The sequence below is a fragment of the Flavobacterium sp. N2270 genome, from assembly GCF_025947225.1.
Classification (GTDB): domain Bacteria; phylum Bacteroidota; class Bacteroidia; order Flavobacteriales; family Flavobacteriaceae; genus Flavobacterium.
The window spans coordinates 1,153,429-1,211,099 of sequence record NZ_CP110005.1 but is presented as its reverse complement, the minus strand read 5'-3'; the positions used below and the strand labels follow the sequence as shown (position 1 = coordinate 1,211,099).

The following is a 57,671-nucleotide window of genomic DNA, read 5'->3' as shown; positions in this document are numbered from 1 at the left end:
ACTACGCGAGCATGAATTATTTTTGATAAGTTTTTTAGCGAAATCTCTTTTGGTTCCCTTCCTCTTAATCCTGGAATTGAAACAATTTCATTGTCTTTATTTTCGCCTGGCCATGCTGAACCAAAACGCATTTTTAATAACTCGGCTTGTTTTTCAATTATTGAACAACCTTCCTTAATATCTTCAGTGATAACGTTTCCTCCAAAAGGAATTACCGCTGTATGACGAATGATTCCATCTTTAAAAATGGCTAAATCTGTTGTTCCACCACCAATATCAATAATTGCAACTCCAGCTTCCTTTTCTTCTTGGCTTAAAACAGCATCAGCAGATGCCAAAGGCTCTAATGTTAAACCTGAAAGTTCTAAACCTCCACTTTTAACACATCTTCCTAAGTTACGTATTGAAGCTGCCTGACCAACTACAACATGGAAACTAGCTTCTAATCTTCCGCCATACATCCCTATAGGTTCTTTTATTTCGGCTTGACCGTCAATTTTAAATTCTTGAGGCAAAACGTGAATAATTTCCTCTCCAGGAAGCATTGCAAGTTTATGAACTTGATTTATTAGCGAATCAATATCTGCTTCGCCAATAACTTCTTCAGGGTTTGGACGGCTAATATAATCGCTATGCTGAATACTTCTTATATGCTGACCTGCAATACCTACTACGACATCATTTATTTTATAATCAGAATCATTTTCAGCTTCCATGATAGCTTGTTGAATAGACTGAATAGTTTGTGTAATATTATTTACAACCCCTCTATGAACACCAAGACTTTTAGATTTTCCTACTCCTAGAATTTCTAATTTTCCGTATTCATTTTTCTTACCGATCATTGCAACAATCTTTGTTGTTCCAATGTCTAATCCTACTGCAATGGTCTCTTTATTCATAATCTATCTATTTCCTACAAACTACTTGCTCAGTAAACAATAAGTTAACTGACTTATAATTTTTAATCAATGTATCTTTTATAGCGTGTTTATAAAAAGCTTTATAATTCTTAAGCTTTTTATCTACATGTATTGGATTACCAAAGATTATTTTAAAATCATAATCTCTATTGGTCATCACAACACTTCCTGACGGTAAAATAGTTAAACCCGTTATACTTTTTTTAAGAAAATCATCTTTTGCGATTTCATTAAATAAGTACACGTAGTTACTTTTTTCGGCGTCATTTATTTGCCCAATAACTATAGGAACTCTTGCTGAAAAATTTTCAGACAAAGGAATTCTATCTCCCTTACTGTCAAGATAATACTTAGCATTATCTGACACATATCGAACTATTGGGGTCTTTTGTTTTATATGCGCATTTAGCGAACCGTCTATACCAGAAAAAACTTCTGCTTTTTCTATCATCTCGTGATCATCGAGAACAGTTTCTAAAGTATTCAAATCTACTTTTTCTTTTTTGATTGATAAAGGCTTACCTGAATTTTGTATTAACAAGTTATTAACCATTTCATGTGTTATAAAATAGTTGTCTTTATCATCTGCAAATGAAATATTTACAGATTTTAACAATCGTTCATTATTCCTTTTCATTGAAAAAGAATAGAGAAAAATCATTAAAACAATGATTAAAACCAATCGGATGTTATGCCAATTAAGCCTTTTCATCTATTATTTTTTTAATTTCTGAAACCATTTCACCAATATCTCCTGCCCCAATTGTTACGTATACATTTGCATCAGAATTTTTAAATTCTTGCAACAATTCTTCCTTTGTAATTAGTTTTTTATTTTCATTTGAAATCTTGCTTAACAACCATGTAGAGTTTACTCCCTCAACTGGTAATTCTCTTGCTGGATAAATTTCCATTAATAAGACTTCGTCAAATTTTGAAAGACTTTCTGCAAATCCATCAACAAAATCTTTAGTACGAGAAAATAAATGAGGTTGAAAAGCTGCGATTATCTTTTTATTTGGATACAATTCTCTTACCGCTTGATGTACTGCATTTATTTCTGTAGGATGATGTGCATAATCATCTATGTAAACTGCCTTTTCTGTTCTTGTTTGAAAAGAAAATCTTCTTCTAACTCCTTTAAAAGAGGCTAAAGCTGCAAGTATATTTTCATTTGAAACTCCGTAGCTTTTTGACATTGCAAAAGCAATTAAAGCATTAGACAAATTATGATGACCTGGCAATGCAAATTTTACATTTTCAATTACTTCATTTGCCGTTTTTACATCAAAAACATAAAATCCGTTTTCGATGCGAATATTTTGTGCTGAAAAAGTAGCCTCTTCATTAATACCAATTGTATTTCCTTTTAATGGCAATCCTTTCGCAATGAATAAATTATTTGAAGTTACTTTATTAGAAAATTCTACAAAAGAAGCTTCAATTGCAGAAGCATCTCCGTAAATATCTAAATGATCTGCATCCATTGAAGTGATACAAGCCAAATTAGGATGTAAATGCAAAAAAGAACGGTCAAATTCATCCGCTTCAACAACTGTTACTGTTTTTCCGTCTCCAATTACATTTGAGTTATAATTTTCTACAATTCCGCCAAGGAAGGAAGTAACATCTACCCCACTTTGAAACAAAATATGTCCTAGAATACTTGATGTTGTTGTTTTTCCATGTGTACCTGCAACTGCGAAACAAAAAGTATCTTTAGTAATTAATCCTAAAACTTCTGCTCGTTTTTTAACTTCAAAACCTTCAGAAAGGAAATAATTCCATTCTGAATGCTCTTTAGGAACAGCAGGCGTAATGATTACCAAAGTATTACTTTTGTCTAAGTATTTTTTATCTATTAAATTTAAATTATCTTCAAAATGAATATCCATTCCTAAAGCAATTAACTCACCTGTTAAGTGCGTTTGGGTTTTGTCATAACCAGCTACATTTTTACCAATATTCATAAAATATCGTGCAAGAGCACTCATTCCGATTCCTCCGATTCCTATGAAATAGATATTTTGTATTTGGTTTAAGTTCATTTTTTATTTTATTAATTTTTCAATTTCTTTTACAATCTCTTTAGTAGCATTTGGCAAAGCTAATTTGTGAATTTTTTTACTTAATTTACTTTGCTTATCATCATTAGAAAGTAAATCGGCAAATGTGTTTTTAAACTTTTCATCCAATTCGTTTTCTTTCAAAAGAACAGCTGCTTTTTTCTCTACAATAGCTAAAGCATTTTTAGTTTGATGATCTTCAGAAACATTAGGTGACGGAATAAAGATTGTTGGTTTCCCTACAATACACAATTCTGAAACTGATGACGCTCCTGATCTAGAAATAATAATATCGGCGGCAGCATAAGCCAAATCCATTTTATCAATAAAAGCTAAAACATGTACATTTTCCTTTTCATTAAAACGACTATACTCATCATAATACAATTTCCCACATTGCCATATTACCTGAACGCCGAGTTGTGTAATAAAGTTTATTTCTTGAGCAATTAATTGATTAATTCTTCTAGCTCCTAAACTTCCGCCTAAAACTAATAATGTTCTTTTTGTACTATCTAATTCAAAATAGGTTAAACTTTTAATTCGTTTTGTATCTATATCCAGCAAATCTTGTCTCACAGGATTTCCTGTTAACTTAATTTTATCTTTTGGAAAAAATTTCTCTAAACCTTCGTAAGCAACACAAATTGAACTCGCTTTATTTGCCAACAACTTATTTGTTATTCCAGGATATGAGTTTTGTTCTTGAACTACAACCGGAATATTCATTAATGTTGCCACTTTTAAAACCGCTCCGCTTGCAAAACCGCCTGTTCCAACAACAACATTTGGTTTGAATTTTTTAATGATTTTATAAGAGTCCCATAAACTAGAAAGCAGTTTAAATGGAAACATTAGATTTTGTATTGTTATTTTTCTTTGAATTCCTGAAATCCACAACCCTTTAATTTCGTAACCTGCTTGAGGCACTTTTTGCATTTCCATTTTATCTTTAGCGCCTACAAATAAGAACTCAGCATTAGGATGTTGCACCTTTAGCTCATTTGCAATTGCAATTGCAGGATAGATATGACCTCCTGTTCCGCCGCCGCTAATTATAAATTTTAAGTTTTGCATATTATTTATTTAATACAGGTTCAAGCGGGTTAGTTTCTTCATTTTCTGATTCATCATCAATACTAAAATCACCTAATTCAGCTTCAACTTCTTTATCAATTATTCTTTGTAACGCTTCGTCTCTTTTTTTCTTTTCATCTAAATCTAATGCAATCTCTTCTTCTTTTTTGGTAACACTTAAAATGATTCCAATAGAAGCACAAGTCATCCAAATAGAAGTACCGCCGGCACTAATTAAAGGCAATGTTTGTCCGGTTACTGGCAATAATTCTACAGCAACAGACATATTAACTAAGGCTTGAAATATAATTGGAAAACCCAAACCAACAATTAATAATTTACCAAAGAGCGTTGTAGCTTTATGTGCATTAATTATAAAACGCACAAAAAGCAATAAGTATAGAAACATGATTCCGAATGCTCCAATCATTCCATACTCTTCGACAATAATTGCAAAAATAAAATCGGATGATGATTGGGGTAAAAAGTTTTTCTGCACACTTTTACCCGGTCCTAACCCTTTAATTCCTCCTGAAGCAATTGCAATTTTAGCTTTTTCTATTTGGTACACATCTTCATCTTCAGTATCAGACGTAAAACGTTCAATACGCTTTTCCCAAGTCTTTACACGATTTGGCATTGTATCTGGAAAAGCTTTAGCAACCAAAATAAATAAAGCGAGAGCCGCTATTCCTAATCCAATTATAAAAAGCAAGTATTTTATTGGATAATAGCCAATATATACTACCATACAAACCATAGTAAAAATAAGTGCTGTTGTAGAAAAATTAGCTGGTAAAATTAAAATTAAAACCCCAAAAACAGGCAACCATAATTCTAAAAATGATTCTTTAAAAGTTACAACTTTACCTTCAATTTTTGCCAAATATCGAGCTACGTAAACCATTAAAACCATAAATGCAAACGTTGATGTTTGAAAACCAATACCAACTAATGGAATTTGAATCCATCTACTTGCGTTAGCCCCACCCATTGTTGTACCTTGAGTAAGTGTATAAATTAGTAATACTATAACTATTGGAATTCCAAAAATAGACAAAGCTCTGAAATAATGATATGGAACTTTATGAACAAAATAAATAATAACAAATCCTAAAAAAAGATGTCCTAAATGTTTAATCAAGTAACCCAAAGTAGATCCTTTACCAATTACATATACTAGATTTGTACTAGCACTGTAAACTGGTAAAAACGAAATAAGAGCCAATAGAAAAACTATTGCCCATATTCCTTTATCTCCTCTTATTTTACTTAAGATATCATTCATTATTATAAATTATGAACCGCATTTTTAAATTGACGGCCTCTATCTTCATAGTTTTCAAACAAATCAAAACTTGCACAAGCTGGAGACAATAATACTGCTTCACCAGATTCTGCGATATGCTTAGCTATTTTTAACGCTTCTGACATAGAAGTTGTTTCAACCATTACATCTACCACATTACTAAATGTTTGAATGATTTTAGAATTATCAACTCCTAAACAAATTATAGCTTTTACTTTTTCGCGTACTAACGACATTAATTCGTTATAATCATTTCCTTTATCCACACCACCTACAATCCAAACAGTTGGAACTGTCATACTGTCTAATGCAAAATAAGTTGCATTAACATTAGTTGCTTTAGAATCGTTAATGTATTGCACATTTTGAATTTTCAATACCTTTTCTAAACGGTGCTCTACTCCTTGAAAGTTAGACAAACTCTCTCTAATTGTTTGTTTTCTAATTTTAAGTAACTGAGAAACTGCTGTTGCAGCCATTGCATTTTTTAAATTATGCTTTCCTTCTAATGATAATTCGTTTATTGGCATGGTAAATAGGTCGTTATTTATTGTACTCGTTAAGTTTTGTTCTGTTATAAATGCTCCGTTTTCAACATTTTCTGTTAATGAAAAAGGAATTAATTGTGCATTAATTTTATTGTTTTGTAACCATTTTTTTATTTCAACATCGTCATTGTCGATAATTAAAAAATCCTCTTCTGTTTGGTTTTTTGTAATTCTAAATTTTGATTCTATATATAAATTATAATCGTAATTGTATCGATCTAAATGATCTGGACTTAAGTTTGTAATTATGGCAATATGTGGTTTATAATTTATAATTCCATCTAACTGAAAACTACTTAATTCCAACACGTAAACATCGTGTTTGTTTTCTGCGACTTGCCATGCAAAACTTTTTCCAATATTTCCTGCTAAACCAACATTTAGCCCTCCTTGTTTCAATAAATGATAGGTAAGTAATGTTGTTGTTGTTTTACCGTTACTTCCTGTTATTCCAACGGTAAGAGCATTTGTAAATTGAACTGCAAATTCGATTTCTGAAATTACAGGTGTTCCTAAATCAATTAGTTTTTTTACAATTGGAGCATTATCGGGAATTCCTGGACTTTTCATCACTACATCAGCATTTAGAATTAATGCCTCTGTATGTTGCTCATCTTCCCAAGGAATTGCATTAATAGCTAGGATTTCCTTATAATTCTCTTTGATTTTTCCGAAATCAGATACAAAAACTTCATATCCTTTCTTTTTCCCTAAAATTGCAGTTCCAACACCGCTTTCACCTCCGCCAAGTATTACTAACCTTTTCATATTATCTTAGTTTTAATGAGACTAATGAAAAGATGGCTAAGAAAATAGCAACAATCCAAAAACGAGTTACGATTTTACTTTCGTGATATCCTTTCTTTTGATAGTGATGATGGAGTGGCGACATTAAGAAAATACGTTTTCCTTCGCCAAACTTCTTTTTGGTATATTTAAAATAACTTACTTGAAGAATTACTGATAAATTTTCAGCTAAGAAAATTCCACATAAAACAGGAATTAATAACTCTTTACGAATAGAAATTGCAATTACAGCAATAATACCACCAATTGTCAAACTCCCTGTATCTCCCATAAAAACAGTTGCTGGATAAGTATTATACCAAAGGAAACCAACCAAAGCACCTACAAAAGCAGCAATAAAAATGGTCATTTCTCCAGAGTTTGGAATATACATTACATTTAAATAATCTGAAAAGATTACATTTCCAGAAACAAAAGCAAAAACACCTAATGCGAGTACGGAAATTGCAGAAGTTCCTGCAGCTAAACCATCAATTCCATCTGTTAAATTAGCACCATTAGAAACGGCTGTAATAATTAAAATTACAAAGGGAATAAAAATTAACCATGAGTATTTTTCATATCCATCCCCCATAAAGGAAAGAACATCTGCATAATCAAATTCGTTATTCTTTAAAAATGGAATTGTTGTAGCTGTTGATTTTTCATTTAATGAAGAAGCATCAAAACCAATTTCTGTTTTAACTCTTTCTTTTAAAGTATCTTTTCTAACTGTTACATTTGGACTAAAATAAAGTATTGAGCCAACAATTAAACCTAAACCAACCTGACCTAAAACCTTGAACCTTCCTTTTAAACCTTCTTTATCTTTTTTGAAAATTTTAATATAATCGTCAATAAAACCAATAGTTCCCATCCAAATAGTAGTAATTACTAAAAGAATGATATATACATTTTCTAATCGTGCTAATAAAAAGACAGGAATTAATGTTGCCAAAATTATGATAATTCCACCCATTGTAGGCGTACCTGCTTTTTGCTGTTGTCCTTCTAATCCTAACTCCCTAACGGTTTCACCAACCTGTTGGTTTCTTAAAAAATTAATTATTTTTTTACCGTAAATAGTTGCAAATCCTAACGAAAAAATAAAAGCCAAAGCCGAACGAAAAGTAATGTATTGAAACACACCCGCTCCGGGAAAATCAAAAGCTCTATCTAAGTATTGAAAAAGATAATATAACATCTATTATTTGTTTAGTTGGTTTAACATTTCCTTTACAATGAACATATCATCAAAATCATAGCGCACACCATTTATTTCTTGATACGTTTCATGTCCTTTGCCCGCAATAAGAATGATATCATTTTCATTGGCCAATTGACAAGCTGTTTTAATTGCTTGTTTTCTATCAGAAATAGACATTGTTTTTTTGAAGTTTTGAGGCTCCACTCCTTTTTCCATTTCTTCTATAATTGATTCTGGATTTTCAGTTCTTGGATTATCTGATGTAAAAATCACTTTATCACTTAAACTAGAAGCAATTTGTGCCATTACTGGTCTTTTTGTTTTGTCTCTATCGCCACCACAACCTACAACTGTGATTAACTGTTCATTTTTTGTACGAATATTTTCAATAGTGTTTAATACATTTTCTAATGCATCTGGCGTATGCGCATAATCTACAATTGCAGTTATTCTTCCTTTAGAAATTATATATTGAAAACGACCTGAAACACTTTCTAATGTAGATAATAATCGAAGTGCTTCATTTTCTTCAACACCCAATTCGATAGCAGTTGCGAAAATGGCTAATAAGTTATACGCATTGAATGAACCTATTAACTTAGACCAAACTTCATTATTATTTAATTTCAGTAACAAACCTGTAAATTGATTTTCTAAAATTTGGGCTTTATAATCTGCATATGATTTTAAAGCATAAGTAACTTTCTTTGCTTTAGTATTTTGAAGCATAATTGCTCCATTTTTATCATCAATATTTGTTATTGCAAATGCCGATTTTGGTAATTGGTCAAAAAATACTTTTTTAACATCTCTATATTCAGCAAATGAGCTGTGATAATCTAAATGATCATGAGATAAATTGGTGAAAATTCCGCCTGTAAATTCTAAAGCTTCTGTTCTTTTTTGATGAATTCCATGAGAACTTACTTCCATAAAACAAAATTCACATCCTACCTCAATCATTTCATTTAAAAAACGATTAATTGTAATAGAATCAGGAGTTGTATGTGTTGCTTTATATTCAGTTTCATCAACCATTATTTTTACAGTAGAAAGCAACCCCACTTTATATCCTGCATTTTTAAACATTTGGTATAATAAAGACGCAATAGTCGTTTTACCATTTGTACCAGTAACACCTACTAATTTTATTTTTTGAGAAGGATTATCGTAATAATTAGCTGCTATAAAAGCTAATGCTTCATTTGTATTATTTACCTGAACATACGTAACACCATTTACAATAACATTTGGAAACTCTTCACATATTATTACAGAAGCACCTAAACTTAACGCTTTTTCTATATAATCATGACCGTTTGAATGCACTCCTTTTATCGCGACAAAAACATCATTTAATTCAACAGCTCTTGAATCGAATGTAATTTTATTTACAGCAACATCAGTAGCACCTTTTACAGCCTCAATACTTACTTTGTATAATATGTCTTTTAATATTTTCACTTTAATTCTAGTATTATTACCTGGTTTTTTGAAATTTTTTCTCCAGCTTTTATTGATTGCATTTTAACTTTTCCGTTTCCTTTTACATTAACCGTCAAACCTAAGTTTTCAAGAAGTGCAATTGCATCCATTGCAACCATTCCTTTTACATTAGGAATAAGCGAAGTTTCTTTTTGCGATTTTTTATAATAAGAAGCATAATTATCTTCTAGTGATTTTACTTTAGCATCAATATTTTTGATGTGATTCGTTGGAGGCGAATCGGTATAAATTTTTTGAGCAATTCTTTTAAAAACTGGCCCTGCAACATCTGCACCATAATAACCTGCAGCAACATTTGGTTTATGAACCACCACAATACAAGAATATTTAGGCTGATCTGCAGGAAAATATCCTACAAACGATGAAACATAGTGTAATTTAGATTTGTCTCTATAATTAGCTTGTGCTGTACCTGTTTTTCCTGCCATAGAAAAGTCTTTAGAATACAGTTTTGAACCTGTTCCTCTTTTAACAACATTTTCCAACACTTTTCTAACCTTAATTAAAGCTTCATCTGAAGCAATTTTAGGATGAATAATTTCTGTGTCAAACTTCTTAACAGTAGTACTCCATTCTTTAATTTCTTTTACAAACAAAGGTTTTACCATTACACCATCATTCGCAACAGCGTTATATAAAGACAATGTTTGTAATGGAGTTAATGAAACTCCGTATCCAAATGCCATCCATGGCAATGAAACCCCACTCCAACCTTTAGTTCCCGGTTGATGAATTATAGGTTTACCTTCTCCAATTAATTGCAAGCCCAAAGGTTTATTTAACCCGTAACTATTAACTCTATCCACAAATTGCTTAGGATTGTCTTTATAAGCATCATAAACCGCTTGAACTAAAATAGTATTTGAAGAAACCTCAAAACCTTTCGCTAAAGATATTTTTCCGTAACCTCCTTTATGAGAATCTCTTACTTTTCTATTATAAAATTCAATAACCCCCCCATTAGAATCATACACACTACTTGTATCTGCTTTTTTGTCGTCTAACAAAGCAATAAGATCTAATAGTTTGAAAGTTGAGCCTGGTTCATGAGATTCAGCTACTGCATAATTTTGAGTTTCATAGTAACTTCCGTCTTTAGCTCTTCCTAAGTTTGAAATTGCTTTAACTTCACCTGTTTTTGTTTCCATTACTACTACACAACCATGGTCTGCTTCATAATACTCCAACTGCTTTAACAAAGCATGATGTGCAATATCCTGAATATAAACATCGATGGTCGAAATAATATCTAAACCATCTTGAGGTTCTAGCTCATTATTGTCGTTTATAGGCTTCCATTGATTTTTTGCAATTTTTTGCATCATTCGGTGACCGTTCGCTCCGTTTAAGTATTCTCTATAAGCATATTCTAAACCTTTTCCATTTGGAGTTCCATCATCATTTGTTCTTTCATAACCAATAGTTCTTTGCGCAACTTTGCCAATAGGATGTTCTCTAACTGTTTTTTGCTCTACAATTATTCCACCTCTATAAGGGCCTTTTTTAAATAGCGGAAAGCTTTTAATACGTAAATAATCAGAATAACTTAATTCTCTTGCTACTAAAAAATATCTGTTTTTATTTGCCCTAGCTTTTTTTAGCTTACTTTCATAATACCCAGAACTTTTACCAAAATAAGAAGCAAGAGAATCACTTAATGCACTAATGTTTTCATTAAAATCATCATTACTAGGCGACAAAGCATCGAAGCGAATTACATATTCTGGAATTGAAGTAGCCAACAAACTCCCATCTGAAGAATATACATTTCCTTTATTTGCAGGAATAGTAAAGTTTCTAACCGTTCTTTCTTTAGCTAACTTTCTTAAACTATCACCTTCAACCCATTGAATGTTATTCAGTTTTATCATAACAAGAATAGCCATCATAAACATTATGAAGACTACTAAATACATACGGTAAGAGACTTTTTTATCCGCTACTGCCATATTTTTAACTTATCTATAAAACTTTTAGTTTCTTTTTTATTTGATTTAATTACAATTTTTGTTGGAGGAACCGAAGATGGAAAAATTAATTTTTCTTCCATTTTTTTAGAAACAGTTGATTCCATTTTTAACTTCATTAATTCAGAACGCTTATCAACAAATTGAGATCTTTTTTCTTTAACCATATTAGTTAACTCGGTAATTCTATAATTTTTAGCATCGTATCTATGATTATTTGCAATCATAATCATTGCTAAAAAAACCAGAAACACAATAAATTTCCAGTTTTTCAACGCATCATCACTAACAAGAAATTTTGCTTTTAACAAACTATAAACACCCTTTTTCATAGTCAATTATTTTTTTTCAGCCACTCTTAACTTTGCACTTCTTGCTCTATTGTTTAGCTTTATTTCTTCATTTGACGGAACAATTAACTTTTCAATAGTTTTAAACGGAACTTCAAAATTTCCAAAAAAATCTTTTTCTGGCTCACCTTCAAACATTCCATTTTTCACAAAACGCTTAACCAATCTATCTTCAAGAGAATGATATGAAATAACGCTCAACCTTCCTCCAACTTCTAAAATATCTAATGATTGCTCTAAAAATTCCTTTAAAACATCCATTTCTTGATTAACCTCAATGCGAATTGCTTGATATATTTGAGCTAAAATTTTATTGCTTTTATGAGCAGGCAAAAACCGAGAAAGTACTTGTTTTAAAGTTTCAGAACTTTTAATTTTACCTTCACTTCTATACGCTACAATTGCAGCCGCAAGTGCATTTGCATTTTTTAATTCACCATAATCAAAGAAAACCTTACTCAACTCTTTTTCTTCATAAGTATTAACAACATCATAAGCACTTAACTCTCCTTTTTGGCTCATTCTCATATCTAAGTCAGCCTCAAAACGAGTTGAAAAACCGCGCTCAGCAACATCAAATTGATGAGACGAAACTCCTAAGTCTGCAAGAATACCATCTACTTTTCTAATACCATGAAAACGAAGAAAACGTTTAATATTTCTAAAATTTTCATTTATCAACAAGAATCGGGAATCGTCAATTGCATTTTCCAAAGCATCTTCATCCTGATCAAAAGCAATTAACCTTCCACCTTCGCCAAGACGCGACATTATTTCTCTTGAATGACCACCACCACCAAAAGTAACATCTACATAAACACCGTTTGGTTTAATATTCAAACCATCAACTGTTTCTTTTAACAAAACCGGATTATGATATTCCATCTCCATTTTCAAATAAATTACCCATTACTTCTTCTGCTAAATCTGCAAAATCATCAGTAGCATTATCTATTGCACTTTCATACAAACCTTTATCCCAAATTTCAACAATATTAATCGCCGAAGACATTACTATATCTTTTTCAATTTTAGAAAAAACCAACAAATCTTTTGGTATTAACAACCTTCCTGCAGAATCAACTTCAATTGTTTTTACACCAGCAGTAAATCGTCTAATAAAATCATTATTCTTTTTCACAAAACGATTCAACTTATTCACCTTCAACATCATTTCATTCCATTCCTTCATTGGATAAAGCTCCAAGCAAGGCTGAAACACAGAACGCTTCAGCACAAAACCATCCTCTAATGATTTGAACTGTTTTTTCAACGAAGTAGGAAGCATTAATCTTCCTTTCGCATCAACTTTACATTCGTATGTTCCTGTAATCGAATTCAACTAAATGATTTTGTTTAGAATATGGACAAATTTAAAAAATATTTACCACAATTTACCACAAAAACCCACTTTGTTAATAAGTTTTCACACATATACCTAACGAATTACACCAAAATGAATATTAACAGTACAGAATATCAGCACTAACAAAGAATTTAAAATTATTCGAAAACAAAAAAAAGAAACAATCAATTAGTCAAAAACAATCAAATATGTTGAAAACTAATGGTTTAAAAAGAAGAATTTTAGAAATTACACATCGTAATTAGTTTTATACAAATGCTTTCAAATCTTATATAATATCTTATATTTGTGAAAATTTCAGAACCTTAATTTGAAATTATTTTATGCTAAAAAAAGACAAAAAATACACCTACTTTGAAGCCGGAGAAGGTAAGCCAATTATAATACTTCACGGTCTAATGGGAGGCTTGAGTAATTTTGATGGAGTAGCTAATTATTTTCCTAAAAAAGGATATAAAGTAATTATTCCTGAATTACCACTATACACGCAAAACATTTTAAAAACAAACGTAAAAGCTTTTTCTAAATATGTAAAAGATTTTATGATTCACTTAGGTATTGAAAAAGCCATTTTGGTTGGTAATTCACTTGGTGGACATATAGCTTTATATTTCGCAAAATCTTATCCTGAGTTAGTAAGAGGAATTGTTATCACTGGAAGTTCTGGCTTATACGAAAGCGCAATGGGTGAAAGTTACCCTAAAAGAGGTGATTACGAATACATTAAAAAGAAAGCTGAAGATGTATTTTACGATCCTAAAGTAGCTACAAAAGAGATTGTTGATGAAGTTTTTGCAACGGTAAATGATCGTATAAAGTTACTAAAAACATTAACCATTGCTAAAAGCGCCATTAGACATAATATGGCAAAAGATTTACCAAAAATGCATGTAAAAGCTTGTATTATTTGGGGCAGAAACGATAAAGTTACACCACCTGATGTCGCCGAAGAATTTAATAAATTATTACCTAATTCTGAGTTATATTGGATTGAAAAATGCGGCCATGCAGCCATGATGGAACATCCTGATCAATTCAATGAAATTTTAAATAATTGGTTAGTAAGCCATAAACTATAAAACACATTTAATTGTTGTTTTAAAAAATAAATAGATGAAAATAAATACTGCTGAATTTGTAATAAGTAATTCTGAAGTTGATAAATGCCCTAACGAGCCTTTACCAGAATACGCTTTTATTGGTCGATCAAACGTAGGTAAGTCTTCTTTAATCAACATGTTGACAAACCATAAAAGTTTAGCAAAAACATCTGGAAGACCTGGAAAAACTCAATTAATCAATCATTTTAAAATTAATTTGAATTGGTATTTAGTGGATTTACCTGGTTATGGTTATGCAAGAGTTTCTAAAAAAACAAAAGAAGTTTTTCAAAAATTCATTACTGATTATTTTGAAAAAAGACAACAATTAGTTTGTGCATTTGTATTAATTGACATTAGACTTGAAGCGCAAAAAATTGATTTAGAATTCATTACTTATTTAGGTGAAACCGAAGTTCCTTTTTGTATTGTTTTCACCAAAGCAGACAAAATAGGAAAAGTAAAAGCGCAACAAAATGTTGCAGCTTACACTAAAAAACTATTAGCTAATAATTGGGCAGAAATGCCTCAATATTTCATTACCTCATCAACAGATAAAACAGGAAGAGAAGAAATTCTTACTTATATTGACGAAATCAATCAAGTGGTTTTTAAAGAAAATGATAGTTTTATTTAAAACCAAAAAAATGCATATAAAAAAAGCCTAATCATTCAACAACTAGGCTTTTTCTGTTTTCAACAAAATATAAATTCTATTTCGTCAATTCCATTTTTTCTGCGAAATAATCACAAAAATCTTTCATGGTTGCAGTCATTTTTTCATCGTCGGTTGCACGATTAAAAGTGTCTGACATTGCTACTAATGTTTGGTGAAAAAATTGTTTCATTTCGTCAACAGGCATGTCTTTTGTCCATAAGTCAATACGAAGCGTTTCTAATGCTTTAGAATCCCAAATTGAAACCATCATTGCTTTTGCTTCTTCATTGTCTACGCCGCCATCTTGTGCAGACCATTTTAATTTTTCTGGTATTCTATTTTCGTCTAATTCTACTACGAATTTTATTTCTGAAGTTGTATTTGCCATTACTTTGCTGGTTTGTATTTTGATTTATCGAATATTGTTTTTGCGTCTAATGCTAGCATTTCTTTTAATGAAGTATCGTTGTTTTCCATATAACTACGCACAATTTGCCAACCTAACCATTGACCTACTCTTCCAGGAGATTCGGCATCTAAACCTAAATAGAATTTAGAAAAAGGCGCATTGTTAATGAATCGAAATTCGTTTTTCATGTTAGCTTCAAACAAAATGTTGTTCTCTACAAAATAACTCCACATTTGGTATTCATTTTCTTTACACCATTGAATTTGAGAATCGGTATATGCAATTTTAGCCGCGTCAGAATAATCAGGCAACAACTTATCTTTTAGGTATAATTGTTTCCCTTTATAAATCATTAATGCCAATAAACTTCTATTGGTTGGTGGTGCAACTTTATTAAATGAAAAACTGTTTACTAAATCTGGTAAAATTTGATTTTCATCAAAACCTATTCTTTCATATTCTGGAAAATCTTTATAATAACGATGTTCTTTACCTAAATAGCAATCTAAAGCGACAATTGCTAAAGTATCAACATAAATAGATTTTGCTTCTTTATCTACTTCGTTAATCAAAGTAATAACACGCGGCGTTTTGTATTCTGGAAAATAATATTGGGCGTAACCAAATAATTTTGTCAAATCAGCTTCAAGCGGACCAACATTTGAATATTTATTTTGCACTTCGCCGTAAAGCTCTCGCAATAAAGGATTAGTTAATTTATTTACCCAAACCGTATCTTCATTACCTTCAGGGAAAAAGAAAGGAAATTGAGCTTTAACTTTTGACAAATCTTCTGGTTTCGATTCGTAAAATATTTTATCGAATCGCTCGATACTAAATTTTACAGGAATTTTAGCTACTTCTTCCTCCACTTTATCTTCTTTTTTACAAGAAAAAAATAAAACAACAAGACTTAAAATTAAAAGTTTCTTCATAGAACTTCAATATTTATTTTTAATTTTATCAAAATTTAAAAGCTTATTTACAAGCTTAAAAACGCAAAGATACATTTATAGTATAATAAATTTTCATAAAAAAATGACAAATTCCACAAATTTCAATTCAGAAAAAGTTACTGAACATATTGTAAAATGGCTTTTAGACTATGCTACTAACGCAAGAGTAAAAGGTTTTGTAGTTGGGATTTCTGGAGGAATTGATAGTGCACTTACCTCAACTTTATGCGCTATGACAGGCTTACCAACTTTATGTATTGAAATGCCAATTCACCAAGCAGAAAGTCACGTTAGCAGAGCAAACGAACATATTAAACAATTAAAGAAAAGGTTCCCTAAAGTTAGCAATAATAGAACCGACTTAACACCTGTTTTTGAAATGTTTAAAAATCAAGTTCCAAGTTCTGAAAACGAAACGGCTTTGAATTTAACATTAGCAAACACAAGAGCGAGACTTAGAATGACAACTTTATATTATTATGCAGGTATAAACGGATTTTTAGTTGCTGGAACCGGAAACAAAGTAGAAGATTTTGGTGTAGGTTTTTATACAAAATATGGCGATGGCGGAGTTGATATTAGTCCGATTGCCGATTTGATGAAAAGCGAAGTTCGCCAACTAGCAAAATATGTAAATGTTCCTGATAGTATTTTAGTTGCAAAACCTACCGATGGTTTATTTGGAGACGACAGAAGCGATGAAGACCAGCTTGGAGCGAGTTACGACGAATTAGAATGGGCAATGATGGCGATGGAAAACGGAAAAACAGAACACAATTTTGAAGGTAGAGAAGCTGTTGTTTTTAAAATTTACGAAAGACTTAATAGAATTAACCAACACAAAATGCAACCTATACCCGTTTGCGAAATTCCTAAAAAAATAAAGAATATCTAATTTTTTAACAAGTATTTACGTTTTTTTTCATTAACTTTGATAAGCTATTTACCCCGAAAAACCAATTGAAGTTATGATAAAAGTATGTATTGCCGATAACCATCCTGTGGTGCAACATGGAATTAAATCATATTTTAATAACAGTAATTCCATAGAAATTGTTGCTTCTGTTAATGATTTTAATTCTTTACAGAACACTTTACAAACTAAATCAATTAACGTTATAGTTGTTGATTTAGAGCTTGACGGATTGTCTAGCATTAGAGATATTAAATCGATAATTAAAGAATATCCTGAATCTAAAATTATACTTTTTACTTCCGTTTCAGAAAAAATGTACGCTCCAACAGCTATTAAAGCAGGAGTATCCGCCTATTTGCTTAAAACAGCTTCTTTAAAAGAGCTTGAAACAACAATTATTCGTGTTTCTAATGGAGTTGTAATTTTTAGCGATGAAGTTAAAAAAACAATTGAAGAACTTAAGAAAGGTAAAAAATCTGATCGACTATTTAAAAAACTGTCTTCAAGAGAAATTGAGGTTTTACGCTATTTAAATGATGGTAAAAAGAATAAAGAAATTGCCCAGATACTTGGACTTGACGAAAAAACCATTAGTACATACAAATTGCGTTTATTAGCCAAATTGAATGTTACCAACTTAGTAGATTTATTAAATAAAGCGAAAAGTTTAGAAATTATTTAAGAATACCTACTCATAACTCTTCCTAGTTTTTTAGAAAACATATTAGTTAGTCCTAAATAATCCATAATCATTGCTAGAGACTCTGAATTATCTCCTGATACGTTTGTCACTAACTGATTTTTTAAATCATCAATAATATTATTTACCCAATACCATCTTAAAGTTAAGATGGTTTCTGTAACGTATTGAGCAATTGTAGCTTCTTTTAATTTTACGATAATGTTTTGAGATTCCCAATTATGAAGTACTTCTCGTTCTTCATTCATTAAAACAGAAGTTACCTCCTGAGCAATTTCTTCATCTAAACGCATTAAATATTGTTCTAATACAAAAGTTTCATTTTGATTATAATAATCAATTAAGTCTTTGTAAATTTTTTGAAATAATGGATTTGAAAGTTCAATCTCATCTTCTTGTAAACTCAAATATATTCTTTGGTAAACTTTTACATTATTTTTTTCAATAACTTCCTTAAGTTCACCTTCTTCATCTGGCTTTAAAAGAACATCATCAAATTCTTGCTCAACATTCCCATAAAGCAATAAAATTTGAATAATAATATGTTCTAACTCAAACTGAATATCAACTTTAGCTTTTGAAACCGGTTCATTATTTCGAACAACATCGAAAGCCTTTTTTTCTTCTTTAAATTTTTTATTAGCTTCAGAAAGATCTTTCTTATCCATTTGTGCCAACGTATTAAACAAAACCTCTTCAGAAATATCCATGATTCTTGAACATTCTTGAATATAAATTTCACGTTTAATTCTATCGGAAATCTTAGAAATACTGATAACCATATCCCTAATCAAATCGGCTTTTTTGATAGGATCATTCTTCGCTTCTTTCATTAACATTGAAGCTTTGAACTGAATAAAATCCATTGCATTTTCCTCAAGGTATTTTACCAATTCCTCATAAGGCATTTTCTTAGCAAAACTATCAGGATCTTCTCCTTCTGGAAACGCACAAACGCGCACGTTCATATCTGCCTCTAGAATTAAGTCAATACCACGAACCGAAGCTCTTAAACCTGCCGCATCTCCATCAAAAAGCACTGTGATGTTTTTTGTAAGACGACTTACCAATCGGATTTGATCGGGCGTTAAAGCTGTTCCAGAAGAAGCAACAACATTTTCAATTCCCGCTTGATTGAACTGAATAACATCGGTATACCCTTCTACCAAATAACAATTATCTTGTTTAGCAATTGCTTGTTTGGCGTGAAAAATTCCGTAAAGCACTTTGCTCTTGTGGTAAATATCACTTTCTGGAGAATTTAGGTATTTAGCCGCTTTTTTATCATTGGTTAAAATTCGACCACCAAAACCTAAAATACGACCACTCATACTTTGAATAGGAAACATTACACGACCTTTGAAACGGTCAAACTGCTTGTCTTCCTTAACGATTGAAAGTCCGGTTTTATCTAAATATTCTAACTTATAACCTTTACCAAGTGCTTCTTTTGTAAAAGCATCCCAAGTTTCAGGCGAATAACCTAGTCCGAATTTCTTAATCGTTTCAGAAGTAAAACCTCTTTCTTTAAAGTATGAAAGTCCAATTGCTTTTCCTTCTTCCGTATTTAATAATGTATTGTGGAAATATTTTTGAGCAAATTCAGAAACCAAATACATACTTTCCTTTTCATTTGCTATTGCGGCATCTTCATCCGTTTGAATGGTTTCTTCAATTTCAATATTGTATTTTCTTGCTAAAAATTTAATTGCTTCTGGATAGGTAAAATGCTCGTGCTCCATTAAAAAAGTTACAACATTTCCACCTTTACCCGAACTAAAATCTTTCCAAATTTGCTTTACAGGCGACACCATGAAAGATGGTGATTTTTCATCTACAAAAGGACTCAATCCTTTTAAATTAGAACCTGCTCTTTTTAAATTTACAAAATCGCCAATAACCTCCTCTACTCGAGCAGTTTCAAATACATTTTCTATAGTAGATTTTGAAATCAAAATTTTTAATTAAAAAGGTTATAGTCACAAAGCTTCAAAGATACAAAGTTGTAAAGTTATTCAATAACTTAAATAAAAAAAGTGCTTTAAATTAATAAAACACTTTTTTAAATTATAACTAACGAATTACTTAATTGAAATCAAAACGTATTCCTAATGAAACATTGTTTTGATCGATTGTATTGTTCTTAAACATTGGGTTAAGATCATATTTTACATATAAACTTGTTGCTCCATAACCAATATAACCACTTAAACCATAAGTGAAATCTGAAGCATTAAAATCTCCTTTTTCTTTCACTTTAATATTGTTTCCATTTTCTTCATATTTAAGAATTTGTTTTGACTTTATGCGAACTCCTCCATAACCTCCTATTCCTAAACGAAAAGAATCGTGCGTTTTGAAATATGAATTACCATCTTTATCAGTCTTTTTTCCTGAAAAATCAAATTCTAAGTGAACTGGAGCTACTAAAAACACACTACGAAAACGTGATTCATCAAGATTTACTGCTGCAGTTTGTAAATTAGTTTGATCTCCACTTTCTACAAAATATTGATTATCTGTAGCACGTAAATTATTATACATCAAAGATAAACCGTATTTTGCATGTAATAAATTGTGATTTTTTAAAATACGTGAATTTAGTGTTAATCCTAATTCGTAAAAATGCGAACCCCAAACTTTAAAATCGGACTTATTTAGATTTTCACCTTCTGTAACTACATTATTTAAACCCGCAGCAAATACAAATTGAGATGTTGTTCTTCTTGATTTTTTTTCGATAAGATCTTTTTTTCCATTATAAACTTTAAATGAGCTCAAATTTATCTCTGTTTGATTTTCACCTAAATTATCTGAACTACCACCCATTACGATACGCGTTCCTCCTTTTTTCTTAGACTTAGTTTCATCCTCAGTAAACTTTCCGTTTACTTTATCTTTAACCAGCTGCGCTAATTTTTCTTCTTCAACTGCAACTTGAGTTTCAATATTATTTGCTCTTTCAGTTGCAATAGAAAGTTTTAATTCATCTCCTTTCTCTTTAGAAATTTTTCCGCTTTCAACCTGGTCGTCAATTGCTTTAACTTCTTGCTTTAAAGCTTTTTTCTCTTCGGTTGTAATCATTTCTATTTGGTCTGCAATTGCTTCTGCTCTTTCCTCAAATGAAATATGCCTTACATCTCTTCCTTTAATACTTCCTGTTTCTGGAATAGCATCTTCAACTACTTCAATCTTAATGTCGTCAAACCAAATTTGACCAGTTCCATTTAATAAAGCACCATAGGAAATTACCGTTGCATCTTCAGGAACAAATAAAACAACCTCATATTTACTCCAATCTGTTGTCCCTTTTACAGCTCTTGGATGCATATTATCGAAAGCAAGTACTTTGCTGCGGTAATAATCAACACGCATCCACAATCCGGCCCAAGATTTTACATTTTGGCTTTTTACATAACCCGACATTTTAATCGTCTTTCCACGATATTCATTTGAGTTAATTGTTTTCATTATATTTCCAAATCCTTCAATTTTTTTCTCTAAAGATTTAATTGTAGAAACATTTTGCCTATTGCCGGAAATAGTATTTTGAATTTGCATTTCATAACTTCCTTCAACGGTTTGCCTAGTTACCCAACCCTCTGAAGGGTTTGCAGCAACCGCCTCTTGAGCACTTAATTCTGAGACCATTGCAACTACAAGTAGTGTTGCGTATAAAATAATTTTTTGCATAACTTTTCGTTTTTTGATTAATGATTGATTGATGATTGATTGATGATTATTCGTAATTTCTATTGGCAACTGCCGTTTTCACTTGATTAAAGTTTCTTTTTAATTTATCTAAAGTTGTTTCTCTGTATTCTTCATCAATTTCACCTTCAACTGAAGATAATAATGAATTTGGATTTACTTTTACAGAAGTCTTATTTGGTTTTGAAACAGCTATACTTGTTTCTTTTTGAGATTTATTTTCTACTGAAGCTAAAAGTTTTTCTGGAGAAATAAGTCGGTTATTTTCATTCGATTTCTGATCTTCACTCTCAGAAACAGCAAGTTTTGAACTTTCCACAACTTCGTATTTCTTTTTTGAAACAAATTGTTTTGAAGTGTTTTTGACGGCTAATTTCTTTTCTTGTTGAACCAAAACAAGTTTATTATTATCCTCTTCTTTTTTAACAACATCTTGTGTTGAGTTTTCAATTTTATTCGTTTTTGAAGAAGGATTCTCGTTTGTTATAACAATTCCATTATTTTGAGGAATAATTACTTCTGAACTCTGATTAGTAAACCAAAAAGTTAAACCTAAAGCAAATAAAACAGAAGCGGCTACATAATAAAATGGAAATGCTTTTTTCTTAGGTTTTTCTTCTAAAGACAGCATAGCATCAAGCCTGTCCCAAGAATTTGCGCTTGGCTGAATTTCTCTAGCATTCAGTTTGTTTTTTATATTTTTATCTAGTTCCATTTTCTTGTCTTTTTAGTTCTAAAATTTGGGATTGAAGTAACTTTCTTGCATTTGCCAATTGTGATTTTGACGTTCCTTCTTTAATATTTAATTTTTCTGCAATTTCCTTATGTTTAAATCCTTCAATTGCATAAAGGTTAAAAACCAATTTATACCCTTCTGGTAAATTATCAATTAACAACTGTATATCGTCTACCGAAAAATCTTCTATTTCCGCAACATCTTCAGATTCACTTGCTATTAAGTCATCAATTTCATTGTGTTGAAAAATATTTTTCTTAACTCTAATAAAATCAATACATTCATTTACCATTATTCGTCGTATCCAACCTTCAAAACTGCCGTTATGTTCAAACTTTTTTAAATTGGTAAACACTTTCATAAAAGCAGTTATCATAACATCCTCAGCTCTGTGAATATCCTTCACATATTGTCTGCAAACACTTAACATCTTTGGAGAAAACTGAGCATAAATGCGTTGTTGTGCTTGTCGGTTATTTTCGACAGCCAATGCTATTAACTTTTTTTCTTCTTGATGTAATTGAATTACTTTCATGTTTCAATGTCAAAATTCAAGTGCAATGTCAAAATTCAAACTCAAGTAAAAAAATTGAAATTGAGTTTTGTTCTTGAAATTGTTTCTTGTTTAGTTGCCTTCTATTTATATAGACGAGAATGATTTTAAAATGGTTGTATGTTATCAAAAATAAAATGCAAATTTCAAGTACAATAACAAAAAAAATATGAGATTCCTCCTAACGTCGGAATAACAAGTTTACGGAATTGAAGTTGAAATTTATTCTTGTCTTTTGAACTTGTTCTTGAAATTGCTTATTTCTTTCTTTCAATTACGTAGTTTACCATTAAAACTAATGAATCTTTATAGGGAGAATTTGGAAAATCTTGAATTAAAGCCAATGCTTCTTGTTGAAATTGAACCATTTTTTGTTCGGCATACACCAAACCTTGCTTGTCTTTTACAAACTGAATAACTTCTTTAACTCGTTTTTTATCTTTATTGTGATTTTTAACCGAATTGATTACCCAACTTTTTTCTTTTTTAGAACAGTTATTTAATGCGTAAATTAAAGGCAATGTCATTTTTTGTTCTTTAATATCAATCCCTGTTGGTTTACCAATGGCGTCATCTGTATAATCAAATAAATCATCTTTAATTTGAAAAGCCATTCCAATAAGCTCTCCAAATTTTCGCATTTTTTCTACTACTTCTTTATTCTCTGGAATTACAGAACAAGCTCCAAGCGAACAACATGCCGCAATAAGAGTCGCTGTTTTTTGACGGATGATTTCGTAATAAATATCTTCGGTAATGTCAAGTCGACGTGCTTTTTCAATTTGTAATAATTCGCCTTCACTCATTTCGCGAACAGCAACAGAAATAATTTTCAGTAAATCAAAATCATTATTATCTATAGAAAGTAACAATCCTTTAGAAAGTAAATAATCGCCCACTAAAACTGCAATTTTATTTTTCCAAAGTGCATTTATGGAGAAAAAACCTCTACGTTTATTCGAATCGTCAACTACATCATCATGTACTAAAGTAGCCGTATGAATTAATTCAATTACCGAAGCACCACGATAAGTACGTTCATTTACAGTTCCATCGCCAACCATTTTTGCTGTAAGAAAAACAAACATAGGTCGCATTTGTTTTCCTTTTCGGTTAACGATATAATACGTAATTCGATTTAAGAGCGCAACCTTTGAAGACATCGATTCGTGAAACTTCTTTTCAAAAAGTTCCATTTCATTTGCGATAGGTTGTTTTATTTGCTCTACTATTTTCATTCGGTTACCAAAAATACAGAATTAATCAGAATGCTAGTACAATTTTATGATTTATTAGCCAATTGCCCACAAGCCGCATCAATATCTTTTCCACGACTTCTACGCACTTTAACTACAATTCCGTTGCGCTCTAAAGCGTTTATGTAATCGTTAGTAGCTTGTTCAGATGCTTGTTGGAAATCACCATCATCAATAGCGTTGTATTCAATTAAGTTTACTTTACACGGAACGTATTTACAGAATTTTACTAAAGCATCAATCGACTCTTTATTGTCGTTAATTCCTTTCCAAACCACATATTCATAAGTAATTTTACTTTTTGTTTTTTGGTACCAATATTCCAAAGCTTCACGTAAATCGGTCAAAGGAAAACTTTTGGTAAAAGGCATGATTTCGTTTCTGATTTCTTCAATTGCCGAATGCAATGAAACAGCAAGTTTAACCTTAACCTCATCGTCAGCCATTTTCTTAATCATTTTAGAAACTCCAGAAGTAGAAACAGTAATTCGTTTTGGCGACATTCCTAAACCTTCGTTAGAGGTAATCATATCAATGGCCTTAAAAACATTTGGATAGTTCATTAAAGGCTCTCCCATTCCCATGAAAACGATGTTCGATAACGGACGGTTATAATACAAACGACTTTCTTTATCTATGGCCACAACTTGGTCGTAAATTTCATCGGGTTGCAAATTACGCATGCGTTTTAAACGAGCTGTTGCACAAAAATTACAATCTAAACTACAACCAACTTGACTTGAAACACAAGCCGTAGTTCTAGTATTTGTTGGAATTAAAACGCTTTCTACAATTAAATCATCATGAAGACGCACTGCATTTTTCACGGTTCCATCAGAACTGCGTTGCATCGTATCGACTTTAATGTGATTGATAACGAAGTTCGCTTCTAGCATTGCACGCGTTTCTTTGGAAACATTAGTCATATCTTCAAATGTATGCGCACTTTTACTCCACAACCATTCGTATACCTGATTTCCACGAAAAGCTTTATCTCCGTTTGCCACAAAAAAATCTCTTAATTGTTCTTTTGTTAAAGCGCGTATGTCTCTTTTTGTAATTTGCATGGTGCAAAGTTAGGAATTTAGAAATTAGAATTCAGAAATTAGAAGTTAGAAGTGTTGGAATTTGTATTTTTGTTTAAAATTTGAACCATCATGCATTTTATATCGGAAGAATTAGAAAATTACGTAGCCAATCATAGCCAAAAAGAGCCAGAACTTTTAGCGAAATTAAATACCGAAACACACCAGAAAATTCTACAACCAAGAATGTTGAGCGGACATTTTCAAGGTAGAGTTTTAAGTATGCTTTCTAAAATTATTAATCCGAAAAACATTTTAGAAATTGGTACTTATACTGGTTATGCTGCATTGTGTTTAGCAGAAGGAATGCAAAAAGACGGATTTTTAGACACGATTGACATTAATGAAGAGTTGTTTGATTTTCAGCAAAAATATTTTGAAGCTTCTGAATATGCTGGTCAAATAAAAGGACATTTAGGTGATGCTTTGGAAATTATTCCCACTTTAAACAAAAAATTTGATTTGGTTTTTATTGATGCCGATAAAGAAAACTATATTAATTATTTCAACATGATTGTTCCTATGATGAACCCAGGCGGCATTATTTTATCGGATAATGTGTTGTGGAGCGGAAAAGTTTTGGAAGAATTAAGCCCGAAAGATTTAAGTACAAAAGTTTTAGTAGAATACAATAAATTAATTAACGAAGACGAACGTGTAGAAACGGTTTTACTGCCTATTCGCGATGGTTTGACGGTTACTAGGGTGAAGTAATAATTTTATCTAAGAATAACCTAATTATTATTTAAAACATCTTGATTATTAAAATTAGATTCAATAAAATTTAACCCTAAATACTTAAAACCACTAGTTATTTTTTTCAATTCCTTTTCAACATCATTTAAATTACCACAGATATTCTTGCTAGCTAAATAATAAGAATCATCTAGTGATATTCCTTCGGACAAATCATATTCTGTTGCATAACTTATTTCTGTTGCAACCTTATAGACAAAGTTACAAGCTCTCTTTAAATTAATTATATTTTTTTCATATAAAACCCAAGTAACTCCATATACAATTTTCCAAATTTCTTGATTTTCAACACTTCCTTCATTTTGTTTCAAAAGATGTACAATCTCATTAACCCCTTTACTTTCAGAAGAACATAAATCTAGAATATAATCATCTCTGATTATTTCATTATTGACTAAAGTTTTTTCTGCCCATTTTTGAATTTGAGATAAGGTAATAATATTAGCTTCAAGGCAAATTCTAAAAACTATTAATTTCTCTTTTTCTGTCATCAGTTAAACTACAAATAAATACTATACTTCGGATACTTCCTCATAAAAACTTCGTAGAGTTTGTAAAAGAAAAGTCCGCTAAGCATTCCGAAAACATAACCAGAAAGAATATCTAACGGAAAGTGCAACCCTAGATAAATGCGGCTGTAAGCGAAAATTAAAGGAAATAAGAACAATAGAAACGAATAGTTATAATATCGTCTAATAATTAAGAAAATGAACATTGTACTTGCCATTGAATTAGCTGCATGACCAGAGAAAAAACTAAACGAGCTTCTCTTTACCACAACACGAATAATATCTTTAATTTCTGGTGTATTACAAGGTCGTAAACGTTGAAATCCGTTTTTAAATAAATTGGTAATTTGGTCTGTAAACGTAATTAATAGCGCTAGAAAAAGAATAATAATTCCAAAATTTTTCCAACCTACTTTTTTTTGTAACAAATAAAAAATACCTAGAAAAAAAGGCGTCCAATGCAGTTGTTTTGTAATTATTTTCCAGAAACCGTCAAACGATTCTGAACCTAGTCCGTTTAAGAAAACAAATAATTCTTTATCTAAGTGAAGTAGTTGTTCCAAATTATAGTTGTCTTTTAATAGGTCCGGTTAGGTTTTCAATATCTTCTTTTGCTTTTTGAATAGGATTTTGAACATCAGAAGCTATATTCTCTAATGGATTAACTGCTTTAGAAATACCATCTTTTGCTTTTTGAATTTCTTCTGAAATTCCGCCTGTTAACGAATTCATATCCATTCCGTTTTCTTTGGCACTGTTATTAATTTCCGATTTAATATCGTTAGTTGCGTGTTTAATTTGCGCCATTGTTTTTCCTAAAAAACGAGCCACATCAGGAATACCTTTTGAACCAAAAATCATTACTGCAATAAGAACTATAAAGATTAGTTCTCCTCCACCAATTCCAAACATTTTTAATTGAATTACATTTTACAATGAAACAAAGTTACAAAGATTTTTATGTGAACATCAAAAATCTTCGTTAAAATAAAAAACCTCGAATTGTATAATTCGAGGTTTAAATAGTATTAATTAAAAAAATTATTTTTTTTCTAATTCGTCAAATTTAGATTTTACTTCAGTACTTGGCCAAACGTTGTTGTTTGTATCAATATCTGCCGTTTCTAATTTAGGATCAATTTGAATTTTAACTACTTTCTTATCTGTAGCGAAAACTCTTTTTGCAGTTTCATTATTTTTTCTCCAAATTTGAGCTGGAAATACATGATTTTCTGTAGAACCATCTTCAAACTGAAGCTCAACAAGAATAGGCATAATCATTCCACCTAATTTTTCAAACTCTACTTCATAGAAATACTTTGGTGCTTTTAATTTTGCTTTTTCTTCAGCAGTATAATTTTTCGCTACATAATCATCTAACATTTGAACTTCATTCACATCAAATGCTTTTTTAGTTGCAGGATTAAACTCTTCGTTTTTTTCATCAATTAAATATAAAAATGGTCCATCATCATATGTAAAACGACCCGTTCTCATTCTGTAGTTTTTCAACTTAGCGGTAGGTTCGGTAGAAACATAATATTCTTTTACATCCTTAAGTGCAATATCTACATAATCTGTAGAATAGAACCAACCTCTCCAGAACCAATCTAAATCTACTGCAGAAGCGTCTTCCATAGTTCTAAAGAAATCTTCAGGAGTTGGGTGTTTAAATTTCCAACGTTGCGCATATGTTTTAAATGCGTGGTCAAACAATTCATGTCCCATAATGGTTTCACGTAAAATATTTAAGCCTGTTGCTGGCTTACCATAAGCATTTGATCCAAACTGAAAAATATTTTCAGAATTAGACATAATTGGCTCTAAATATTGCTGATTTCCTTTCATATAAGGTACAATTTTAGCCGCTGGTCCTCTATCAGTTGGGAAATTTTTATCGAATTCTAATTCTGTTAAATATTCTAAGAATGTATTTAAACCTTCATCCATCCAAGTCCATTGTCTTTCGTCAGAATTAACAATCATAGGAAAAAAGTTATGTCCAACTTCGTGAATAATTACACCTAACATTCCATACTTTACTCTATCTGTATACGTTCCATCAGCATCAGGGCGACCAAAATTCCAACAAATCATAGGATACTCCATTCCTTGATCTTCTGCTGAAACAGAAACTGCTTTTGGATAAGGATAATCAAATGTATGTTTAGAATATGTTTTTAAAGTTTGTGCAACTGCTCTAGTTGAATATTCTCCCCAAAGCGGATTTGCTTCTGGCGGATAAATTGAAATAGCCATTGGCTTAACCGTTTCTAATTGAACAGCCATTGCATCTAACATGAATTTTCTCGAAGTTGAAATTCCAAAATCTCTAACATTCTTTGCTTTATATTTCCATGTTTTCTTTTTATCAGAAAAACCTTTTGCATTTGCTTCAGCTTCAGCCTGAGTTACAATTAAAACAGGCTTATCAAATGTATTTTGGGCTAATTCCCATCTTTTCATTTGTTCTGAAGTATATACTTCTTTTCTGTTTTGAAGCTCTCCTGTTGCTTCCATCATGTGATCTGCAGGAACTGTAATATTTACTTCATAATCCCCAAATGTTAATGCAAATTCACCTCTTCCCCAAAACTGCATATTTTGCCAACCTTCAACATCGCTGTAAACTGCCATTCTTGGAAAAAACTGAGCAATTACATATAATTTATTCCCGTCAGGAAATAATTCAAAACCCGAACGACCTCCGTCTATTTGGTAATTATTAATGTTGTACCACCATTTAATTGAAAAAACCGTTTTACCACCAGGTTTTAAAGGAGTAGCCAAGTTAATACGCATCATTGTTTGATTGATGGTATAACTTATATTTTTACCTGATTTATCTTTTACATATTCAATATTAAAACCACCATCAAAACCATTTTCCATGAATTCCTTAGCAAATTTTTCTGCTGTTAATGCAGGAGCTATTCTTTGGTTTTCAACTAATGGTGTTTTAGAATTTTGTGCACGCATATTTTGATCTAACTGTACCCACAAATACTCTAATGGTTCAGGAGAATTATTATAATACGTAACTGTTTCTTTACCGTATAGTTTTTGATTTTTATCATCAATTTCTATATCCATTTTATAATCAGCTTTTTGCTGATAATAAGCTGGACCCGGAGCACCAGATGCAGTTCTAAACATATTTGGCGTAGCCATAATGTCGTACATTTGTCGAAATTTATTTTCGTTATAATGCCCTTGTTCTCTTTTTTTATCTTCTGTTTTTGTTTCTTGAGCTATTGAAGTAAATGAAACTGCAATTGCTAAAAACGAAGAAAATAAGATTGATTTTTTCATTTTTGGGTTGTTTAAAATTCTAATAATGTTGATCGTTCACTATATGTCAACAAAACACTCTTTTTGTTACCATTAATATCTGTATGTATTATGTTTTTTTGTTCAGAAAACATTTCTGTAAGAACAGAATTAAAGATTTCGAAAGTAGTTATTTTTTCAGAGAATTGCACTTTTGAATAACAAATTAACACATCATCTTCTACTTCTTTTGTTAAAAATGTAACTTTATAAGGTTTATTATTAATAACAAACTTCATTTTTTCTTCAAGATATTTTTGAATATAATCGTTTGTTTCTGGAATTTCCTTTTTTGTAGATAAGTAAAAATCCTTGTTGTATTTTTTCTTTAACCCTTTTTCAAAATCATCAATAAATATTCTTGATGTGATTTCAATTCGTTGTTTCTTTGGAACAAAATCTATTTGGGTTACTGAAACATAAAATTTATGAACTACAAATGAACTCATAAAAGCAAATACCGTAAGCAGTACAACTATTTTATATCTATTTTTCATTTGGTAAAGATATTGATTCTTCATTAAACTTATTTTTAAATTCAGTTGATTTTGAAATTAGATATTCTAAAAGTTGTAATTCATTTTCACTTTTTAAAAAATTAACCAATTCATAGCTGGGCATTTCAGCAAAAGCTAAAAAAGAAGGGATTTTATCATTCTCAATTTTCAAAGTTGATGTAAAAAAATGATTTGAGTATCGCTCTTTAATATGTTCAGAAAATGATTTTGATTGTACTTCTCTAAGTTTTCGATTTTCAATAACTGCTTCCACGTTTTTTCTAGGATTGCTTTTAATGCCTAAAAGTTTTCCAATTGCTTTACCAATAATTTTAAAATCGACAGTTGAGCCGCCCGGAGCAAAATGACTTGGCGATGTTGTTATTTCTGGTTTTTCAGAATACTTATCGTCATAATATTTCACCACATTCATGTCTACTGAGCCAAACGGATCATAAACTTTAATTTTCTTCATATCCTTCTCTAAATTCCCAGTTAAAGTATAAGGACTTACAATAACTTCGTTAAGTTCATTTATTTTAATATCTAATTGAACTTCTAGTTCTTCAACATAAAAATCTTTTTTTGTAAGTATGTATTTTTGAGACACGAAAGAAAGTCCCTGAAAGAACAATGTGTCATTCTCTTTTGCTTTAATATAAAACACACCAAGTTGATCTGTAATAGCTCCTATATTTGAAGAAATATTAAAAACCGTAATGTTTTCGACATCTAAAGAATCGGTAATTACTTTTCCTTTTAGAACCTGTCTTTCAGAATTTTGAGAAAAAACAAGTTGAGAAAAAATAAAAACAACAATAAAAAAACTATTCCTCTGTTTTGATATTTTCATTTGGAACTAGGTTTTTAAGTTTCAAATATTCAACTGAAAGTCCGGCTAAAGCAAATTCAGTAGCTGTTTTATTATTCTTATTATATATATAAACAAAATTTCTGTTTTCAACTAAATAATACAGAAAACCAGAAATATAATCTTGAGGTATTTTTAATTTTTCTGTAAAATAATTATCATTAAAATCTAACCGAATAGACTCAAGAAAGAATTCCTTTTTTTCGACCTGAACTTCTTTTTTTAGCATTTTTGTTCGTCCAGAAATTCCGTTAATAATTCCATCTAACGAAACCGACGTACTTAACCCATAAGTATTGCCTCCACCTGTTGCTGTATATAACTTTCTTTCAGCTGGCGTATATGTTTTTTGTCCTGCAGGGATAATCCCTAATGCTACAGCATTTATATTTTTATATTGTACCATTACCACCTCATCTAACGCACTTATCATCATTTCCATATTTACAAAAAATAAATTTTTTCCAAAATCATCTTTAGTAACAATATGTTGAACTGCTTTTAAATGAACCGCGCTAAAAATAATGGTATCTGAAACTTTTGCGTTTAAAGTAAAATATCCTCCTTGTAAAGTAACGGTTCCTTTCTTTTGTGAACGATTAATTACATGAATATCCTCTAGGTTCAAAGATTCTGAAACTATTTTCCCTTTTAATAAAGTGTCGTTTTGAGCTGACAACGAAAGCGAAATAAAAAACAATAAAAAGTATATCTTTTTAATAATACATCTATTTAATTAATATTTGTAAATGTAATTGCAACAATCAAAAATAAATATTAAAAGCATGATAAAATTATGTTAAACAAAAGTGATAACTTTGAATTTTAAATAAAACAGCATGCGAAAACTAATAATAGCAAGTACCTCAACAGTACATGGAGGAGAATATTTAGACTATTTATTCCCAACACTAAAAAAACATTTTAACAACGTAAAAACATTGTTATTTATTCCTTACGCTAGACCAGGCGGAATAACTCATGATGAGTATACCAAAATTGTTTCAAAAGCATTTCAAAAATTAAACATTAGCGTAAAAGGAATTCATGAGTTTGAAAAACCTATAGAAGTGATTCAAAATGCCGAAGCCATTTTTACTGGTGGAGGAAATACTTTTTTATTAGTTTCTGAATTATATAGAAATGATATTTTAGAAAGTATAGAAAAAGCAATTAACAATGGAATTCCTTACTTAGGTACTAGTGCCGGAAGTAATATTTGCGGACTAACGATGGGAACAACTAACGATATGCCAATAATCTATCCGCCAAGTTTTAGAACTTTTGGTTTTGTATCGTTTAATATAAATCCGCATTATTTAGATCCAGACACGAATTCTACCCACATGGGTGAAACTAGAGAAACAAGAATTAATGAATTTCATAAATTTAATCCACAACCTGTTTTAGGTTTAAGAGAAGGAAGTTGGCTTGAAGTAAACGGAAACTCAATAAAACTAAAAGGAAATTTAACTGCTCGTTTATTTTCTCAAAATAATAAACCTATAGAATTAGAACCAGAAGCTGAGCTAAATAACATAAAATAAAAAAGTCCTGCAAATTGCAGGACTTTTTTTGAGCGAAAGACGAGGGTCGAACTCGCGACATTCAGCTTGGAAGGCTGACGCTCTACCAACTGAGCTACTTTCGCATAAGGTACTTTCAATAAATTAGAGCGAAAGACGAGGGTCGAACTCGCGACATTCAGCTTGGAAGGCTGACGCTCTACCAACTGAGCTACTTTCGCATTTTTTGGTGTGCAAATATAGCCCAAAAAAATAATTCAATGCAAGTTTTTTTTAAAAAAAATTATAATTATTTTTAAGTAAATTTTTTACCCGCCCTTAAAAAACAACATAAATTACTAAAAACCAAAAGATTATATTACATTAAATCATTTCAAAAAAAATGCTTTTTTTTGTAAAAAGTATTGGCATAAGTTTTGCAGTACTGTCCATATATCGGTTTTAAATGTCAATTGACTGATTTTTTTTACAATTTCAAGAATAATCATTATTTTAAATCTTATCAAATACAGTTTATGATAAAAAAAATACTTCTAATTTCTATTTCTCTCTTTTTTATCAACTGTAAAAATGATAAAAAACCAATTTCAGAGGTAAAACTGCCACTAGAAGACCCAATAACTCATGCTAAAATCAGACCTATTGATGTTGATCTCATAGCTACTAAGAATGATAGCATTAAGTTATACTATAAGAAGTTCGACAATTATGAGATTTGGTTTAATTTAGAAAATAGAACCGATTTAATTAACGAAATTAAATCTTCTACTAAAGAAGGATTATTACCAAATGATTATAACTTTGAAAAGATTGTTGAATTAGAAGAAAAAAGAACCAACATGAGTGATTCTGAAGTTATTGCTTATGATGTCTTCCTTACAGAATCTTTTCAAAAAATAGCTACACATTTACATTGTGGAAAAACAAACCCAAAAGATGTTTATAAAAATTGGGATATACCACAAAAAACAATTGCATTATCTGATATACTTCATAAAGCAATTAAATTAAGAATGATTGCAACTGCTTTTAAAGATTTAAAACCTCAACACAACACTTATAAATCACTTAAAAAGAGTTTAACGATTTTAAATACTTTTCCTGACTATAAACTGAAGAAAATACATATAAAAGATAAAATTGAACCAAACGACACTTTAAACGAAGTTGTTCAAATAAAAAAACATTTGTTATACTGGAAAGACTTTGTAAATAGAGACAGTATTATTACTCCTATATATGATAAAAATGCAGTAGCTGCAGTAAAAAAGTTTCAAAAAAGACACGGATTAAAACCTGATGGAGTTATAGGACAAGGAACATTAAAAGCCTTGAACTTTTCTCTAAACGAAAGAATCGAACAAACTATCGTAAATTTAGAAAGGTGGAGATGGTTTCCAGACAACTTTGGCGAAGAGTATTTGCTTATTAATCTTCCCGACTACAAACTTTCTTATGTAACTAATAATGATACTATCGCCGAAAGAAGAATTGTCGTTGGTAAACCTAGTAGAGAAACACCTATTTTAAGCTCTAAACTTTCTAATTTTGTTTTTAACCCAACTTGGACCGTTCCTCCTACAATTATTAAAGAAGATTTAACTCCTTCTGCTGCAAAAAACAGAAGCTATTTTAGTCGAAATAGAATTAGTATTTACAATTCACAAGGAGAATTGATTGCACCAGAGAATTGGAATCCAAACAAATCTAATTCATACAGGTATGTTCAAACTCCTGGTGTCGATAATTCATTAGGTTTAGTAAAATTCAATTTTCCAAACAGACATTTGGTTTACTTGCATGACACAAACCATAGAGATTACTTTGTGAGAGAATACAGAGCATTAAGTTCTGGATGCATTAGAATTGAAAAACCATTACAATTGTCTGAAACTATATTAAAAAAAGAAGATGAGAAAATTTGGAATAACTCTGAAATAGATACAATTATAAATAAGAAAGTAACGAGATATGTTCCCTTAAAGAAATCTAATATAAATATTTATTTATTGTATTGGACAAGTTGGTCAAATAAAGAAGGGCTACAATTTAGAGAAGATATATACAAGTTAGACTCAAAACTATTAAACGCTTTAAGAAACTAATTTAGATTTAGCAACATAAGTTCTTGATGGATGATAAATAAACAAACATGATTTATCTTTTATAGTATTGATAAATTCCTTGTGAATTGCATATGGAACAGCAGGACAACCTAGACTTCTCCCTAATCTTCCATTTGATTTTGCAAACTTATCTGAAACATAATCAGCTCCATGAATTACAACTGCTCTATTTCTAGCATTATCATTAATACCATACTCTAAACCGTCTAATCTCAAAGAAAAACCATGCTTTCCTTGGTAAACTTCACCAGTTACATAAAAACCTAAACTACTTTGAAATGATTCAGCTGAATTTGAAAATTTAGTTGCAAATTCATCTCCTGAATTTCTTCCATGAGCAACTAATGATTTTAAAACAACTTCCTTTGTTAACATATTAATAACCCACAACCTTTCTACATTTGAAGACAAGCTAAAATCAATAATCGTTAAAAAATCTTTTTGAACAACACCTTGAGATTTTAATTGATTATAACCTTCAAAAGCTTTAGAAAAACATTCAAACTGAGGTAAATCAAAATTGTTAACTTCTATATTTTCAAAAAATAACTGAGATAACGACTTTGTAATTACATTAGTATTATTAGCCAATAACACTGGCTCATTTGCTTTTTTTGTCTCAACATCATCATCTGTTTTATTTATAAATCCAAAAGAAAATAAACATAAAAAAAGCAAGGTTAATAATTTGTAATTCATTGTAGTAGTTGCAGTTAGTTGGTTAATAATAGTTATCAAATATATTCAAAAAAAATTATGAAACAAATTTTTAATCACATTTTATCGAAAAAAAATGCGTTTTATCGACAAAAAGTCGTTTAGTTAAAGTTTTTATAATTTTTTTCATACGTTTTTTAATGGGTCTATTTTTGTAAAAAATGTAACAATAATGCATAAGAACTTGATTTTCATATTTTTATTGTGTTTTAACAGCTTCAAAACACAAGCACAAGACAACATAATTTCTAAAAAAAAATTAGTTGCTACAAAAATAAATGAGTCTATTGCTATTGACGGGGAATTAAATGAATCTATTTGGAACGAGTCTAAGATTGCTTCTGATTTTGTGATGTTTGAACCAGACAATGGGAAACCCTCTCCAAATGAACTTAGAACCGAAGTAAAAATACTTTACAACAATGACGCGGTTTACATTGGCGCAATTTTATATGACAATGACCCTAAAGCCATTTTAAAAGAAATAACAGAACGTGATAATTTTGGAATTAGCGACTCATTTGGTGTTTACATAAACGGTTATAATGACGGACAGCAAGATTTTCAGTTTTATGTTACTGCATCAAATGGTCAAGCCGATTGTAATTTTACATCACAGTATGGAGAAGATTATTCTTGGAATGCTATATGGGAAAGTAAAGCAAAAGTAACTAATTTTGGTTGGATAGTTGAAATGAGAATTCCATACGCAGCACTTCGTTTTCCTGAAAACAAAGAACAGGTTTGGGGAATTAATTTCTTTAGAGAAGTAAGACGAAAAAGACAAAAATTCACATGGTCGCCTATTAATACGCAAGTAGCTACTTTTTCGCAACAAGCCGGAATTTTAGAAGGAATTTCAAACATTAATCCTCCTACTCGTCTTTTCTTAATTCCTTATGCTTCAGGATATGTAAACTCTAATAAAGACAACACCGAGTTAACCCTAAAAGGTGGTTTGGATATTAAATATGGTATTAATGATGCTTTTACGCTAGATGCAATTTTAATTCCCGATTTTGGACAAACAAAGTTTGATAATGTAGAACTAAATCTTGGTCCATTTGAACAACAATTTAATGAAAACAGACCGTTTTTTACCGAAGGAACAGATTTATTCAGCAAAGGGAATCTTTTATATTCAAGAAGAATTGGAGCTGCTCCTCAATTTTATCCTGAGTTAGCAGACAATGAAATTATTAATGAGTTTCCTTCTACAGTAAATTTATTAAATGCACTAAAAGTGTCTGGAAGAAATTCTGACGGATTGGGAATTGGTTTTTTAAATGCCATTACCGAAAAAACAGATGTGACTATTATAAATCCTGACGAAAATACTTCTCGTAAAGAAACCGTTTCTCCTTTAACCAATTACAATGTAACGGTTTTAGACCAACGCTTTAACCAAAATTCTTCTGTTACGTTTATTAATACAAATGTAACCAGAAACGGAAGTTTTAGAGATGCAAATGTAACGGGCTTACTTTTCGATTTAAATACTAAAAAAAACACGTACAATCTTTCTGGAGATATGAAAATGAGTAGTGTTTATGATTCTGAAAACAAAAACGGAATTAATACTTCTATATATATTGCAGAAACAAGTGGAAAAGTACGATTTAGCTTAGGCGCAAATTATGTTTCAAAAGATTTTGACAATAACGATTTAGGAATCAATTTTCAAACTAATTATACCGACTTTTCAAGTAATGTTAATTATCGAATTCTTAATCCCACAAAACTATTTAACACCTTTCGTATTAACTTAAATTCTTATATGCAATACAACAATACGACTGGTAGAATTCAAGGCAATAATTTCAATATAAATTTTAGCGGAAACAACAAAGCTAATCACTATATGAGCGCTAGTTTTGGTTACAATCCGTTTAAAAATTACGATTATTATGAGCCAAGACAAGATGGACGATTTTTAATTTATCCTGAAAGTTATAACGGAAGTTTGTATCTATCTACAAACTACAACAATAAATTTGCAGTTGATATTAATCCGTATTTTACCAATGTAAATGAAAAAGACAGATATAATTATGGAATAGGTTTTAGTCCAAGATATCGCTTTAGCGACAGATTTTCTCTTATTTATAGTTTTGATTTATACAAACAATTTAACAATGTTGGATACATCGATAATGATGATGTTTCCATATATTTTGCAAAAAGAAACAGAGATACTTATACCAATAGCATTACAAGTAAATATTCTATTAATAGCAATATGAATTTTAATCTTTCTGTAAGACATTATTGGTCTTTAGCCGAAAACAATTCTTTTCACACGCTTAACAATGATGGAACTTTAACTGAAACAACTTATACCGAGAATAAAAATTCTAATTTTAGTACATGGAATTTAGACTTATCTTATTCTTGGTGGTTTGCTCCTGGAAGTCAGATTTCAGTATTGTATCGTAATAATGCTTCTTCTTTTGATAGAGCAATAAATAAAGATTTTAGCAATAACTTTTCAAACCTAATTGGCGATAATTTAAACCACGTTTTATCTGTAAGTATTCGATATTATATTGATTACAACCAAGCAAAAAATTGGCTTAAAAAAGCGTAAAGAATCTACAATTAACTTCTTAAATATTTATCTTTGTAAAAACTCTTTTTAAGATGAATAAGAAAGTAATTTTAATGATTCTTGATGGCTGGGGAAAATCTCCTGATCCAAAAGTTTCTGCAATTGATAATGCAAACACTCCATTTATAGATAGTTTATATACTAAATATCCAAATGCTCAATTAAGAACCGATGGCTTAAACGTAGGCTTACCTGAAGGTCAAATGGGGAATTCTGAAGTTGGTCATATGAACTTAGGTGCAGGAAGAATTGTTTATCAAGATTTAGCAAAAATAAATCTAGCTGTTGCCAACAAAACAATGAATCAAGAAAAGCCATTAATGGATGCTTTTGATTATGCCAAGAAAAACAACAAAGCGGTACATTTTTTAGGATTAGTTTCAGATGGCGGAGTTCATAGCCATACTTCTCATTTACGTGGATTAATTGACGTAGCACAAGCTGAAGGAATTCAAAATATGTTTGTTCATGCTTTTACTGACGGTCGTGATGTAGACCCAAAATCAGGCGCTAATTACATTGCAGACTTAGAAGCATATTTACAAAACACTAATGCAAAATTAGCCTCTGTAATAGGTCGCTATTATGCAATGGATAGAGATAAACGCTGGGAAAGAGTAAAGTTAGCTTATGATTTATTGGTAAATGGATTGGGTTCTAAAACTCAAAATGCAGTTAAAAGTATCAACGAAAGTTACGCAAATGATATTACTGATGAATTTATAAAACCTTTGGTTATAACCGATTCAAACAACAATCCACTTTCAGTAATTAAAGAAGATGATGTTGTAATTTTCTTTAATTTTAGAACAGACAGAGGTCGTGAACTTACAGAAGCACTTTCTCAAAAAGATTTTCACGAACAAAACATGCATAAATTGAATCTGTATTATGTTACCATGACTAATTATGACGACACTTATGCAAATGTTCATGTAATTTATGATAAAGATAATATTACCGAAACGCTTGGAGAAGTATTAGAAAAAGCCCATAAAAAACAAATTAGAATTGCTGAAACCGAGAAATATCCTCATGTTACTTTTTTCTTTTCTGGCGGTCGCGAAGAACCATTTGTTGGTGAAAGTAGAATCTTAAAAAACTCTCCTAAAGTAGCTACTTACGATTTACAACCAGAAATGAGCGCATTTGAATTAAAAGATGCTTTAATCCCTGAACTTAAAAAAGGCGATGTTGATTTTGTATGTTTAAATTTCGCAAATGGCGACATGGTAGGTCATACTGGTGTTATGAGTGCTGCAATTAAAGCATGTGAAGCAGTTGATATTTGTGTAAAAGAAGTGGTTGAAACTGCTTTAGAAAATAATTACACCACGATTATTATTGCAGATCATGGAAATTGCGAAACTATGATAAACCCAGATGGAACTCCAAATACAGCGCATACCACTAACCCAGTTCCAATTATTTTAGTAGACAAAGAACTAAAAAATATAAATAATGGGGTTTTAGGCGATATAGCTCCAACAATTTTGGATCTAATGAATATTCAAAAACCACAAGCAATGACTTGTAAATCTCTTTTATAATTATGAAGAAAATATTATTATTAATTGCCATTACGATCACTTCATGCGCTCCAAAAGCAAAATTTACAATGCATGATGAGCAAAAAATATTAGTTGGAAAAGGAACACAGAAAGACTTACAACAAGAACCTTTTAACGAATGGTTTATTCAAAATTATAATAACTATACTTTAACTGAAGAAATAAAAAGTGAAATTCAAAAAAACATAAAAGACTACACAATTATCATTTTTATGGGAACATGGTGTGAAGATAGTCAAAATCAAGTGCCAAAATTCTATAAAATATTAGAAGAGGTTAACTTCCCTTCAAAAAAAACAACCTTAATTACAATGTCAAGAGACAAAACTACTCCTGAACAATTTGAAAAAGGATTAAATATTACTAATGTTCCAACTTTTATTTTTTATAAAAACGGAAAAGAAGTAAATAGAATTGTTGAATCTCCTGTTGTATCTTTAGAACAAGACATGCTAGATATTATTACTAGCAAAAGCTATAAACATATTTATTTTGAATAAAACAGAACAAAAAAATAAATCATAAAATCCTGAAATTTTCAGGATTTTTTTTTTAAACATAACTTAAATAAAAGTTAAACACTTATTTATTAATAGTAATACTATTATATTTGCAATATAAATATTTAAAAATGCAAAATTTACTATCTAATTTAAAAATAACCATCAACGACAAGCTTTATGTAAAAGATCCTGAAACATCAGAACTTGGTCGTAAAATATTAAAAAACAGCATCGTTTTAATTGACGAAATTGGTTTTGAGGCATTTACATTTAAAAAGTTAGGAGAAAAAATAAACTCTAATGAAAGTTCAATTTATAGGTATTTTGAGAATAAACATAAATTATTAATTTATCTTTCTTCTTGGTATTGGTCTTGGATTGAGTATAATTTAGTATTTGCAACACATAACATCTTAAATCCATTAGACAAACTATCTATATGTATTAAAATAATAACACAAAACATAATTGACGACAAAAACACTCCGCATATAGATGAATCAATTTTAAATAGAATTATAATCTCTGATTTCTCAAAAACACTACTTACAAAAGATGTAGATACAGAAAACAAAGAAGGCTTTTTTTTAGTCTACAAAAGAGTTATTAATAGATTAATGGATATGATCACTGAGGTAAATCCTGAATATCCATATGCAAAAAGCTTGGCTTCTTCAGTAGTTCAGGGTTCATTACATCAGCATTATTTAAAAGATCATTTTAAAACCATTACAAATTTATCAGAAAAAGATTGCCTTTCTGATTTTTATATTCACATGATTAAAAAAACATTAGCATGAGTCCAATAGAAAGATTTAAAAATTTAATACTAGTTGATAAAAAAGATGTTTATCAACTACTTATATATGCAGTATTAGCAGGACTAATTAGTTTATCTATTCCACTAGGAATTCAATCTATAATCAATTTTATACAGGCTGGTCAAGTAAGTACTTCTTGGATAGTTTTGGTTTTCATAGTTGTTATTGGTGTAGCATTTGTTGGAATTTTAAAAATAATGCAATTTCGAATAACCGAAAATTTACAACAAAAAATATTCGTTCGATCATCATTTGAGTTTGCTTATAGATTTCCAAAAATTAAATTTGACCAAATCTATAATTATTCTCCACCAGAATTAGCAAATCGATTTTTCGACACCATAACAGTTCAAAAAGGGTTTTCAAAATTAATATTAGAAGTTTCTACTTCAGCTTTACAAATTATTTTCGGGATTCTTTTATTATCGCTTTATCACTCGTTTTTTATATTTTTTGGAATAATATTACTTGTTTTACTATATATTATATTTAAAATAAATTTTAATACAGGTTTATCAACAAGCCTAAAAGAGTCAAAATACAAATACAAAGTAGCACATTGGCTGCAAGAGATTGCAAGAAATCATTTAAGTTTTAAAAATGGAAAACTTTTCGAATTTTCATTAAATAAAAATGATACATTAGTAAATGAATATTTGTCACACAGAGAAAGCCACTTTAGAGTTTTAAGAAAACAGTTCATCCAACTAACAGGATTTAAAGTACTTATAACTGCCGGATTACTAATTATTGGAGGAATCTTAGTTTTAAACCAACAAATGAATATTGGGCAATTTGTAGCTGCTGAAATTATCATTATTACCATAATATCTGCAGTTGAAAAGCTTTTTTATGGTTTAGAATTATTTTATGATGTAACAACCTCGCTAGAAAAACTAGGTACAGTTGTAGATTTAGAATTAGATGAGAACTCAAAACACTTAAACACAAGTTACTATTTAGAAGACGAAGATATTTGCTTAGAAGCAAAAGAAATATCTTTCCAGTTTCCAGATAGTGATACTCCTGTAATTAAAGAAATTAATTTAACTATAAATCAAGGAGATAGAATTCTAATTCAAGGAGAAAACGGCAGTGGGAAAACAACTTTATTACGTTTACTTGCAAGATTAATTGAACCATCAACTGGAAGCATTTTCTTAAATGATACTAATATTAAAAAATATTGCATTGAAGATTTCAGAAATAATATTGGAGTAATTACAATTGATGACAGCCCTTTTGAAGGAACAATTTATGAAAACATTACATGTAACAATCCAAACATTTCTAAAAAAGAAGTTTCAGAGTTGTTAGAAAAATTAAAGTTAACCAATTTAATAAAATCACTGCCCGCTGGATTAGATACTTTAATGGTTTCAGAAGGAAAAAGAATAAACTCAGCATCAATTCAAAAAATATTATTAGCAAGATGTTTAATAACAAAACCTAAATTATTGTTTCTTGAAGAACCAGTTGAAAAATTAGATAAATATAGTGCTGGAGAAATCATTGACTTTTTAACTGCACCTGAAAATCCATGGACCTTAGTAGTGATAGCTAAAGGGAAATATTGGAAAGAAAAATGCACAAAGATTGCAACATTAGAAAAAAACACAATCAAATCAATTAAATAGCTATGTTAAACATTACAAATAACAGAATAGACAAATGGGTTGATTTAGAAAAATATAAATCATCCAAAGTTTTTGAAGACAATAAAGGCTATCAAAATATAAAGCGAACAATTTGGGTTTTTAGCATATTATTATTTGTATTACTTTTTCTTCCTTGGACGCAAAATGTATCAGGAACTGGTTCTGTAACCACTTTAAAACCTAATCAACGCCCTCAAACCATTCACACTACAATAGCAGGTAGAATTGAAAAATGGCATGTAAATGAAGGAGATTATGTAAAAAAAGGAGATACTATTTTATTTATATCTGAAATTAAGGAAGATTATTTAGATCCAAATTTGATTGAGAACACAGGTAACCAAGTAAAAGCAAAAGAAAGTGCAGTAACTTCATATGAAGGAAAAGTTAAAGCATTAGAAATGCAAATGAGTGCAATTGAAAATGAAAAAAACTTAAAATACAAACAAGCACAAAACAAATTAAAACAATCTTATTTAAAAGTAAAAAGCGATAGTATTGATTTTGAAGCAACAAAAACACAATTAAAAATTGCTAAAACACAATTTAATCGTTCGGTAAACTTAAATAAAGAAGGTTTAAAACCTTTAACAGACGTTGAGGAAAAAAGAATGAAACTTCAAGAAACAGAAGCCAAAATTGTTACCCAAGAAAACAAATATATTTCAAGTCAAAACGAGGTACTTAATGCAACAATGGAATTAAATCGAATTATTGCAGAATATGCCGAAAAAAATGCCAAAGCAAGCAGCGACAAACAAACCGCTTTAAGTTCACAATTTGACACAGAAGCTCAAGTAAACAAATTGAAAAATCAATATACAAATTACCAAATTAGAAACGGAATGTATTATATACTTGCCCCTCAAAATGGTTATGTAAATAGAGCTTTACAATCAGGAATTGGGGAAACCTTAAAAGAAGGAACTCCAATTGTTAGCATTATGCCTTCAGAATTTGATATTGCTGTTGAAACATATGTTAGCCCTGTCGATTTTCCATTGATTCACAAAGGAGAAAAAGTTCGCGTTTGGTTTGACGGTTGGCCATCAATTGTTTTTAGTGGTTGGCCAGGAGCATCTTATGGTACATTTGGAGGAATTATTGTTGCTAAAGAGAATTTTATTAGTCAAAACGGAAAATATAGAATTTTAATTGCGCCCGATAATAGTGAAAAAAAATGGCCTAAAGAGTTAAGCATTGGAGCAGGAACACAAACCATAGCATTATTAGATAGTGTTCCTATTTGGTTTGAAATTTGGAGAACTCTTAACGGTTTTCCTCCTAATTTTTACAACCCTGCAAGTAGTGAACAAACTAAAAAGTAAAAGTATGAAAAAAACGTATATCGCTATACTCTTTTTAATTGGAAACCTTATTTACTCTCAAACTAATTCTAATGTATTATCATTTGAAGAATTTTTGGGCTATGTAAAAACAACTCATCCACTTACTAAACAAGCTAATTTAAAAATAAGTGAAGCACAAGCAAAACTTATGAAAGCAAGAGGCAGTTTTGACCCAAAGTTGGAAGCTGTTTATACCGAAAAAGAATACACAGACAAAAACTATTATTCTATTTTTAATGGAAGTTTTAAAATTCCAACTTGGTACGGAATTGAGATTAAAGCCGCTTTTGACAATTCGGAAGGAATATATTTAAACCCTGAAAATTACTTACCTAACAGCGGCTTAACATCGTTAGGAATTAGTGTTCCAATAGGACAAGGCTTATGGATAAATGAGCGAATGGCCGAATTGCGCAAAGCAAAAATATACCAACGCGTAAATGAAGCCGAACGCAAAATAATGTTAACAGAGGTAATTTATGAAGCATCACAAAGTTATATTAATTGGAAAAGAGCTTTTGATGAAGTTAAATTATATGATGATTATTTAAAAAATGCAACTACTCGTTATAATGGTATTCTTACACTTATTAAAGAAGGAGATAAACCTGCAATTGACAGTGTTGAAGCAGGAATTACAGTTAAAACTAGAAAACTAAATTTAGAAAATTCAAAACTTAAGTTAATAAAAGCTAAACTAGCCTTATCTAATTATTTATGGACAGAAGACGGAACTCCCTTTGAAATTGAAGATTTCATTCGACCAGAAGAAGTATTAAATGAAAATTTCCTATTTATTTTAAAAATTGATGATTTTCAAAATTTTTCTATCCAAAATCACCCAAAAATTGAAGCTTTAAATAGTAAAATTGAAATTCTTAATGTAGAAACAAAATTAGCAAGCAATAGTTTGCTTCCAAAATTAGATCTAAACTATAATTATCTTTCAGAACCAAGTGCTTTCGATGATTATCGATTAAACAATTACAAACTCGGTGTAAATTTTTCATTCCCTTTATTTCTTCGAAAAGAAAGAGCAAATTTAAAATTAGCTAAAGTTAAAGTTTCTGAATCTCAATTTGGTCTAAACTTTGAGCAACAAACTTTAATCAACAAAATAGAAGGACAAAAAAATGAGATTAATTCCTATAGAAAACAAATACAATTAATATCAGACTTAGTGATTAGCTATAACCAAATGCTTAACGCAGAAGAAAGATTGTTTCAAATGGGAGAAAGTTCTTTGTTTTTAATTAATTCTAGAGAAAACACATTGGTAACTGCTCAACTGTCAAACATTCAATTAACAAATAGTTATTTACAGTCTGCTTTAGATTTATATAAAACAATGGCTAACCCTGAATAAAAAAATCCCGCTTTCAGCGGGATTTTTTTTATTTTAGAAAAGAATGTTAGTTAATAACCTCCTCTATTGTTATCTCTGTTGTTAGAGTAACCACCTCTACTACCACCATTGTTTCCACCACGGTTATTGTTAAAGCTTCTTCTTTCTCCTTCTGGTTTTGGCTCAGATTTGTTTACCACAATCGTTCTACCTTCAACAGTTCCACCGTTTAACTCATCAATTGCTTTTTGAGCTTCAGCGTCATTTGGCATTTCAACAAAACCAAACCCTTTACTTCTTCCAGTAAATTTATCAATTATTATTTTAACTGAATCTACAGTTCCATAATCTTCAAAAAAACCTCTTAAATCTGCTTCCTCAATACTGTACGGAAGACTTCCTACGAAAATATTCATTTATATAAAATTTATTGCGTCAAAGGTAGGTTATTAATGGTTACCAAAAATTTTTATTTTATTTATTTTAACACAATAAGTTACAAACTATTTATTAGTGTATAATACTCTCTGTCAATTCTTTCTTGATGTGCTGGATGTGCAATATTAACTAATTGTGTAGCACGTTGCTTTAATGTTTTTCCATACAAATCTGCTATCCCATTTTCAGTTATTACATAATGTATATGAGAACGAGTGGTAACTACACCTGCTCCTTGCTTTAAAAAAGGCACAATTCTACTTTCACCCTTTTTGGTAATTGAAGGTAAAGCAATAATAGCTTTACCGCCTTCACTTAAAGAAGCTCCTCTAATAAAATCCATTTGTCCTCCCACTCCTGAATACATTTTAGCACCAATAGAATCTGCACAAACTTGACCTGTTAAATCTACTTCAATAGCAGAATTAATAGCAACCATTTTGTTGTTTTTTCTAATTTTTGCCGTATCATTTACAAAAGAAGATTCTTTCATTTCAATAAAAGGATTGTCGTCTATAAAGTCGTATAGTCTTTTAGAACCCATTAAAAAAGTAGCCAATGCTCTACCTCTACTTACACTTTTATAATTACAATTAATTACGTCTTTTTCAATTAAATCTATCACACCATCAGAAAACATTTCAGTATGAAGTCCTAAATTTTTATGGTTTATTAATTTACTTAAAGCTGCATTTGGAATTGAACCAATACCCATTTGCAAAGTGCTTTTATCTTCAATTAACGAAGCAATATAAGTACCTATTTTATCTTCCTCAGCTGTAAAAGAAACTACATCATGAGCAAATATTGGAACATTAACTTCAACCAAATAATCAATTTCTGATACATGAAGAATTCCATCTCCAAAAGTTCTCGGCATATTTGGATTAACTTGCGCAATAACGGTTTTTGCATTTTCAATTGCAGCTACAGAAGCTTCTACCGAAACACCTAAGGAACAATAACCATGACTGTCTGGAGGTGAAACTTGAATAAAAACAACATCTAATTTTAAGACATTTTTTCTGAAAAGTAGCGGCAGTTCGCTTAAAAAAACCGGTGTATAAGAACCGTTACCAGCTTTTAAAGTATGGCGAACATTTGCACCAATAAAAAAAGAATTCACATGAAAACTTTCTGCTAAAGTAGGGTTTGCATAGGGAGCATCTCCTTCTGTATGCAAATGACAAATTTCTACATTTTTCAATTCTGAAGCTCTTTCAGCAAGAGCTTTAGTCAAAATAGTTGGTGTTGCTGCCGCAGCTTGCACATAAACCCTATCTCCTGATTTTACAATTTTTACAGCTTCTGCAGCTGTTACATACTTACTCATACCTAATGTGATTTTATATTCTGCAAAATTACTATTGAATCAGCTTTTAAAACATGATAATTCTCATTTAAAAATCAATTTTTAAAATTGAAATTAAAATTGTTTAGAAAATTGTACTTTTGTGCTCATAATTTTTTGATATGATTATTATAAAAACAAGAGAAGAAATTGAATTAATGCGCGAAAGTGCTTTAATCGTTTCTAAAACATTAGGATTAATAGCTAAAGAAATAAAGCCAGGTGTAACTACTTTATACCTTGATAAACTTGCCGAAGAATTCATTAGAGATAATGGAGCTGAACCGGCATTTTTAGGCATGTATGGCTTTCCTAATTCGTTATGCATGAGTCCGAATACTCAAGTTGTACACGGAATACCTAACAACACACCTCTTGTTGATGGCGATATTATCTCAGTTGATTGTGGCGCTTTGAAAAATGGTTTTTACGGAGACCACGCTTATACTTTTGAAGTAGGTGAGGTTGCCGAAGAAACAAAAAAGTTATTACAAGTAACTAAGGAGTCTTTATATATAGGAATTAAAGAAACTAAAGTTGGTAACAGAGTTGAGGATATTGGTTATGCCATTCAACAATATTGTGAAAGCCATGGCTACGGTGTTGTTCGTGAGCTTTGTGGGCATGGAATTGGAAGAAAAATGCACGAAGATCCAGAAGTAGCAAACTACGGAAAACGTGGTCGTGGAAAAAAACTAGTCAACGGAATGGTTATCGCAATCGAACCGATGATTAATATGGGAACTAAAAACATTGTACAACATAAAGACGGTTGGACAATTACAACTGCCGACAGAAAACCTTCTGCTCACTTTGAACACGATGTAGCTATAGTTGATGGAAAACCAGAATTACTTTCAACATTCGCTTACATATATGAAGCTTTAGGAATAACTTCCAATGAAGAAGATGGGTTAAGACAAGTCCCTTTTACAATTTAATTGAACACCAATTCCACAAATTAACACTAATAGATGAGTGAATTAATTCATAAAGAAGAAGTATTTAAAATAATTGGACTGTGTATGGAAGTGCACAATCATTTAGGGAAAGGACATAATGAAAAGGTTTATGGAGATGCTTTAGAAATAGAATTCAAATTAAATCATATTCCATATATAAGAGAACAGAAATATACAATTGAATACAAAGGGATTCAATTACCAAGTTATTATTTTTCTGACTTTACAGTTTATGATAGTATCATTATAGAATTAAAAGCAATTCAAGAATTATCTTCTGGCGAAACTAAACAAGTTTTAAATTATTTAGCAGCCTCTAAATGTAAGTTGGGGTTACTTGTAAATTTTGGAGAAGACAGCTTAAAATATAAAAGATTGATATTATAAATTTAATTCGTGCTAATTAGTGAAATTAGTGTTTATATGAAAAAAATATTCAAGTTTATTTTAAATACGATACCAAGACCAATCTTAATTCGTTTAAGCATTGTGGTTCGCCCAATTATTGCTTTAGTATTAAAAGGAAATAAGTTCACCGATCCAATTGACGGAAAAAGCTTTAAAATGTTTTTACCTTATGGTTATGGTACTCAAAGAAACAATGTACTTTCACCAAGTACACTTTCGCTTGAAAGACATCGTTTGTTATGGTTGTATTTACAAAATGAAACGAATTTCTTTACCTCTGAAAATAAATTAGAAGTGCTTCATTTTGCACCTGAACAAGAGTTTTATAAGCGCTTTAAAAAACAGGCCAATATAAATTACACCACAACCGACTTACTTTCTCCATTAGCCGATGTAAAGGCAGATATATGTAATTTACCTTTTGAAGATAATGCTTATGATATTGTTTTGTGCAATCACGTTTTAGAACATATTCCGGATGATACTAAAGCGATGCAAGAATTATATCGCGTATTGAAACCAGGCGGAATGGGAATATTTCAAATTCCACAAGATTTATCACGAGAAGTTACTTTTTCAGATGATTCTATTACCGATGCTAAAGAAAGAGCTAAAATATTTGGTCAATACGACCATGTTAGAATTTATGGCAGAGATTATTTTGACAAATTAAGAAGTATTGGCTTCAAAGTTGAAGAAATAGATTACACCAATACAATTTCTCCTGAATTGGTTGAGAAATATTGTTTAGCTAAAGGCGAAATTATTCCGGTTTGTTTTAAGTAATTACTCTTTGAACAATTGATTAAAATTTTCTGAAGTAAATCGTTGTAATTCGTTATTTTCATCAGCATACATGATCATTACGTATAAACCTGGATGTTGTTTTATAAATAATTTACTTTGTTCTAAACTCATAACCATAAAAGCTGTAGCATAACCATCGGCCATTTTACAAGTCGAAGTCAAAACCGTTGCACTCAACACATTACTTTTTTGAGGTTTTCCTGTTTTTGGGTTTATAGTATGAACGAATTTCTCTCCAGTAATAGAGTCAATAACTACTTTACGATAATTTCCTGAAGTTGCCATTCCAAGATTTTCCAATTTAACAGTTGCAATTAATTTACGTTCATTTTCAGATTGCAATGGATCATCTATACCTACCACCCAATTCTTAGCGTCAATTGTGTTTTTTCCCAGCGCGAATAACTCTCCTCCAATTTCTACAATTGCGTTTTCAATTCCTTTGGACTTTAAGAAAATTGTCATAACATCTACCGAATAACCTTGTGCTATCGCATTAAAATCAAAATAAGTTGATGCATGTAATTTAGAAATTGTTTTATTTGTATTCAATTTCACTTTATCAAAACCAACATATTCCAACAAACTATCAATTTGAAGCTGATTTAAGTCTTTTCGCTGATGATTTGGACCAAACCCATAAGCATTGACCAAAACACCAATTGTAGGATCAAATAAGCCGTTAGTTTCTTTATAAATCTGATGAGAAGCATTAAATGTTTCTACAAACATATTGTCTACAATAATAGTAGAATCTCCAGCATTTAACTTAGAAATATTAGAGTCAGGTCGATAAGTAGACAAAGACATATCAAAAGCCAATAATAAAGAATCAACTTGATTTTTAGTAACCAATTCTTCATTAGCAATGTATTTAATGCTATATGTACTTCCTTGTGCTTCTCCTTGAATAACAAAAAATTGATTTTCTTTTTTCTTACAAGAAACTGTAAGTACTAAAAGTACCAGAAGCCTATAAAAGTTCTTTGTAACCATTGTAATTGATGATATAATCTGATGTTGTGTAAATTGGCTTTTCTAAATCTTCGGCATTAGCAATTCCAACTCCAGCAAACAATACTTTTGCTTTTTTTGATTTTGCGTGATTGATAAATGTTTCTACAAACAAAACATTTGGTTCTTCTGGATTAATAGGATAAGGAACTACCTGTACCATTACAAAATGTAAAGTGTTTTGTGTATCAACACAAACAAATTGTGGATGCTTTTTCAATTGACTATTAATTGCAATGAACTCAAAACCTTTTTTTTCAAGGTCTTTCCCTACGTGGTTCATGCCTATTTGATGTAATTCTTGTTCAGTTAACTCTTCCATAGTACAAAAATAGTTAATTTGGAAATGTGTTGATTTAGTTATTGGAATTAAATTAAAAAAACCGATTCATTTCTGAATCGGTTTTTGATATATTAACCTCCGAAGTCATCAAATCTGATGTTTTCAGGATCAAGTCCGAAGTCTTCACCCATTTTTTGAACAGCGTTGTTCATCATTGGTGGACCACAGAAATATAATTCAATATCTTCTGGATTTTCATGGTTTGATAAATAATTATCAATTACAACATTATGTATAAATCCAACAAATCCATCTCCTTCTCCGTCAATTCCATCTTTAATTTTCCAATTATCTTCTGCTTGAGGCTCAGATAATGCTAAATAGAATTTGAAGTTAGGAAAATCTTTCTCTAAAGCTCTAAAGTGATCTGTGTAGAACAATTCGCGCTTAGAACGACCACCGTACCAATAGGTAACTTTACGTCCTGTTTTAATAGTACGGAATAAATGATACAAGTGAGAACGCATTGGTGCCATACCAGCTCCACCACCTACATAAAGCATTTCTGCTTCAGATTCGTTAATGAAGAATTCTCCATAAGGACCAGAAACTACAACTGGATCTCCTGCTTTTCTAGAGAAAATATATGAAGAAGCAACACCTGGATTTACTTTTGCCCAACCATTGATGTTTCTATCCCATGGCGGAGTAGCAACACGTACATTCAACATAATTTTTCTTCCTTCAGCTGGGTAAGAAGCCATAGAATATGCTCTTTCAACCAAATCTCCATTTTTCATTACTAATGGCCATAAATTAAATTTATCCCATTCTGCTTTGAATTTTTCAGGTTCACCTGGATGTTCAACTGGATGAGCAGTAATGTCAATATCTGTAAAACTGATTTCACATTTAGGAATCTCAATTTGGATATATCCACCTGCTTCGTAATGCATATCTTCTGGCAACTCAACGATAAACTCTTTAATAAAAGACGCTACGTTATAGTTAGAATAAACTTTTGCTTCAAATTTCTTAATTCCAAACACTTCTTCTGGAACTTCAATTACCATATCAGACTTAACCTTCACTTGGCATCCTAAACGCCAACCTTCAGCTAATTCTTTTCTACTAAAATGAGGTGTTTCTGTTGGTAATGCTTCTCCACCACCTTCTAAAACTTTACATTTACATTGAACACAAGTTCCACCTCCACCACATGCAGAAGGTAAAAATATTTTACTAGAACCTAATGTAGAAAGCAATGTGTTACCAGAACCTACTTCAATTTCGTTTTCTCCGTTTATTTTAATTTTAACAGGACCAGACGGTACTAACTTAGCTTTTGCAAATAAAATAATTGCGACAAGAGCTAATAATAAAATTAAAAACGCTATTACTGTTGTACTGATTAAACCACCAGTAGTTACTTCTAAAGCTATCATAATTATTGTTGTACTGTTATGGTTAATGAATCGTTTGCTGTTTCAACAACTGTAGAATCTGCAACTTCTTCTACAACTTCTGTTGTAGCTAGAGTAACATTTTCAACTAGTTCTTTTTTAGGTTCAGCACTATCGCCTCCTGAAAGCATCCCCCCAAAAGACATAAAACCAATTGCCATTAAACCTGTTAATATAAATGTCATACCTAAACCTCTGAAAGCAGGAGGAACATTTGAATATCTGATTTTTTCTCTAATTGCAGCAATTGCAACAATTGCTAAAAACCATCCTATACCTGAACCTACACCGTAAACAGTTGCTTCTGTAATGTTGTTAAATTCTTTTTGTTGCATAAATAATGAACCTCCAAGGATTGCGCAGTTTACAGCAATTAAAGGTAAAAAAATACCTAATGATGTATATAATGCTGGAGCAAATTTCTCTACAATCATTTCAACTAATTGTACCATTGTTGCAATAGTAGCAATAAAAAGAATAAATGTTAAGAAACTTAAATCATAGTCTGCATACTCAGGTCCCATCCATACTAATGCACCTGGTCTTAATAAATATTGATCTAATAAGAAGTTTAAAGGAACTGTTACTAACATTACGAAAATAACTGCTGCTCCAAGACCTACTGCTGTAGATACTTTTTTAGAAACTGCTAAGTAAGAACACATTCCTAAGAATGTTGCAAATACCATATTATCAATAAATATTGATTTTAAAAATAATTGTAATAATTCCATTTCTTAGTTTGTTTCTATTAGACTTTTATTTCTTGAACGTTGGAATCCAATAATTAATCCTAATGTAATAAGCGCCATTGGAGCTAATAACATAAAACCATTATTTTCATATCCTATAGCGTATAGTCCTGTTTTCTCAACTGGATCACCAAATACTGGGAAACCTAATAATTTTCCAGAACCTAATAACTCACGAAAGAAACCAACTATTACTAAAATTAATCCGTATCCTGCAGCATTACCAATACCGTCTAAGAAAGATTTCCAAGGTCCGTTTCCTAAAGCAAAGGCTTCAAAACGTCCCATGATAATACAATTTGTAATAATTAACCCGATGAATACTGAAAGTTTCTTAGCCAAATCTGGCACATAAGCTTTCAAAGTTAAATCTACAAGAATTACTAAAGCAGCAACTACTACTAATTGAGCAATAATTCGAATTGCAGAAGGAATAATATTTCTCATTAACGAAATAACTACGTTACCAGCAGCTAAAACAAACATTACAGACAATGCCATAATGATAGAAGCTTTTAACTCAGCAGTAATTGCTAATGCAGAACAAATACCTAATACTTGAACAGTAATAGGGTTACTATCCATAAGCGGATCTTTAATTAAACCTATATTCTTTTTTGAGAACAATGGCTCTTTTTCTATGTTTTTATTTTCTGCCATAGCTTATTTTTTTAAAGTTTCGAAATAAGGCAAGTATAACTTAATCCCAGAATTTAACATTGCTCCAACTCCAGTACCTGTAATTGTTGCTCCTGATATAGCATCTACTTGATTATCTGTTTTATCTTCATTATTTGGATCACCGTTTGATTTAGAAATTTCAACCGATTTATAATTTCCTTCAGCATCAAAAAGCATCTCACCTTTAAAATCATCTTTAAAGAACGATTCGGTAATGTTAGCTCCTAAACCTGGCGTTTCACCTTTATGGTCAAAAAACACTCCATTGATACTTTTTAAATCATCATTTATAGCGATATATCCCCAAATTGCATCCCAAAGTCCGTTACCTCTTACTGGAACGATGTAAAGTTTTTTCCCATCTTTTTCACCAACAAATAAAGGTAATTTTTGAACCAAACCTTGTTTAGCATTATCTAATTCTTTCTTTATATTAATTAAATACGCTTCTTTATCTTCAGTAACTTTTTCACCTTCGATAACGTATTGTGTTTTAATATATTGATTGAATGTCTCAGTAGCATTTGATCTGTCAGAATCGACACCCATTGCACTTAAAATATCCATTTGCGTTTTAACTTTATCGTTGTTATCACGCATTTCTTTTGTAGCATTTGCAAAAAATGCCAATAAAGAACCTACTACTAATACTAATATTATTGAAAAAATAATAGTATATGAATTTGAATCTGTACGTTTAGTTGACATAATTAAGCAGTTTTTGTGTTTAAACGTTTCATTCTTCTTTTCACATTTCCTTGAACCACATAATGGTCAATTGTTGGAGCGAAAACGTTCATTAATAAAATCGCCATCATAACACCTTCTGGATAAGCAGGGTTAAACACACGAATTAATATACTAATGAATCCTATTAAGAAACCGTAAATAATTTTCCCTTTATTAGTTTGTGCTGCCGAAACAGGATCTGTTGCCATGAACACAACACCAAACGCTAAACCACCAACTAATAAGTGTTGCCAGAAAGGGAAAGCCATTAATCCATAGAATTTACTTGATTCAGTGATAACACCAGCATCAACAATTCCATTAAAAATTAATCCCATTACAATAGCACCAACAACTGATGATATCATAATTCTAGCACTTCCAATTCCAGTAAAAATTAACCAAGCTGCTCCTAATAAAATTAAGAACGTTGATGTTTCTCCAACAGAACCAGGTATCATACCAAAAAACATATCTGAAGCCGAAAAGCTAGGTGTATGATTAGCAGCTAAAGTACCCAAAATTGTTTCCCCAGAAATAGCATCTACTCCATTAGCTTTAGTTACTCCGTCAACAGCTCCGTGAACCCAAACTTTATCTCCAGACATCCAAGCTGCCCAGTTAAAGAATAAGAATGCACGAATTGTTAAAGCAGGGTTTAGAACATTCATTCCTGTTCCACCAAATAATTCTTTTCCAATTACAACCCCAAATGCTACTGCAACAGCAAGCATCCATAAAGGCAAATCAACTGGAACAATAAGTGGCACAAGCATTCCTGTTACAAGATAACCTTCTTCTACTTCATGTTTATTAACTGTCGCAAAAATAAACTCAATACCTAAACCAACACCGTATGAAACGATTAATAAAGGAAGAATTTTTTGAGCTCCAATTAATAAATTGTCTAGTGTCCAGAATTCGCTAGACAAAAAAGCGATTCCTTCTGGAAAACCATTTATTTGTGAATAATGCTGAAAACCAGCATTAAACATACCGAAAATTAAAACTGGCACCATTGCCATAATTACTGTGTTCATAACACGTTTTAGATCGGTTGCATCTTTAATATGAGTACCATTATGAGTAGTCATATTAGGTAAGTAAAGAAAAGTATGCAAAGCATTAAAACCTTGCTCGAATTTAGTACCTCTGTACTTTTCCTTTAAGTTATGTAAATTTTGTTTCAATCCCATTATAGTGATTTTTAAATTTCTTGAAGATTAACCTACTTCTTTTATCATTATATCTAATCCGTGTCTAACAATTGCCTGATGCTCTTGTTTAGAAACGCAAATATATTCTGTAAGCGCAAAATCTTCTGGTGCTACTTCATAAATACCTAAAGCTTCCATTTGATCAATATCTTTTACCAAAATTGCTTTTAACAATTGAATTGGGTAAATATCCAAAGGGAATACTTTCTCATAATCGCCAGTAAGAACAAAAGCTCTATGCTCACCATTAGTATTTGTATTTAAATCGTATTTTTTATTTGGTGTTAAAAACGAAAACATATTTGCTCTATAAACACTAAATTTATTAGGCCTTGGAATATTCCAACCAAAGAAATCATAATCATCTCCTTCAGGAATTGAAGTAACTGTATTTGAATAGTAACTCAAGAAGTCTTCTTTTGATTTTTTAACGCCGGTTAAAACATCTCCACTAATAATTCTATAATTACCGTCTTTTATATTACCTGCAACAACATCAGCTATTTGAGCACCAATTGTAACGTTTACATAAGAAGGTTTATTAAAACCAGTTCCCGCTAAAGCAACTGTTCTTTGTAAGTTTAATTTACCTGTTAAGAATAACTCTCCAATAATAGCAACATCTTCCATTTGGATAGTCCAAACTTTTTCCCCTTTATTAATTGGGTCAATTTTTGCAATTTGAGTTGAAACTAATCCTACTGGATGAACTCCTTGACCTTTATGAACAGAAACTCCATCTACATTTGGCATAAAATCTGCCGAAGGAGACACCGTTACATGAACTTCACCAGGTGTCAACTTAGTTAACGCTGTAAAACCAGCAGCCAAAGCATCTTGTTTTCCATTCATGGTAAAATTTAAATCAGCAGCTAATGGTGCTGAGTTAATACCAGAAACAAAAATAGCTTTCGGTGTGTCAGCGGAGTTTGCAACAACATCATAAGGACGTTGTTTAACAAATGGCCAACATCCAGAAGCTAACAAATGTGCTTTTACTTCTTCTGATGATAAATCTTTAGGATTTTTCTTGCTATGCTCTAAATGGCTATCTTGAGAATCAGCAGCGATAAGAATTTCTAAAACAACTCTTTTCTCACCTCTTTTGATTTCTTGAATAGTTCCACTTACAGGAGAAACAAACTTTACTGACTCATCATTTTTTGAGTAGAAAATTACTTCTCCAGCTTTTACAATCGCACCCTCTTTAACTATTATCTTAGGAGTAACTCCATGAAAATCAGAAGGTTTAATAGCATAGACTTTCGATCGGCTAACATCAGATTTTGATTTCTCTGATTCACCTTGCAACTTAAGGTCTAAACCTTTTTTTATTCGAATGTCTTTTGACATGTGTATTGAAGATATGGTTAGTACTATTTTATAAAACGTGCAAATTTAAATAATTAGGTAACACGATACCAAAAATATAGCCACTCATTTTTATTATTTATAATAATTCTAAATTGAATTAAAAAACGAATAACAGCATAAAAATTGTAATAGCTTTTAGAGAATTCTTATTTTTACAATCATTAACAACAATTACATGCGTAAAATCCTAATTACTTTATTATCAATAGTTTTAAATTTAGCTTGCTATTCACAAGTTGAAACTGAAATTCAACCACCATTTAACATTAAAACTGTTTCTTTTACACAAAATAGTAATAATATTACTCCTTTTGTAAAACTGGGAGATAGCTTTAGTTTAGAATTTGATGATTTGTTTGGTAACGAAGCCGATTACTATTACACCATAACACTTTATAATTATGATTGGACCGAAAGTACTTTAGTAAAATCAGAATATCTAAACGGAATGGATAATCAAAGAATTATGACTTATGAAAATTCATTTAACACTCTACAACAATATTCTCATTACACACAAGTTTTTCCTAATAAATTCAATAGAATTACAAAAAGCGGAAATTATATTATCAAAATATTTAACAATGATCAAGAGATTGTTTTTTCAAGAAAAATAATTATCTATGAAGACATTATTGGAGCAAGTTTATTGGTAAAAAGAGCAAGAGACTTCGAATCATTAAACGAAAAACAGAATTTAGAACTGACTATTAATTACGGAGAAAGAGTACTTCAAAACCCACTTAAAAATATAAAAGTTTCATTTTTTCAAAATGGAAATTGGAACACCGCCATACACAATGTAAAACCTCAATATACC

At 30.7% G+C, this 57,671-nt stretch carries 56 protein-coding genes and 2 tRNA genes (2 of these 58 only partly in view); 18 read left to right on the top strand and 40 right to left on the bottom strand.

Translation table 11 applies throughout. The annotated features are described in order from the left end of the window. The 12 genes in view from ftsA to mraZ are tightly spaced (at most 7 nt apart) and all read right to left on the bottom strand, a layout consistent with a single transcriptional unit that may run on beyond the window. Window positions 1-902, bottom strand: the 5' portion of a protein-coding gene (gene ftsA / locus OLM55_RS05585; protein WP_264560427.1) for a cell division protein FtsA. Its footprint begins 466 nt before the window's first position; 902 of the gene's 1,368 nt are visible here — the first part of the coding sequence; it begins with the start codon at window positions 900-902; its stop codon lies off the left edge, out of view. A 7-nt stretch (window positions 903-909) separates the two neighbouring features. Continuing rightward, window positions 910-1,635 (bottom strand): cell division protein FtsQ/DivIB, encoded by a 726-nt coding sequence (locus tag OLM55_RS05580; protein WP_264560426.1) that lies wholly within the window; start codon window positions 1,633-1,635, stop codon window positions 910-912. Continuing rightward, window positions 1,622-2,971 carry a UDP-N-acetylmuramate--L-alanine ligase gene (murC, locus tag OLM55_RS05575; RefSeq protein WP_264560425.1) on the bottom strand — a complete coding sequence of 450 codons (1,350 nt, stop codon included), beginning with the start codon at window positions 2,969-2,971 and terminating at the stop codon, window positions 1,622-1,624. Before murC ends, OLM55_RS05580 begins: the two co-directional genes overlap by 14 nt. A 3-nt stretch (window positions 2,972-2,974) precedes the next feature. Beyond that, on the bottom strand, window positions 2,975-4,066 hold the full coding sequence (gene murG, locus OLM55_RS05570; protein WP_264560424.1) for an undecaprenyldiphospho-muramoylpentapeptide beta-N-acetylglucosaminyltransferase: 1,092 nt from the start codon (window positions 4,064-4,066) through the stop codon (window positions 2,975-2,977). A gap of 1 nt (window position 4,067) precedes the next feature. Next, a complete protein-coding gene (locus OLM55_RS05565) occupies window positions 4,068-5,354 on the bottom strand; it encodes an FtsW/RodA/SpoVE family cell cycle protein (protein ID WP_264560423.1) in 1,287 nt (428 codons plus the stop codon). Between the two features lie 2 nt (window positions 5,355-5,356). Continuing rightward, window positions 5,357-6,691, bottom strand: a complete 1,335-nt coding sequence (gene murD, locus OLM55_RS05560; protein WP_264560422.1) for a UDP-N-acetylmuramoyl-L-alanine--D-glutamate ligase — start codon at window positions 6,689-6,691, stop codon at window positions 5,357-5,359. 1 nt (window position 6,692) lies between these two features. Then, window positions 6,693-7,913 carry a phospho-N-acetylmuramoyl-pentapeptide-transferase gene (gene mraY, locus OLM55_RS05555; protein WP_264560421.1) on the bottom strand — a complete coding sequence of 407 codons (1,221 nt, stop codon included), beginning with the start codon at window positions 7,911-7,913 and terminating at the stop codon, window positions 6,693-6,695. 3 nt (window positions 7,914-7,916) lie between these two features. Further along, entirely contained in the window at window positions 7,917-9,380 is a 1,464-nt protein-coding gene (locus tag OLM55_RS05550; RefSeq protein ID WP_264560420.1) for a UDP-N-acetylmuramoyl-L-alanyl-D-glutamate--2,6-diaminopimelate ligase, read from the bottom strand. Then, the gene (locus OLM55_RS05545) at window positions 9,377-11,371 is read right to left on the bottom strand and encodes a penicillin-binding protein (protein ID WP_264560419.1); all 1,995 of its coding nucleotides are present in this window, start codon (window positions 11,369-11,371) and stop codon (window positions 9,377-9,379) included. The genes OLM55_RS05550 and OLM55_RS05545 overlap by 4 nt, the downstream gene beginning before the upstream one ends. After that, complete coding sequence (locus OLM55_RS05540; protein ID WP_264560418.1) at window positions 11,362-11,721, bottom strand: FtsL-like putative cell division protein; 360 nt, start codon at window positions 11,719-11,721, stop codon at window positions 11,362-11,364. The genes OLM55_RS05545 and OLM55_RS05540 overlap by 10 nt, the downstream gene beginning before the upstream one ends. A gap of 6 nt (window positions 11,722-11,727) precedes the next feature. Then, on the bottom strand, window positions 11,728-12,624 hold the full coding sequence (rsmH, locus tag OLM55_RS05535; RefSeq protein WP_413614318.1) for a 16S rRNA (cytosine(1402)-N(4))-methyltransferase RsmH: 897 nt from the start codon (window positions 12,622-12,624) through the stop codon (window positions 11,728-11,730). Next, window positions 12,611-13,081, bottom strand: a complete 471-nt coding sequence (gene mraZ, locus OLM55_RS05530; RefSeq protein WP_264560416.1) for a division/cell wall cluster transcriptional repressor MraZ — start codon at window positions 13,079-13,081, stop codon at window positions 12,611-12,613. The genes rsmH and mraZ overlap by 14 nt, the downstream gene beginning before the upstream one ends. A 347-nt stretch (window positions 13,082-13,428) precedes the next feature. On the opposite strand from mraZ, the gene OLM55_RS05525 reads away from it, so the two are divergent. Together OLM55_RS05525 and yihA are read left to right on the top strand one after the other, a co-directional pair. Continuing rightward, window positions 13,429-14,184: an alpha/beta fold hydrolase gene (locus tag OLM55_RS05525; protein ID WP_264560415.1), complete on the top strand. Its 756-nt coding sequence runs from the start codon at window positions 13,429-13,431 to the stop codon at window positions 14,182-14,184. A 34-nt stretch (window positions 14,185-14,218) separates the two neighbouring features. After that, window positions 14,219-14,842 (top strand): ribosome biogenesis GTP-binding protein YihA/YsxC, encoded by a 624-nt coding sequence (gene yihA / locus OLM55_RS05520; RefSeq protein ID WP_264560414.1) that lies wholly within the window; start codon window positions 14,219-14,221, stop codon window positions 14,840-14,842. Between the two features lie 76 nt (window positions 14,843-14,918). Here yihA and gldC read toward each other — a convergent pair whose 3' ends face one another. Further along, entirely contained in the window at window positions 14,919-15,251 is a 333-nt protein-coding gene (gene gldC / locus OLM55_RS05515) for a gliding motility protein GldC (protein WP_264560413.1), read from the bottom strand. Next, a complete protein-coding gene (gldB, locus tag OLM55_RS05510; protein WP_264560412.1) occupies window positions 15,251-16,207 on the bottom strand; it encodes a gliding motility lipoprotein GldB in 957 nt (318 codons plus the stop codon). Before gldB ends, gldC begins: the two co-directional genes overlap by 1 nt. Window positions 16,208-16,310: 103 nt before the next feature. On the opposite strand from gldB, the gene nadE reads away from it, so the two are divergent. Together nadE and OLM55_RS05500 are read left to right on the top strand one after the other, a co-directional pair. Continuing rightward, on the top strand, window positions 16,311-17,123 hold the full coding sequence (nadE, locus tag OLM55_RS05505; RefSeq protein ID WP_264560411.1) for an NAD(+) synthase: 813 nt from the start codon (window positions 16,311-16,313) through the stop codon (window positions 17,121-17,123). A gap of 73 nt (window positions 17,124-17,196) precedes the next feature. Further along, window positions 17,197-17,826, top strand: coding sequence for a response regulator transcription factor (locus tag OLM55_RS05500; RefSeq protein WP_264560410.1), 630 nt, complete (start codon window positions 17,197-17,199; stop codon window positions 17,824-17,826). Here the strand turns inward: OLM55_RS05500 and dnaG are convergent. From dnaG to rlmN, 6 genes are all read right to left on the bottom strand, one after another. Then, entirely contained in the window at window positions 17,823-19,799 is a 1,977-nt protein-coding gene (dnaG, locus tag OLM55_RS05495; RefSeq protein ID WP_264560409.1) for a DNA primase, read from the bottom strand. The two genes, OLM55_RS05500 and dnaG, sit on opposite strands and share 4 nt — an antisense overlap. Before the next feature lie 130 nt (window positions 19,800-19,929). Further along, window positions 19,930-21,537, bottom strand: coding sequence for a hypothetical protein (locus OLM55_RS05490; RefSeq protein WP_264560408.1), 1,608 nt, complete (start codon window positions 21,535-21,537; stop codon window positions 19,930-19,932). Window positions 21,538-21,583: 46 nt separating this feature from the next. Then, complete coding sequence (locus OLM55_RS05485; protein WP_264560407.1) at window positions 21,584-22,270, bottom strand: hypothetical protein; 687 nt, start codon at window positions 22,268-22,270, stop codon at window positions 21,584-21,586. After that, on the bottom strand, window positions 22,257-22,826 hold the full coding sequence (locus OLM55_RS05480; RefSeq protein ID WP_264560406.1) for an RNA polymerase sigma factor: 570 nt from the start codon (window positions 22,824-22,826) through the stop codon (window positions 22,257-22,259). Before OLM55_RS05480 ends, OLM55_RS05485 begins: the two co-directional genes overlap by 14 nt. Before the next feature lie 275 nt (window positions 22,827-23,101). Next, on the bottom strand, window positions 23,102-24,082 hold the full coding sequence (locus OLM55_RS05475; RefSeq protein ID WP_264560405.1) for a polyprenyl synthetase family protein: 981 nt from the start codon (window positions 24,080-24,082) through the stop codon (window positions 23,102-23,104). A 44-nt stretch (window positions 24,083-24,126) separates the two neighbouring features. After that, window positions 24,127-25,167, bottom strand: coding sequence for a 23S rRNA (adenine(2503)-C(2))-methyltransferase RlmN (gene rlmN / locus OLM55_RS05470; protein WP_264560404.1), 1,041 nt, complete (start codon window positions 25,165-25,167; stop codon window positions 24,127-24,129). Between the two features lie 90 nt (window positions 25,168-25,257). On the opposite strand from rlmN, the gene OLM55_RS05465 reads away from it, so the two are divergent. Beyond that, complete coding sequence (locus tag OLM55_RS05465) at window positions 25,258-25,899, top strand: O-methyltransferase (protein WP_264560403.1); 642 nt, start codon at window positions 25,258-25,260, stop codon at window positions 25,897-25,899. A 20-nt stretch (window positions 25,900-25,919) separates the two neighbouring features. Here OLM55_RS05465 and OLM55_RS05460 read toward each other — a convergent pair whose 3' ends face one another. The 7 genes from OLM55_RS05460 to OLM55_RS05430 all read right to left on the bottom strand — a co-directional run bounded on the left by OLM55_RS05460 (window position 25,920) and on the right by OLM55_RS05430 (window position 31,848). Further along, a complete protein-coding gene (locus OLM55_RS05460; protein WP_264560402.1) occupies window positions 25,920-26,432 on the bottom strand; it encodes a hypothetical protein in 513 nt (170 codons plus the stop codon). Window positions 26,433-26,440: 8 nt separating this feature from the next. Next, complete coding sequence (locus tag OLM55_RS05455) at window positions 26,441-27,013, bottom strand: phosphatase PAP2 family protein (RefSeq protein WP_264560401.1); 573 nt, start codon at window positions 27,011-27,013, stop codon at window positions 26,441-26,443. 1 nt (window position 27,014) lies between these two features. Further along, the gene (locus OLM55_RS05450; RefSeq protein WP_264560400.1) at window positions 27,015-27,362 is read right to left on the bottom strand and encodes a twin-arginine translocase TatA/TatE family subunit; all 348 of its coding nucleotides are present in this window, start codon (window positions 27,360-27,362) and stop codon (window positions 27,015-27,017) included. A 129-nt stretch (window positions 27,363-27,491) separates the two neighbouring features. Beyond that, the gene (locus tag OLM55_RS05445) at window positions 27,492-29,762 is read right to left on the bottom strand and encodes a M1 family metallopeptidase (RefSeq protein WP_264560399.1); all 2,271 of its coding nucleotides are present in this window, start codon (window positions 29,760-29,762) and stop codon (window positions 27,492-27,494) included. Between the two features lie 11 nt (window positions 29,763-29,773). Then, window positions 29,774-30,301: a DUF6702 family protein gene (locus tag OLM55_RS05440; protein WP_264560398.1), complete on the bottom strand. Its 528-nt coding sequence runs from the start codon at window positions 30,299-30,301 to the stop codon at window positions 29,774-29,776. Continuing rightward, a complete protein-coding gene (locus tag OLM55_RS05435) occupies window positions 30,267-31,130 on the bottom strand; it encodes a carboxypeptidase-like regulatory domain-containing protein (protein WP_264560397.1) in 864 nt (287 codons plus the stop codon). Before OLM55_RS05435 ends, OLM55_RS05440 begins: the two co-directional genes overlap by 35 nt. Next, complete coding sequence (locus tag OLM55_RS05430; protein ID WP_264560396.1) at window positions 31,105-31,848, bottom strand: hypothetical protein; 744 nt, start codon at window positions 31,846-31,848, stop codon at window positions 31,105-31,107. Before OLM55_RS05430 ends, OLM55_RS05435 begins: the two co-directional genes overlap by 26 nt. 139 nt (window positions 31,849-31,987) lie before the next feature. Between OLM55_RS05430 and pepE the strand changes: the two genes are divergently transcribed. Then, a complete protein-coding gene (pepE, locus tag OLM55_RS05425) occupies window positions 31,988-32,695 on the top strand; it encodes a dipeptidase PepE (protein WP_264560395.1) in 708 nt (235 codons plus the stop codon). 31 nt (window positions 32,696-32,726) lie between these two features. On the opposite strand, the gene OLM55_RS05420 is transcribed toward pepE, so the two are convergent. Then, window positions 32,727-32,799: transfer RNA gene (locus OLM55_RS05420), tRNA-Gly, on the bottom strand. 23 nt (window positions 32,800-32,822) lie between these two features. After that, a tRNA-Gly gene (locus OLM55_RS05415) sits at window positions 32,823-32,895 on the bottom strand. A 294-nt stretch (window positions 32,896-33,189) separates the two neighbouring features. Here OLM55_RS05415 and OLM55_RS05410 point away from each other — a divergent pair. Continuing rightward, entirely contained in the window at window positions 33,190-34,779 is a 1,590-nt protein-coding gene (locus tag OLM55_RS05410) for a L,D-transpeptidase family protein (RefSeq protein WP_264560394.1), read from the top strand. Here OLM55_RS05410 and OLM55_RS05405 read toward each other — a convergent pair. Beyond that, a complete protein-coding gene (locus OLM55_RS05405) occupies window positions 34,768-35,499 on the bottom strand; it encodes a murein L,D-transpeptidase catalytic domain family protein (RefSeq protein ID WP_264560393.1) in 732 nt (243 codons plus the stop codon). The genes OLM55_RS05410 and OLM55_RS05405 overlap by 12 nt on opposite strands. A gap of 190 nt (window positions 35,500-35,689) precedes the next feature. On the opposite strand from OLM55_RS05405, the gene OLM55_RS05400 reads away from it, so the two are divergent. The 7 genes from OLM55_RS05400 (at window position 35,690) to OLM55_RS05370 (ending at window position 45,393) form a co-directional block, all read left to right on the top strand. Then, window positions 35,690-38,104 carry a carbohydrate binding family 9 domain-containing protein gene (locus OLM55_RS05400; protein ID WP_264560392.1) on the top strand — a complete coding sequence of 805 codons (2,415 nt, stop codon included), beginning with the start codon at window positions 35,690-35,692 and terminating at the stop codon, window positions 38,102-38,104. 53 nt (window positions 38,105-38,157) lie between these two features. After that, on the top strand, window positions 38,158-39,675 hold the full coding sequence (gene gpmI, locus OLM55_RS05395; RefSeq protein ID WP_264560391.1) for a 2,3-bisphosphoglycerate-independent phosphoglycerate mutase: 1,518 nt from the start codon (window positions 38,158-38,160) through the stop codon (window positions 39,673-39,675). A gap of 2 nt (window positions 39,676-39,677) precedes the next feature. Continuing rightward, window positions 39,678-40,196 (top strand): thioredoxin family protein, encoded by a 519-nt coding sequence (locus OLM55_RS05390; RefSeq protein ID WP_264560390.1) that lies wholly within the window; start codon window positions 39,678-39,680, stop codon window positions 40,194-40,196. Between the two features lie 131 nt (window positions 40,197-40,327). Then, entirely contained in the window at window positions 40,328-40,999 is a 672-nt protein-coding gene (locus OLM55_RS05385) for a TetR/AcrR family transcriptional regulator (protein WP_264560389.1), read from the top strand. Next, window positions 40,996-42,657 carry a peptidase domain-containing ABC transporter gene (locus tag OLM55_RS05380; RefSeq protein ID WP_264560388.1) on the top strand — a complete coding sequence of 554 codons (1,662 nt, stop codon included), beginning with the start codon at window positions 40,996-40,998 and terminating at the stop codon, window positions 42,655-42,657. Before OLM55_RS05385 ends, OLM55_RS05380 begins: the two co-directional genes overlap by 4 nt. 2 nt (window positions 42,658-42,659) lie before the next feature. Beyond that, window positions 42,660-44,006 carry an HlyD family secretion protein gene (locus OLM55_RS05375; RefSeq protein ID WP_264560387.1) on the top strand — a complete coding sequence of 449 codons (1,347 nt, stop codon included), beginning with the start codon at window positions 42,660-42,662 and terminating at the stop codon, window positions 44,004-44,006. Window positions 44,007-44,010: 4 nt separating this feature from the next. After that, window positions 44,011-45,393, top strand: coding sequence for a TolC family protein (locus tag OLM55_RS05370; RefSeq protein ID WP_264560386.1), 1,383 nt, complete (start codon window positions 44,011-44,013; stop codon window positions 45,391-45,393). Between the two features lie 50 nt (window positions 45,394-45,443). Here the strand turns inward: OLM55_RS05370 and OLM55_RS05365 are convergent, their stop codons facing one another. Together OLM55_RS05365 and OLM55_RS05360 are read right to left on the bottom strand one after the other, a co-directional pair. Further along, window positions 45,444-45,788, bottom strand: a complete 345-nt coding sequence (locus tag OLM55_RS05365) for an RNA recognition motif domain-containing protein (protein ID WP_264560385.1) — start codon at window positions 45,786-45,788, stop codon at window positions 45,444-45,446. A gap of 80 nt (window positions 45,789-45,868) precedes the next feature. Then, entirely contained in the window at window positions 45,869-47,143 is a 1,275-nt protein-coding gene (locus OLM55_RS05360; protein WP_264560384.1) for an acetyl-CoA hydrolase/transferase family protein, read from the bottom strand. Between the two features lie 140 nt (window positions 47,144-47,283). Here OLM55_RS05360 and map point away from each other — a divergent pair, with 140 nt between their 5' ends. From map to OLM55_RS05345, 3 genes are read left to right on the top strand one after another with little or no spacing between them, the layout of a single operon-like run. Then, window positions 47,284-48,102, top strand: a complete 819-nt coding sequence (map, locus tag OLM55_RS05355) for a type I methionyl aminopeptidase (protein ID WP_264560383.1) — start codon at window positions 47,284-47,286, stop codon at window positions 48,100-48,102. 33 nt (window positions 48,103-48,135) lie between these two features. Further along, window positions 48,136-48,510, top strand: coding sequence for a GxxExxY protein (locus tag OLM55_RS05350; RefSeq protein WP_264560382.1), 375 nt, complete (start codon window positions 48,136-48,138; stop codon window positions 48,508-48,510). Between the two features lie 36 nt (window positions 48,511-48,546). Beyond that, a complete protein-coding gene (locus OLM55_RS05345; protein WP_264560381.1) occupies window positions 48,547-49,317 on the top strand; it encodes a class I SAM-dependent methyltransferase in 771 nt (256 codons plus the stop codon). Here the strand turns inward: OLM55_RS05345 and OLM55_RS05340 are convergent, their stop codons facing one another. The 8 genes from OLM55_RS05340 to OLM55_RS05305 all read right to left on the bottom strand — a co-directional run bounded on the left by OLM55_RS05340 (window position 49,318) and on the right by OLM55_RS05305 (window position 56,830). After that, complete coding sequence (locus OLM55_RS05340; protein ID WP_264560380.1) at window positions 49,318-50,334, bottom strand: FAD:protein FMN transferase; 1,017 nt, start codon at window positions 50,332-50,334, stop codon at window positions 49,318-49,320. It abuts the gene before it with no gap. Next, entirely contained in the window at window positions 50,312-50,674 is a 363-nt protein-coding gene (locus tag OLM55_RS05335; protein ID WP_264560379.1) for a Na(+)-translocating NADH-quinone reductase subunit F, read from the bottom strand. Before OLM55_RS05335 ends, OLM55_RS05340 begins: the two co-directional genes overlap by 23 nt. A 92-nt stretch (window positions 50,675-50,766) precedes the next feature. Beyond that, entirely contained in the window at window positions 50,767-52,080 is a 1,314-nt protein-coding gene (gene nqrF, locus OLM55_RS05330; RefSeq protein WP_264560378.1) for an NADH:ubiquinone reductase (Na(+)-transporting) subunit F, read from the bottom strand. A gap of 2 nt (window positions 52,081-52,082) precedes the next feature. After that, on the bottom strand, window positions 52,083-52,832 hold the full coding sequence (nqrE, locus tag OLM55_RS05325) for an NADH:ubiquinone reductase (Na(+)-transporting) subunit E (protein WP_264560377.1): 750 nt from the start codon (window positions 52,830-52,832) through the stop codon (window positions 52,083-52,085). A gap of 3 nt (window positions 52,833-52,835) precedes the next feature. Next, complete coding sequence (locus OLM55_RS05320; RefSeq protein ID WP_264560376.1) at window positions 52,836-53,510, bottom strand: NADH:ubiquinone reductase (Na(+)-transporting) subunit D; 675 nt, start codon at window positions 53,508-53,510, stop codon at window positions 52,836-52,838. 3 nt (window positions 53,511-53,513) lie between these two features. Next, on the bottom strand, window positions 53,514-54,239 hold the full coding sequence (gene nqrC / locus OLM55_RS05315) for an NADH:ubiquinone reductase (Na(+)-transporting) subunit C (RefSeq protein ID WP_264560375.1): 726 nt from the start codon (window positions 54,237-54,239) through the stop codon (window positions 53,514-53,516). A 2-nt stretch (window positions 54,240-54,241) separates the two neighbouring features. Continuing rightward, a complete protein-coding gene (locus OLM55_RS05310; RefSeq protein ID WP_264560374.1) occupies window positions 54,242-55,456 on the bottom strand; it encodes an NADH:ubiquinone reductase (Na(+)-transporting) subunit B in 1,215 nt (404 codons plus the stop codon). A 27-nt stretch (window positions 55,457-55,483) separates the two neighbouring features. Next, a complete protein-coding gene (locus tag OLM55_RS05305; RefSeq protein ID WP_264560373.1) occupies window positions 55,484-56,830 on the bottom strand; it encodes a Na(+)-translocating NADH-quinone reductase subunit A in 1,347 nt (448 codons plus the stop codon). 196 nt (window positions 56,831-57,026) lie between these two features. Here OLM55_RS05305 and OLM55_RS05300 point away from each other — a divergent pair, with 196 nt between their 5' ends. After that, window positions 57,027-57,671: the 5' portion of a DUF5103 domain-containing protein gene (locus tag OLM55_RS05300; RefSeq protein ID WP_264560372.1), read on the top strand. 603 nt of this gene lie beyond the right edge of the window; 645 of the gene's 1,248 nt are visible here — the first part of the coding sequence; it begins with the start codon at window positions 57,027-57,029; its stop codon lies beyond the right edge, outside the window.

Excerpts from the sequence above, each read along its gene's own strand:
- OLM55_RS05460 (WP_264560402.1), bottom strand. The coding sequence starts at position 26,432 with ATGACAGAAAAAGAGAAATTAATAGTTTTTAGAATTTGCCTTGAAGCT.
- mraY (WP_264560421.1), bottom strand. The coding sequence starts at position 7,913 with ATGTTATATTATCTTTTTCAATACTTAGATAGAGCTTTTGATTTTCCC.
- OLM55_RS05485 (WP_264560407.1), bottom strand. The coding sequence starts at position 22,270 with ATGGAACTAGATAAAAATATAAAAAACAAACTGAATGCTAGAGAAATT.
- OLM55_RS05465 (WP_264560403.1), top strand. The coding sequence starts at position 25,258 with ATGCATTTTATATCGGAAGAATTAGAAAATTACGTAGCCAATCATAGC.
- OLM55_RS05340 (WP_264560380.1), bottom strand. The coding sequence starts at position 50,334 with ATGGTTACAAAGAACTTTTATAGGCTTCTGGTACTTTTAGTACTTACA.
- murG (WP_264560424.1), bottom strand. The coding sequence starts at position 4,066 with ATGCAAAACTTAAAATTTATAATTAGCGGCGGCGGAACAGGAGGTCAT.
- OLM55_RS05385 (WP_264560389.1), top strand. The coding sequence starts at position 40,328 with ATGCAAAATTTACTATCTAATTTAAAAATAACCATCAACGACAAGCTT.
- OLM55_RS05500 (WP_264560410.1), top strand. The coding sequence starts at position 17,197 with ATGATAAAAGTATGTATTGCCGATAACCATCCTGTGGTGCAACATGGA.
- murC (WP_264560425.1), bottom strand. The coding sequence starts at position 2,971 with ATGAACTTAAACCAAATACAAAATATCTATTTCATAGGAATCGGAGGA.
- OLM55_RS05305 (WP_264560373.1), bottom strand. The coding sequence starts at position 56,830 with ATGTCAAAAGACATTCGAATAAAAAAAGGTTTAGACCTTAAGTTGCAA.
- yihA (WP_264560414.1), top strand. The coding sequence starts at position 14,219 with ATGAAAATAAATACTGCTGAATTTGTAATAAGTAATTCTGAAGTTGAT.
- OLM55_RS05410 (WP_264560394.1), top strand. The coding sequence starts at position 33,190 with ATGATAAAAAAAATACTTCTAATTTCTATTTCTCTCTTTTTTATCAAC.
- OLM55_RS05350 (WP_264560382.1), top strand. The coding sequence starts at position 48,136 with ATGAGTGAATTAATTCATAAAGAAGAAGTATTTAAAATAATTGGACTG.
- OLM55_RS05405 (WP_264560393.1), bottom strand. The coding sequence starts at position 35,499 with ATGAATTACAAATTATTAACCTTGCTTTTTTTATGTTTATTTTCTTTT.
- gldC (WP_264560413.1), bottom strand. The coding sequence starts at position 15,251 with ATGGCAAATACAACTTCAGAAATAAAATTCGTAGTAGAATTAGACGAA.
- OLM55_RS05390 (WP_264560390.1), top strand. The coding sequence starts at position 39,678 with ATGAAGAAAATATTATTATTAATTGCCATTACGATCACTTCATGCGCT.
- gldB (WP_264560412.1), bottom strand. The coding sequence starts at position 16,207 with ATGAAGAAACTTTTAATTTTAAGTCTTGTTGTTTTATTTTTTTCTTGT.
- rsmH (WP_413614318.1), bottom strand. The coding sequence starts at position 12,624 with ATGGAATATCATAATCCGGTTTTGTTAAAAGAAACAGTTGATGGTTTG.
- OLM55_RS05360 (WP_264560384.1), bottom strand. The coding sequence starts at position 47,143 with ATGAGTAAGTATGTAACAGCTGCAGAAGCTGTAAAAATTGTAAAATCA.
- gpmI (WP_264560391.1), top strand. The coding sequence starts at position 38,158 with ATGAATAAGAAAGTAATTTTAATGATTCTTGATGGCTGGGGAAAATCT.
- OLM55_RS05375 (WP_264560387.1), top strand. The coding sequence starts at position 42,660 with ATGTTAAACATTACAAATAACAGAATAGACAAATGGGTTGATTTAGAA.
- nadE (WP_264560411.1), top strand. The coding sequence starts at position 16,311 with ATGACAAATTCCACAAATTTCAATTCAGAAAAAGTTACTGAACATATT.
- OLM55_RS05365 (WP_264560385.1), bottom strand. The coding sequence starts at position 45,788 with ATGAATATTTTCGTAGGAAGTCTTCCGTACAGTATTGAGGAAGCAGAT.
- OLM55_RS05335 (WP_264560379.1), bottom strand. The coding sequence starts at position 50,674 with ATGGAAGAGTTAACTGAACAAGAATTACATCAAATAGGCATGAACCAC.
- OLM55_RS05345 (WP_264560381.1), top strand. The coding sequence starts at position 48,547 with ATGAAAAAAATATTCAAGTTTATTTTAAATACGATACCAAGACCAATC.
- rlmN (WP_264560404.1), bottom strand. The coding sequence starts at position 25,167 with ATGCAAATTACAAAAAGAGACATACGCGCTTTAACAAAAGAACAATTA.
- map (WP_264560383.1), top strand. The coding sequence starts at position 47,284 with ATGATTATTATAAAAACAAGAGAAGAAATTGAATTAATGCGCGAAAGT.
- OLM55_RS05380 (WP_264560388.1), top strand. The coding sequence starts at position 40,996 with ATGAGTCCAATAGAAAGATTTAAAAATTTAATACTAGTTGATAAAAAA.
- OLM55_RS05480 (WP_264560406.1), bottom strand. The coding sequence starts at position 22,826 with ATGAAAGTAATTCAATTACATCAAGAAGAAAAAAAGTTAATAGCATTG.
- nqrE (WP_264560377.1), bottom strand. The coding sequence starts at position 52,832 with ATGGAATTATTACAATTATTTTTAAAATCAATATTTATTGATAATATG.
- OLM55_RS05490 (WP_264560408.1), bottom strand. The coding sequence starts at position 21,537 with ATGCAAAAAATTATTTTATACGCAACACTACTTGTAGTTGCAATGGTC.
- OLM55_RS05540 (WP_264560418.1), bottom strand. The coding sequence starts at position 11,721 with ATGAAAAAGGGTGTTTATAGTTTGTTAAAAGCAAAATTTCTTGTTAGT.
- OLM55_RS05310 (WP_264560374.1), bottom strand. The coding sequence starts at position 55,456 with ATGGGATTGAAACAAAATTTACATAACTTAAAGGAAAAGTACAGAGGT.
- OLM55_RS05445 (WP_264560399.1), bottom strand. The coding sequence starts at position 29,762 with ATGAAAAAATCAATCTTATTTTCTTCGTTTTTAGCAATTGCAGTTTCA.
- OLM55_RS05450 (WP_264560400.1), bottom strand. The coding sequence starts at position 27,362 with ATGTTTGGAATTGGTGGAGGAGAACTAATCTTTATAGTTCTTATTGCA.
- OLM55_RS05545 (WP_264560419.1), bottom strand. The coding sequence starts at position 11,371 with ATGGCAGTAGCGGATAAAAAAGTCTCTTACCGTATGTATTTAGTAGTC.
- OLM55_RS05320 (WP_264560376.1), bottom strand. The coding sequence starts at position 53,510 with ATGGCAGAAAATAAAAACATAGAAAAAGAGCCATTGTTCTCAAAAAAG.
- nqrF (WP_264560378.1), bottom strand. The coding sequence starts at position 52,080 with ATGATAGCTTTAGAAGTAACTACTGGTGGTTTAATCAGTACAACAGTA.
- OLM55_RS05440 (WP_264560398.1), bottom strand. The coding sequence starts at position 30,301 with ATGAAGAATCAATATCTTTACCAAATGAAAAATAGATATAAAATAGTT.
- OLM55_RS05435 (WP_264560397.1), bottom strand. The coding sequence starts at position 31,130 with ATGAAAATATCAAAACAGAGGAATAGTTTTTTTATTGTTGTTTTTATT.
- murD (WP_264560422.1), bottom strand. The coding sequence starts at position 6,691 with ATGAAAAGGTTAGTAATACTTGGCGGAGGTGAAAGCGGTGTTGGAACT.
- pepE (WP_264560395.1), top strand. The coding sequence starts at position 31,988 with ATGCGAAAACTAATAATAGCAAGTACCTCAACAGTACATGGAGGAGAA.
- OLM55_RS05475 (WP_264560405.1), bottom strand. The coding sequence starts at position 24,082 with ATGAAAATAGTAGAGCAAATAAAACAACCTATCGCAAATGAAATGGAA.
- OLM55_RS05400 (WP_264560392.1), top strand. The coding sequence starts at position 35,690 with ATGCATAAGAACTTGATTTTCATATTTTTATTGTGTTTTAACAGCTTC.
- OLM55_RS05580 (WP_264560426.1), bottom strand. The coding sequence starts at position 1,635 with ATGAAAAGGCTTAATTGGCATAACATCCGATTGGTTTTAATCATTGTT.
- nqrC (WP_264560375.1), bottom strand. The coding sequence starts at position 54,239 with ATGTCAACTAAACGTACAGATTCAAATTCATATACTATTATTTTTTCA.
- OLM55_RS05525 (WP_264560415.1), top strand. The coding sequence starts at position 13,429 with ATGCTAAAAAAAGACAAAAAATACACCTACTTTGAAGCCGGAGAAGGT.
- OLM55_RS05565 (WP_264560423.1), bottom strand. The coding sequence starts at position 5,354 with ATGAATGATATCTTAAGTAAAATAAGAGGAGATAAAGGAATATGGGCA.
- OLM55_RS05370 (WP_264560386.1), top strand. The coding sequence starts at position 44,011 with ATGAAAAAAACGTATATCGCTATACTCTTTTTAATTGGAAACCTTATT.